At 70.8% G+C, this 57,349-nt stretch carries 46 protein-coding genes and 7 pseudogenes (1 of these 53 cut by a window edge); 32 read left to right on the top strand and 21 right to left on the bottom strand.

Annotated elements, in window-relative coordinates:
• A protein-coding gene (locus DCW30_RS07750; RefSeq protein WP_076682621.1) for a response regulator transcription factor crosses the window boundary here: on the top strand, positions 1-471 show its 3' portion. 441 nt of this gene lie to the left of the window's left edge; only the last 471 of its 912 coding nucleotides appear in the window; its start codon lies beyond the left edge, outside the window; the stop codon is at positions 469-471.
• A gap of 12 nt (positions 472-483) precedes the next feature.
• The gene (locus DCW30_RS07745) at positions 484-1,740 is read left to right on the top strand and encodes an ATP-grasp domain-containing protein (protein WP_076682618.1); all 1,257 of its coding nucleotides are present in this window, start codon (positions 484-486) and stop codon (positions 1,738-1,740) included.
• Between the two features lie 161 nt (positions 1,741-1,901).
• On the opposite strand, the gene DCW30_RS07740 is transcribed toward DCW30_RS07745, so the two are convergent.
• From DCW30_RS07740 to DCW30_RS07725, 4 genes are all read right to left on the bottom strand, one after another.
• Positions 1,902-4,979, bottom strand: a complete 3,078-nt coding sequence (locus tag DCW30_RS07740; RefSeq protein WP_076682616.1) for a non-ribosomal peptide synthetase — start codon at positions 4,977-4,979, stop codon at positions 1,902-1,904.
• A 75-nt stretch (positions 4,980-5,054) separates the two neighbouring features.
• Entirely contained in the window at positions 5,055-6,860 is a 1,806-nt protein-coding gene (locus DCW30_RS07735; RefSeq protein ID WP_076682614.1) for a non-ribosomal peptide synthetase, read from the bottom strand.
• Positions 6,857-7,081 carry an MbtH family protein gene (locus DCW30_RS07730; RefSeq protein WP_062772503.1) on the bottom strand — a complete coding sequence of 75 codons (225 nt, stop codon included), beginning with the start codon at positions 7,079-7,081 and terminating at the stop codon, positions 6,857-6,859. Before DCW30_RS07730 ends, DCW30_RS07735 begins: the two co-directional genes overlap by 4 nt.
• Complete coding sequence (locus DCW30_RS07725; protein ID WP_076682612.1) at positions 7,059-8,339, bottom strand: glutamate synthase-related protein; 1,281 nt, start codon at positions 8,337-8,339, stop codon at positions 7,059-7,061. The genes DCW30_RS07730 and DCW30_RS07725 overlap by 23 nt, the downstream gene beginning before the upstream one ends.
• 239 nt (positions 8,340-8,578) lie before the next feature.
• Here DCW30_RS07725 and DCW30_RS07720 point away from each other — a divergent pair, with 239 nt between their 5' ends.
• Positions 8,579-9,745, top strand: coding sequence for a LeuA family protein (locus DCW30_RS07720; RefSeq protein ID WP_076682610.1), 1,167 nt, complete (start codon positions 8,579-8,581; stop codon positions 9,743-9,745).
• A gap of 229 nt (positions 9,746-9,974) precedes the next feature.
• Here the strand turns inward: DCW30_RS07720 and DCW30_RS07715 are convergent, their stop codons facing one another.
• Positions 9,975-10,970, bottom strand: coding sequence for a TauD/TfdA family dioxygenase (locus DCW30_RS07715; RefSeq protein WP_076682608.1), 996 nt, complete (start codon positions 10,968-10,970; stop codon positions 9,975-9,977).
• 238 nt (positions 10,971-11,208) lie between these two features.
• Between DCW30_RS07715 and leuC the strand changes: the two genes are divergently transcribed.
• The 6 genes from leuC to DCW30_RS07685 all read left to right on the top strand — a co-directional run bounded on the left by leuC (position 11,209) and on the right by DCW30_RS07685 (position 21,504).
• Positions 11,209-12,606, top strand: a complete 1,398-nt coding sequence (leuC, locus tag DCW30_RS07710; RefSeq protein ID WP_237283303.1) for a 3-isopropylmalate dehydratase large subunit — start codon at positions 11,209-11,211, stop codon at positions 12,604-12,606.
• A 129-nt stretch (positions 12,607-12,735) separates the two neighbouring features.
• Positions 12,736-13,785, top strand: coding sequence for a 3-isopropylmalate dehydratase small subunit (gene leuD, locus DCW30_RS38090; RefSeq protein WP_076682606.1), 1,050 nt, complete (start codon positions 12,736-12,738; stop codon positions 13,783-13,785).
• An 88-nt stretch (positions 13,786-13,873) separates the two neighbouring features.
• Complete coding sequence (locus DCW30_RS07700; RefSeq protein ID WP_076682604.1) at positions 13,874-14,983, top strand: branched-chain amino acid aminotransferase; 1,110 nt, start codon at positions 13,874-13,876, stop codon at positions 14,981-14,983.
• The gene (locus tag DCW30_RS07695) at positions 14,980-16,248 is read left to right on the top strand and encodes a M20 family metallo-hydrolase (RefSeq protein ID WP_076682602.1); all 1,269 of its coding nucleotides are present in this window, start codon (positions 14,980-14,982) and stop codon (positions 16,246-16,248) included. The genes DCW30_RS07700 and DCW30_RS07695 overlap by 4 nt, the downstream gene beginning before the upstream one ends.
• The gene (locus tag DCW30_RS07690) at positions 16,245-20,270 is read left to right on the top strand and encodes a non-ribosomal peptide synthetase (RefSeq protein ID WP_076682600.1); all 4,026 of its coding nucleotides are present in this window, start codon (positions 16,245-16,247) and stop codon (positions 20,268-20,270) included. Before DCW30_RS07695 ends, DCW30_RS07690 begins: the two co-directional genes overlap by 4 nt.
• On the top strand, positions 20,254-21,504 hold the full coding sequence (locus DCW30_RS07685) for a class I SAM-dependent methyltransferase (protein ID WP_076682598.1): 1,251 nt from the start codon (positions 20,254-20,256) through the stop codon (positions 21,502-21,504). The genes DCW30_RS07690 and DCW30_RS07685 overlap by 17 nt, the downstream gene beginning before the upstream one ends.
• Before the next feature lie 79 nt (positions 21,505-21,583).
• Here DCW30_RS07685 and DCW30_RS07680 read toward each other — a convergent pair whose 3' ends face one another.
• Entirely contained in the window at positions 21,584-22,177 is a 594-nt protein-coding gene (locus DCW30_RS07680) for an LOG family protein (RefSeq protein ID WP_076682596.1), read from the bottom strand.
• 277 nt (positions 22,178-22,454) lie between these two features.
• On the opposite strand from DCW30_RS07680, the gene DCW30_RS07675 reads away from it, so the two are divergent.
• Together DCW30_RS07675 and DCW30_RS07670 are read left to right on the top strand one after the other, a co-directional pair.
• A complete protein-coding gene (locus DCW30_RS07675) occupies positions 22,455-23,063 on the top strand; it encodes a winged helix-turn-helix domain-containing protein (RefSeq protein ID WP_076682594.1) in 609 nt (202 codons plus the stop codon).
• 65 nt (positions 23,064-23,128) lie between these two features.
• On the top strand, positions 23,129-24,517 hold the full coding sequence (locus DCW30_RS07670) for an MFS transporter (protein WP_211828066.1): 1,389 nt from the start codon (positions 23,129-23,131) through the stop codon (positions 24,515-24,517).
• Between the two features lie 525 nt (positions 24,518-25,042).
• Here the strand turns inward: DCW30_RS07670 and DCW30_RS07665 are convergent.
• From DCW30_RS07665 to DCW30_RS37345, 3 genes and pseudogenes are all read right to left on the bottom strand, one after another.
• Positions 25,043-25,936, bottom strand: a complete 894-nt coding sequence (locus DCW30_RS07665; RefSeq protein ID WP_076688472.1) for an NmrA family NAD(P)-binding protein — start codon at positions 25,934-25,936, stop codon at positions 25,043-25,045.
• 83 nt (positions 25,937-26,019) lie between these two features.
• The gene (locus DCW30_RS07660) at positions 26,020-26,460 is read right to left on the bottom strand and encodes a MarR family winged helix-turn-helix transcriptional regulator (RefSeq protein ID WP_076688470.1); all 441 of its coding nucleotides are present in this window, start codon (positions 26,458-26,460) and stop codon (positions 26,020-26,022) included.
• A 72-nt stretch (positions 26,461-26,532) separates the two neighbouring features.
• Positions 26,533-26,691: pseudogene (locus DCW30_RS37345) on the bottom strand (IS5 family transposase); the annotation flags it as partial.
• 590 nt (positions 26,692-27,281) lie between these two features.
• On the opposite strand from DCW30_RS37345, the gene DCW30_RS07645 reads away from it, so the two are divergent.
• On the top strand, positions 27,282-28,997 hold the full coding sequence (locus DCW30_RS07645; RefSeq protein ID WP_076682590.1) for a SpoIIE family protein phosphatase: 1,716 nt from the start codon (positions 27,282-27,284) through the stop codon (positions 28,995-28,997).
• 6 nt (positions 28,998-29,003) lie between these two features.
• Here the strand turns inward: DCW30_RS07645 and DCW30_RS38085 are convergent, their stop codons facing one another.
• The gene (locus DCW30_RS38085) at positions 29,004-29,471 is read right to left on the bottom strand and encodes a Rossmann-fold NAD(P)-binding domain-containing protein (protein ID WP_123985569.1); all 468 of its coding nucleotides are present in this window, start codon (positions 29,469-29,471) and stop codon (positions 29,004-29,006) included.
• 365 nt (positions 29,472-29,836) lie between these two features.
• Here DCW30_RS38085 and DCW30_RS38205 point away from each other — a divergent pair.
• From DCW30_RS38205 to DCW30_RS07605, 6 genes and pseudogenes are all read left to right on the top strand, one after another.
• A pseudogene (locus DCW30_RS38205) lies at positions 29,837-30,394 on the top strand (transposase); the annotation flags it as partial.
• Positions 30,395-30,483: 89 nt separating this feature from the next.
• Entirely contained in the window at positions 30,484-31,560 is a 1,077-nt protein-coding gene (locus tag DCW30_RS07630) for a type III polyketide synthase (protein ID WP_076682588.1), read from the top strand.
• Positions 31,557-32,111 carry a cupin domain-containing protein gene (locus DCW30_RS07625; RefSeq protein ID WP_076682586.1) on the top strand — a complete coding sequence of 185 codons (555 nt, stop codon included), beginning with the start codon at positions 31,557-31,559 and terminating at the stop codon, positions 32,109-32,111. The genes DCW30_RS07630 and DCW30_RS07625 overlap by 4 nt, the downstream gene beginning before the upstream one ends.
• Before the next feature lie 26 nt (positions 32,112-32,137).
• Entirely contained in the window at positions 32,138-33,343 is a 1,206-nt protein-coding gene (locus DCW30_RS07620; protein WP_076682584.1) for a cytochrome P450, read from the top strand.
• A 429-nt stretch (positions 33,344-33,772) separates the two neighbouring features.
• Positions 33,773-34,642 (top strand): annotated as a pseudogene (locus tag DCW30_RS07610) (IS5 family transposase).
• A 108-nt stretch (positions 34,643-34,750) separates the two neighbouring features.
• Positions 34,751-35,647 carry an NAD(P)H-binding protein gene (locus tag DCW30_RS07605; RefSeq protein ID WP_237283517.1) on the top strand — a complete coding sequence of 299 codons (897 nt, stop codon included), beginning with the start codon at positions 34,751-34,753 and terminating at the stop codon, positions 35,645-35,647.
• A 338-nt stretch (positions 35,648-35,985) separates the two neighbouring features.
• Here DCW30_RS07605 and DCW30_RS37320 read toward each other — a convergent pair.
• Positions 35,986-36,340 (bottom strand): annotated as a pseudogene (locus DCW30_RS37320) (pyridoxamine 5'-phosphate oxidase family protein); the annotation flags it as partial.
• Between DCW30_RS37320 and DCW30_RS36615 the strand changes: the two are divergent.
• Positions 36,234-36,557 carry a Rossmann-fold NAD(P)-binding domain-containing protein gene (locus tag DCW30_RS36615; protein WP_162933515.1) on the top strand — a complete coding sequence of 108 codons (324 nt, stop codon included), beginning with the start codon at positions 36,234-36,236 and terminating at the stop codon, positions 36,555-36,557. The pseudogene DCW30_RS37320 and the gene DCW30_RS36615 sit on opposite strands and share 107 nt — an antisense overlap.
• Before the next feature lie 933 nt (positions 36,558-37,490).
• On the opposite strand, the gene DCW30_RS07590 is transcribed toward DCW30_RS36615, so the two are convergent.
• Both DCW30_RS07590 and DCW30_RS07585 read right to left on the bottom strand, forming a co-directional pair.
• Positions 37,491-37,703, bottom strand: coding sequence for a DUF6199 family natural product biosynthesis protein (locus DCW30_RS07590; RefSeq protein WP_076688466.1), 213 nt, complete (start codon positions 37,701-37,703; stop codon positions 37,491-37,493).
• A 530-nt stretch (positions 37,704-38,233) separates the two neighbouring features.
• Positions 38,234-38,824: a TetR/AcrR family transcriptional regulator gene (locus DCW30_RS07585; protein ID WP_205576572.1), complete on the bottom strand. Its 591-nt coding sequence runs from the start codon at positions 38,822-38,824 to the stop codon at positions 38,234-38,236.
• A 51-nt stretch (positions 38,825-38,875) separates the two neighbouring features.
• On the opposite strand from DCW30_RS07585, the gene DCW30_RS07580 reads away from it, so the two are divergent.
• Complete coding sequence (locus tag DCW30_RS07580) at positions 38,876-39,427, top strand: GNAT family N-acetyltransferase (protein WP_076682579.1); 552 nt, start codon at positions 38,876-38,878, stop codon at positions 39,425-39,427.
• A 551-nt stretch (positions 39,428-39,978) separates the two neighbouring features.
• Here DCW30_RS07580 and DCW30_RS07575 read toward each other — a convergent pair.
• Positions 39,979-40,758, bottom strand: a complete 780-nt coding sequence (locus DCW30_RS07575; RefSeq protein ID WP_076682577.1) for an NAD(P)H-dependent oxidoreductase — start codon at positions 40,756-40,758, stop codon at positions 39,979-39,981.
• A 138-nt stretch (positions 40,759-40,896) separates the two neighbouring features.
• Here DCW30_RS07575 and DCW30_RS07570 point away from each other — a divergent pair, with 138 nt between their 5' ends.
• From DCW30_RS07570 to DCW30_RS07560, 3 genes and pseudogenes are all read left to right on the top strand, one after another.
• Positions 40,897-41,745, top strand: a complete 849-nt coding sequence (locus DCW30_RS07570; protein ID WP_076682575.1) for a helix-turn-helix transcriptional regulator — start codon at positions 40,897-40,899, stop codon at positions 41,743-41,745.
• Between the two features lie 104 nt (positions 41,746-41,849).
• Positions 41,850-42,104, top strand: a pseudogene (locus tag DCW30_RS07565) (transposase); the annotation flags it as partial.
• A gap of 21 nt (positions 42,105-42,125) precedes the next feature.
• The gene (locus tag DCW30_RS07560; protein ID WP_076682571.1) at positions 42,126-42,365 is read left to right on the top strand and encodes a hypothetical protein; all 240 of its coding nucleotides are present in this window, start codon (positions 42,126-42,128) and stop codon (positions 42,363-42,365) included.
• 276 nt (positions 42,366-42,641) lie between these two features.
• Here the strand turns inward: DCW30_RS07560 and DCW30_RS07555 are convergent, their stop codons facing one another.
• Positions 42,642-44,207: a phosphatidylinositol-specific phospholipase C domain-containing protein gene (locus tag DCW30_RS07555; protein ID WP_079249865.1), complete on the bottom strand. Its 1,566-nt coding sequence runs from the start codon at positions 44,205-44,207 to the stop codon at positions 42,642-42,644.
• Between the two features lie 261 nt (positions 44,208-44,468).
• Between DCW30_RS07555 and DCW30_RS07550 the strand changes: the two genes are divergently transcribed.
• Positions 44,469-45,278, top strand: coding sequence for a MerR family transcriptional regulator (locus DCW30_RS07550; RefSeq protein WP_076682567.1), 810 nt, complete (start codon positions 44,469-44,471; stop codon positions 45,276-45,278).
• Complete coding sequence (locus DCW30_RS07545; protein ID WP_076682565.1) at positions 45,266-46,480, top strand: glycosyltransferase; 1,215 nt, start codon at positions 45,266-45,268, stop codon at positions 46,478-46,480. Before DCW30_RS07550 ends, DCW30_RS07545 begins: the two co-directional genes overlap by 13 nt.
• A 22-nt stretch (positions 46,481-46,502) precedes the next feature.
• On the opposite strand, the gene DCW30_RS07540 is transcribed toward DCW30_RS07545, so the two are convergent.
• Positions 46,503-47,333, bottom strand: coding sequence for an alpha/beta fold hydrolase (locus DCW30_RS07540; protein ID WP_076682563.1), 831 nt, complete (start codon positions 47,331-47,333; stop codon positions 46,503-46,505).
• A gap of 69 nt (positions 47,334-47,402) precedes the next feature.
• Between DCW30_RS07540 and DCW30_RS07535 the strand changes: the two genes are divergently transcribed.
• The 5 genes from DCW30_RS07535 (at position 47,403) to DCW30_RS36610 (ending at position 51,147) form a co-directional block, all read left to right on the top strand.
• Positions 47,403-47,858, top strand: coding sequence for a MarR family winged helix-turn-helix transcriptional regulator (locus DCW30_RS07535; RefSeq protein WP_076682561.1), 456 nt, complete (start codon positions 47,403-47,405; stop codon positions 47,856-47,858).
• A gap of 206 nt (positions 47,859-48,064) precedes the next feature.
• Entirely contained in the window at positions 48,065-48,490 is a 426-nt protein-coding gene (locus tag DCW30_RS07530; protein ID WP_076682559.1) for a hypothetical protein, read from the top strand.
• 520 nt (positions 48,491-49,010) lie between these two features.
• Positions 49,011-50,210 carry a hypothetical protein gene (locus DCW30_RS07525; RefSeq protein ID WP_076682557.1) on the top strand — a complete coding sequence of 400 codons (1,200 nt, stop codon included), beginning with the start codon at positions 49,011-49,013 and terminating at the stop codon, positions 50,208-50,210.
• 11 nt (positions 50,211-50,221) lie between these two features.
• The gene (locus tag DCW30_RS07520; RefSeq protein ID WP_076682555.1) at positions 50,222-50,809 is read left to right on the top strand and encodes a hemerythrin domain-containing protein; all 588 of its coding nucleotides are present in this window, start codon (positions 50,222-50,224) and stop codon (positions 50,807-50,809) included.
• Between the two features lie 86 nt (positions 50,810-50,895).
• Entirely contained in the window at positions 50,896-51,147 is a 252-nt protein-coding gene (locus DCW30_RS36610; RefSeq protein ID WP_076682553.1) for a hypothetical protein, read from the top strand.
• 197 nt (positions 51,148-51,344) lie between these two features.
• On the opposite strand, the pseudogene DCW30_RS38080 reads toward DCW30_RS36610, so the two are convergent.
• From DCW30_RS38080 to DCW30_RS07495, 4 genes and pseudogenes are all read right to left on the bottom strand, one after another.
• Positions 51,345-51,557, bottom strand: a pseudogene (locus tag DCW30_RS38080) (STAS domain-containing protein); the annotation flags it as partial.
• A gap of 438 nt (positions 51,558-51,995) precedes the next feature.
• Positions 51,996-52,370, bottom strand: a complete 375-nt coding sequence (locus DCW30_RS07510) for a WD40 repeat domain-containing protein (protein WP_076682549.1) — start codon at positions 52,368-52,370, stop codon at positions 51,996-51,998.
• A gap of 38 nt (positions 52,371-52,408) precedes the next feature.
• Positions 52,409-52,621 (bottom strand): annotated as a pseudogene (locus DCW30_RS38200) (hypothetical protein); the annotation flags it as partial.
• 363 nt (positions 52,622-52,984) lie between these two features.
• On the bottom strand, positions 52,985-54,379 hold the full coding sequence (locus DCW30_RS07495) for a M64 family metallopeptidase (protein WP_076682545.1): 1,395 nt from the start codon (positions 54,377-54,379) through the stop codon (positions 52,985-52,987).
• A gap of 584 nt (positions 54,380-54,963) precedes the next feature.
• On the opposite strand from DCW30_RS07495, the gene DCW30_RS07485 reads away from it, so the two are divergent.
• Together DCW30_RS07485 and DCW30_RS07480 are read left to right on the top strand one after the other, a co-directional pair.
• Positions 54,964-55,515 carry a SigE family RNA polymerase sigma factor gene (locus tag DCW30_RS07485; protein ID WP_062772379.1) on the top strand — a complete coding sequence of 184 codons (552 nt, stop codon included), beginning with the start codon at positions 54,964-54,966 and terminating at the stop codon, positions 55,513-55,515.
• Positions 55,512-56,864 (top strand): outer membrane protein assembly factor BamB family protein, encoded by a 1,353-nt coding sequence (locus DCW30_RS07480; RefSeq protein WP_076682543.1) that lies wholly within the window; start codon positions 55,512-55,514, stop codon positions 56,862-56,864. Before DCW30_RS07485 ends, DCW30_RS07480 begins: the two co-directional genes overlap by 4 nt.
• A 32-nt stretch (positions 56,865-56,896) precedes the next feature.
• Here the strand turns inward: DCW30_RS07480 and DCW30_RS07475 are convergent.
• Positions 56,897-57,349: class I SAM-dependent methyltransferase (locus tag DCW30_RS07475; protein ID WP_164992597.1), on the bottom strand; the 453-nt coding region annotated here is incomplete at its 5' end.

Raw genomic sequence — 57,349 nt, 5'->3', positions numbered from 1 at the left:
CAGGACGTCAACCGCCGCGGCGGCAGGACCCTCCTGGTGGGCGTCGACTGGTCCAAGCACCGGCTGGACGCCGCCCTGGCCTCGGGCACCTCGGGCTGCCTGAGCAAGGACTGGGCGCTGTCCCACCTGCCGCAAGCCGCTGCCGCCGCCGCGACCGGGCACATCGTGCTCTCGCCTGATCTCGTCGGACTCTGCGTGGCCATGCAGCCCGCGGACGCCGGCCGTGATCTCGCGGTCCGGCTGCGCTGCCTGACCCGACGGGAACGGGAGGTGCTGACCCTGCTCGCGGAGGGGATGTCGACCGGCGAGGTGTCCGACTGCCTCGTCGTCTCCCCGGCCACCATCAAGAGCCACGTCTCCCACGCCCTGACCAAGCTGTGCGTGCGCAACCGACTCGAAGCGGTCCTGCTCATGCAGGCGGCTCTGGGCTGCGGCGTCCAGCACGGCGAACTGTGCCCCGGAGAGATCTGAAAGGGACCGATCATGCCCGCATACCTCCTGGTGGGATACAGCGCGGACCTGCTGCGCGTCCTCGACGGCTTCCTGGCGCCGGACAGCGTCCTCGTCATGGACGAACCGGAAGTCCTCGCCGTGCGAGGCGCCCGTGACCGCACCGGCGAGATCGCCTGCTTCGCCGACGTCCTGCCCGCCCCGGTGCAGACCGACGCGGACCGGCTGCCCGCCCTCGTCGCCCCGCCGCCCGGTGTCAGTGCCGTGCTGCCGGGAAACGACTACGGCGTCGTGGCCGCAGCGGTGCTCGCCGACGCCTGGGGTCTGCCCGGCCCCGGCGCCGAGGCCGCCCGGACCTTTCGCGACAAGCGCCGTCAGCGACGGCTCGCCGACGAGGCGGGCATCCCCCAGCCCACCTGGAGAGAGGTGTCCGACGCGGCCGAAGCGGCGGAATTCGCCGCCGGGTGCCCCGACGGGTTCGTCCTCAAGCCTGCCACCCTCCAGTCCAGCGAAGGCGTCCTTGTCCTCGAACCCGGCGCGGACGTGGCGGCGGCCTGGCGGCACACCACCGCGCGCAACGTCATCGGGGGGACCATGCGCCTGGACGGGGCGCCCTCCCCGTGCCTGGCCGAACGACGGCTCCTGGGCGAGGAGTTCAGCGTCGAGCTGCTGCTGCGCGACGGCGCCGCGCTGTTCTGTAACGTGACCGCCAAGCGTCTGCTCGGTGGCGTCCACCCGGTGGAGATGGGACACGTCGTCCCGGCTCCGCCCGAGGGCGGCGTACGCGAATCGCTGAGCGCCAGCATGCTGGCCCTGGCCCGCGCGTCCGGATTCCGTACCGGCGTCATGCACGGCGAGTGGATCATCGAGGACGGGATGCCGCACCTGGTGGAGTGCGCCGCGAGGCTGCCCGGCGACCAGATCCACAGGCTCATCGAACTCGCCTACGACTGGGACCTGTTGCGCAACTGGTTCCGCATCGCGGCCGGGCAGGAGCCCGCTGCGGCACCACGGCGGCCACAAGGCGCAGCCATCCGCTTCTTGGGTGTCCGGCCCGGCCGCGTCACGTCCGTCAGCGGGATCGACGAGGCCCGGTCCACGGCGGGCGTGCGCGACGTCGCCGTCTCCGTCGCCGTGGGCTCGCACGTCGAACCGATCCGCAGTTCCTGGGAGCGCTCCGGCTTCGTGATCGCCACCGGGCCGGACGGCCGGGGCGCCGAACGCACGGCCCGTACGGCGTCCGAGCGCATCGTCATCGCGACCGAGCAGGACGCGCTGGCCGGCGCCTGACCCGGACCACCCACCCCGGACCCACCCCCACGCGCGCCCCGCCGGGACCCATCCGGCGGGGCGCGCGTGGGGGTGGGGGCGGGACGCACGGCGGGACCGCCGCGCGCCGACGCGCGGCGGTCCCGCAGTCCGCTCCAGGCCCGGGCGGCACCGTGCCCGTGTCAGCCCGGCGCCGCCGCCAGTTCGCCGGCCACGCCGGCCACGGACGGATGGCGCAGCAGCGTGCGCAGCCGCACCTCGTGGCCGAACTCCGCCTTGATCCGGCCCAGCAGGCGCAGGGCCAGGATCGAGTGACCGCCCAGACGGAAGAAGTCGTCGTCCGCACCGACCCGTTCGACGCCCAGCACCTCGGCGAACAGCACGCACAGCCGCGCCCGCACGGGATCGTCCGGAGCCGGCGAGGACGCGGCCGCCGAGCCGTACTCCGGAGGGGGCAGGGCCCGGCGGTCCAGCTTCCCGTTGGGCGTTGTGGGGAACCGCTCCAGCGTCACGTACGCCACCGGCCGCAGGTGCTCGGGCAGCGCGGCGGCCGCGTGCGCGCGCAGCTCCTCCGGCTCCGCAGGCGTACCGCCATGCGGCACCACGTAGGCGACGAGCCGCTGGTCACCCGGCCCCTCGGTGCGCACCAGCACCCGGGCGCCGGAGATCCCCGGGTGCCGGGCCAGCGCCGTCTCCACCTCCGAGGGCTCGATCCGGAAGCCGCGCAGCTTCACCTGGTCGTCGCGCCTGCCCAGGTACTCCACGGCCCCGTCGGCGCGCCACCGGGCCAGGTCCCCGGAGCGGTACATGCGCGAGCCGGGCGGCCCGTAGGGGTCGGCCACGAAGCGTTCGGCCGTCAGCCGGGCCTCGCCCAGGTAGCCGTGCGCCTCGCCCACGCCCCCGAGGTACACCTCGCCCACCATGCCGGGCGGCAGCACCCGCAGGTGGTCGTCGAGGACGTAGAAGTGCTTGTTGGCGACCGGTCCGCCGAGGGGGACCGAGCCGTCGAGGCAGTCCTCCAGGGTCACCCGCCGGTAGACGGTGACCATCATGCACTCCAGTGGCGAGTAGGCGTTGACCAGGGTCAGCCCGGGGCGGCGGCGCAGCAGGCGCTCCAGGTGCCCAGGGGAGGCGGCCTCGCCGCCGGTCAGGACGAGCCGGACCGTGTCGAACGCCGAAGGGTGGGCCTCCACCAGGTAGTTCAGGAGGCTGGAGGAGAAATGGGCCACGGTGACGCGGTGTTCGCCCATGAGCCGCACGGCCACTTCCGGCTCGGGCGCCCCGCCCGGCTGCAGGACACACGTGGCGCCCGCGAACAGCGCGGACAGCAACTCGAAGGCGAAGGCGTCCCAGGACATCGGCGAGCACTGGAGCACGACGTCCGACGGTGTCACCCGCGCGAACGCCTGCCCCAGGAGGCTGCCGACGAGCGCCCGATGCGGCGCCACCACGCCCTTGGGCCGCCCCTGCGACCCCGAGGTGAACAGCACGCAGGCGGGATCCTCGCCGTCGACCGGTGTCCCCGGATCGGTCCGGGGCGCCTCGTCGAGACGCGGATCGTCGATCCGTACGAGACGCGGGCCGTCCCGCTCCGCCACCTCGTCCGGCAGCGGGCGGTCGCTCACCACGGTCCGGCAGCCGGTCGCCCGTACGCACTCGGCGGCCCGCGCACCGGGGAAGTCCGGGTCCAGCAGCACATAGGCGGCACCCGACTTGAGGGCCGCGAGAAGGGCCGTCACCAGGTGTGGGCCGCGCTCCAGGCGCACCCCCACCCAGTCGCCGCGGCCGATCCCGAGGCCGATCAGGTGGTGGGCCAACCGGTTCGCGTGCTGGTCCAGTTCACCGTAGGAGACGCGCTCGCCCTCGAAGACAAGGGCGGTCGCGTCCGGTTCGCGGGCGGCCTGTTCGGCGAACACCGTGTGCACGCACGGATGCTGGGGGAGCGGGAGGCGTTCGCCCCTGCCCGCGTCCAGCATCCGCCCTGCCTCCCGCGCGTCACACGGCTCGATGTCACCGGGGTGCGCGCGGGGATCGTCCGCGATCACGCCGAGCACCTGTGTCAGCTGAGTGGCCAGGACGCGCGCGACAGCCGCGGGCACGCGGCTCGTGTCGTGGTGCACCCGCACCGAGAGGCGCTCCCCGGGCGTCACCACAACCGTCACCGGGTAGTGCGCCGTCTCCTCGCAGCCGATCTCGCCGACCCGCAGTCCGCCCAGGTCACGGCTCCACGGCGGTACGTCGGGCACCGCCTCCACGGTCACCGTCGTGTCGAGCAGCGGCCCGTCCACGCCTGCGGCCCTGGCCGCCTCGCCCAGGCCCACGTGGTCGTGCGCGGCCAGCGCCAGCCGTCGCGCCCGTACGTCGGCGAGCAGGTCGGCCAGGGTCGCCGAGGCGCCCGTCCGGACCCGCACGGGCACCGTGTTGACGAGCATGCCCACCATGTCCTCGACGCCGTTCAGTTCGGCCGGGCGGCCGCTGAGGACGGAGCCGAACGTGACGTCGTCCCGGTCGGTGTGGCGCGCCAGCACCAGCGCCCACGCGGCTTGGACGGCCGTCGTGAGGGTGGTGTTCAAGCTCCGCATCCTCCCGCCGAGCTCGGCGGTTCGCGCGGGTGAGAGCTCCCGCACGACCGTCGCCCGGCGCGCGGCCGCCGCACCTGACTCCGGCGCGAGCAGCGTCGGCGGCGCGTCCGCCAGTTCCTCCCGCCAGGCCCGCTCGGCGGCCGCCCGATCGCGCCCCGCGAGCCAGCCGAGGAAACCGCGGTACGGCGCCGGTGGCGCCAGGTCCTCGCCGGCGTACCCGGCGAGGACCTCGCGCAGCAGCACGGAGGCGCTCCACCCGTCCAGCACGCAGTGGTGCGCGGTGACCGCCAGGCGGTACCGGTCGACGCCGTCGCGCACCAGGTCGAAACGGATCAACGGGCCGCCCTCGACGCCGACGCCGCCGGTGCGCGCGGCGCGCAGCACGGCGTCACCGTCGTCCGGGCCGGCCACCGACCAGTGCGGCTCCACGTCACGGGGGACGACCTGTACGGGCTGTCCGTTGGCCCGGTGGTGGATGCGGGCCCGCAGATTGGGGTGGCGCACCAGCGTCCGCCGTACCGCGTCGCGCAGCCGTGCCTCGTCCAGTGGGCCCTCCAGCGGGACGGTGTACTGCGCGACGTAGAGCCCGCGCGCCCCGTCCTCCGCCAGGGAGTGGAACAGGATGCCCTCCTGAAGAGGGGTGAGGGGGAGTATTTCGTCGATGGCCGGTGCTGACATCTGTCCTCCGCTCAGGGACGGATAGAGGGCCCGGCCCGGGGCCGCCCGCGCGGGGGACCCCGGGCCGAGCGGTGGTCAGCCGCGCGAGAGCTGCGCGGCCAGGGAGGCGTACTCGCCGGGATCCAGGTCGGGCAGCAGCTCCGGCTCCGCGGCGGTGCCGCCCGCCGGTGCCGGGGTGCCCACCGAGGCGGCGACTTCGGCCAGCGTGGCCGATCCGACGACATCGGCCACGGTGAGCGCGAGGCCCCGCGCGCGGGCCCGGTTCACCAGCCGCATCGCCGCCATGCTGTCGCCGCCCAGGCCGATGAAGGAGTGCCCCGGCGTCGCGTCGCCCGCCGGGCGCCGCAGCACCTCGTCGGCCGCGCCGCACAGCCAGGCCGTCACCTCGTCGGCGGCTTCCGCGGTGGCGGTGGCCGGCGTGGCGGGCGCCGTGCCGGGGCGCGGCGGCTCCGGCAGCGCCGCCCGGTCGAGCTTGCCGTTGCCGGTCAGGGGGACCCGCGCCAGGACCGCCCAAGCCGTGGGCACCAGCGCGTCCGGGAGCGAGTCCCGCAGGTGCGTGCCCAGGGCACGCGGCTCGGGTACGGGCACGCCCGGCGCGGGTACGACGAAGCAGGCCAGCCACCGGTCGCCGTCCTGCGGCCCGGCGAGGACGACCGCCGCCTGGGTCACGGCCGGGTGGGTGCACAGCACCGCCTCGATCTCGCCGAGCTCGACGCGTCGGCCCCGGAACTTCACCTGCCCGTCCGTCCGGCCGATGAACTCCAGTGCTCCGTCGGCCCGCCGGCGCGCGAGATCGCCGGTGCGGTAGAGGCGTGAGCCGGGCGGACCCAGCGGATTGGCCACGAAGCGCTCCGCCGTCTGACCCGGACGCGCCAGATACCCCTCGGCGAGTTGCGCGCCCGAGAGGTACAGCTCGCCCGTCACTCCGACGGGCACCGGGTCGAGCCGCTCGTCGAGCACGTGCGCACCGGTGTCCGCGACCGGGAGACCGATCGGCACGCTGTCCGGGTCCGCCCCGGGGCGGCAGGGCCACGCCGTGGCCGCCACCGTCACCTCGGTCGGCCCGTACAGGTTGTGCAACTCGGCGCCGAGCAGGGCCAGGCAGCGGTCGCGCAGCGACACGGGCAGCGCCTCGCCGATGCAGATGATCCGCCGCAGCCCCCGGCAGTGGACCGCGACGTCCGCGTCCAGGAACAGGCGCAGCATCGAGGGGACGAACTGGGTCGTCGTCACGCCCCGGTGCGCGATGAGCGCGGCGAGGCCGTGCGGCTCGCGCTCCAGGCCCGGTGGCGCGACGACCAGGGCGGCGCCGCAGATCAGCGGCCAGAAGTACTCGTACGTGGACACGTCGAAGCCCACCGGTGTCTTCACCAGCACCCGGTCGTCGGCCGTCAGCGGAACGGCCGCCCGCATCCACCGCAGATGCCGGGCGATGGCCTCCTGGCGCACCACGACGCCCTTGGGGCGGCCGGTGGAACCGGAGGTGTAGATGAGGTAGGCGGGGTCATCGGGGTGCGCGCGCACCACCTCGGCCCCCGGGGCCGCCCCCGCGGGGAGGGCGGTCAGGACCCGGTCCGGCGCCGCCTCCTCCAGGATCAGCGCCGCACGCTGCGCGGGGGTGTCCTTCTCCAGCGGCAGATACGCCGCGCCGGCGGTCAGCACGCCGAGCAGGGCGACCACCAGGTCGGGGGAGCGGTCCAGGCGGACCGCCACCACACTGCCCGGGCCGATGCCGTCCTGGCGCAGGATCCCGGCCAGTTGACGGACCCGGCGCCACAGCTCCGCGTAGTCCAGGGTGACCTGGTCGGAGACGACGGCGATGGCGTGCGGGGTGCGCTCCGCCTGAGCGGCGACGAGCGCGGGGAGCGTGAGGGCGGTCACCGTCCCGGCCCCGATCCGGTGGGGGCCGGCTCGCCCGGCCGGGGCGCCACCACGGTGAAGTGGCGGTCCACGTACTCCAGGCAGGCAGCCCGGTCCCGGCGTGTGCACACCACCCGCCAGCCGTCCGGCACCCGGATGCCGTCGGGCCACAGCGAGTGCCGCCCCTGGTCGTTGACGAGCACCAGATAGGGGGCCGAGTCATCCTCGAACGGATTCGCCATGGGGCACCTCTTCCTTCCGCACGGTCGGCAGCGGGCCGACGTCGTCCCTGTTCACCGCGGTCGTGTCGTACTTGCCGAGGGCGCTGATCAGCATGCGCACCTCCAGGTCCAGGCAGGCCGCCAGCCTCAGCAGCCCCTCCTCGGGGTCCTCGTCGACGGCGACCAGCGCCGCCCGCCCCAGGCCCACCCCCCGCGCCCCGAGCGCCAGGCACTTCACCGCCCGGGTCCCTTCCCAGATCCGGCCCCCCGCGAGCAGGCACCCCGGGCCGGCGCCGGCGGCCAGCAGGCAGTCGAAGAGCGGCAGTCCCACGTGGTCGAGGAAACCGCCCGGCGCCCACCCCGTGCCCCCCTCGGCGCCGTCCACCGTGACGCTGTCCGCGCCGGCCGCCCAGGCCACCCGGGCGGCCGCGCCGACGTCCCGGCCCGGGTGGAGCTTCACCCATACCCGGGCCCGCGGGTAGTTGTTGCGCATGAGGTTGATCTGCTGGCGCAGGATCTCCTCCGTGTACGTACCGGGGCTGGAGGCCCGCAGCGTCCGGCCGTCGCCGGGGATCGGCAGCAGCGCGTACTGCTCAGCCACCGCCGCCGCGGCCTCGCCGTCCATCAGCGTCATCCCGCCCAGGCCCGGCTTCGCGCCCTGACCGGTCTTCAACTCGAAGGCCAGCCGGCCCGCTTCGAGGAACGGCTGGGCCGCCGGGTCGCTGTAGACCAGGTTCCACACCTCCGCGTCGGCGTCCTCAGTGCTCTGCTGCACCACGATCCCGCCGTGGCGGCCGTCGCCCTCCTGTCCGTACGCCTCGATCCGGGCCAGCAGCGCCCTGGCGGGCTGTGCCCCGAGGCGGCCGTAGCCGATGACCGGCACCACGTTCTCGCCGACGACCAGCGGGATGCCCAGCCGGGCCGCCTGCCGCCCGAGCGAGGTGCCCAGGTCGCCGCGGGCCGCGGCGGTCGACCCGAACGCCGAGACGTAGAAGGGGAGCCGGGACGGAAATCCGCCGATCACGGTCTCCAGGGACACGTCCGACGGCATCGGCTCGCGCCCGAGGTCGATCAGTTTCTCCAGACGCTGCTCCATGAACACCGGGGGGAGCAGCCGCAGCCGCTCCAGCGGATCGTCGTGCCCTGGCCCGGACCAGCCGCTGCCGTAGAGCGTCGCGCCATAGCCGTCAAGCGGCGGAAAAGCCGCCTCGACACCCGTGCGCGCGCGATGGCGCACGGCGGCCTCCGGAAATCCTGGCGCGCGCAGCATGCCGCTCATGCGGGCCTCCCGTAATGGAATGTGAGATCCCGTGGTAAAGGGTGGACACCAACGTAGCCCGCGGCGCGGACCCGCCCGGAACTTCCGGTCGGAAGTTTCCCCGAAACCGATTGGAACGGGACTCGGAGAGGAGGTCATCTCCGCCCACGGTGGAGAGAGTTGGGCCTGACAATGATTGACCGTCTCTCGATGCACGTGGCTCGATAAGGGTATCTGGAAGGCCGCGAAAGGGGCTACCGATGGAAAAACGTCGAGTTTCTATTTTCGACACCACTCTGCGGGACGGCGAACAGGCGCCGCGCAATTCCATGAAACCGCAGGAAAAACTGGAGCTCGCGCTGCGGATCGAGGCACTCGGGGTCGATGTCGTCGAGACCGGCTTCCCCGCCTCCTCACCCGCGGAGATGGAGGCCACCCGGCTGATCTCCCGCCACCTCACCCGCGCCCGGTTCACCACGTTCTGCCGTGCCGTGCGCTCCGACATCGACTGCGCGGTGGCCGCCGGCGGCACCCGCAACCACGAGGTGCAGATCCTCGCCACCTCCAGCGAGCTGCACCTCGACCGCAAGCGCCGCATCTCCCGCAAGGAGTCCATCGACGAGATCGTCGAGTGCGTCACCCACGCCCGCCGGATGGGCGTGCCCTACATCTCGCTCGCGCTGGAGGACGCCTCGCGCGGCTCGGACGAACTGCTGCGCGCCCAGACCGAGGCGGGCGTGGAGGCCGGGGTCACCTGCGTCGTGGCGGCCGACACGTCCGGCTGCATGACACCGGCCGAGTACGGCGAGCTCGTGGGCAAGATCCGCTCCTGGGCCCCGCCGTCCATCAGCGTGTTCACTCACTGCCACGAGGACTTCGGGCTCTCCACGGCCAACACCCTCGCGGGCCTCCAGGCCGGGGCCGACGGCGTGCAGACCACGGTCGGCGGCATCGGGGAGCGCGCGGGCAACGCCGCGCTGGAGGAACTCGTCGCGCTCCTGTCGTACAAGAGCGACTCGCTGGGCCTGTACACCGACATCGACACCGTGGCCATGTACGGCGTGTACGAGGCGCTGCGCGACATCATCGGGCTGGACCAGCCGCGCAACAAGGCGATCTTCGGGACGTACGCCTTCGGCAGTGCCGCCGGCATCCACCAGGCGGGGATACTGCGGGACCCCGCCACGTACGAGTTCGTGGAACCCGACCGCTTCGGCCGGGAGCGCTCCCTGCTCATCGCCCGCCACTCCGGCCGCTCGGTGCTGCGCCACCTGCTGGAGAACATGCGCGTGGACGTCGACGACGACCGGATGGAGGCGCTCTACCGCCGGCACATCACCGAACGCGTCGGCGGCGACTGCGAGGACATCTCGGTTCTGCGGCGCAGGCTCGCCGACGAACTGCTCACCGTCGGGGCGGCGCACTGAGACGCGACGCCGCGCACGAGGGCGGTGGGAGACGGACTGCACGGTCCGGCTCTCACCGCCCTCGTCGTGCTCGGAGCGTCCTTCGCGCGTCTCCGTGAGCTTGCGTTCGACCTGGTGTGTCCTCGTACGGGGGCTGGGTCTGGCTGCCGGGTTCGGTGCGGGCACGTGCGTGGGCGGCCCGTCGTCGGCGACGAGCCGCCCGGGTTCCGCGGCGGGGCGGGCCGGCGTGTCAGTCGTCTATGAGCCCCGGCACCCCGTCCTTCCAACGGCCGGTGAACGAGTCGGCCCTCGCCTGGTCGCGGAACGCGTACGTCTTCAGCAGCCAGCGTGTGGCGGCCCGGTCCGCGTTCAGGATCTCGATGCGGTCCCGGCTGTGCAGTCCGTCCTGGTTGGCGAAGAGCAACAGGTCCCCGTCGCGCAGGCGATGACGCTGCTTCTCGGCGACGACCAGGGCGTTCTTCAAGGCCAGCAGCGCGTCCTTGGCCTCGCCGGGGGCATCGGGCAGCACGGTCGTCGTCGTCTCCAGGTAGCGGATCGAGTGGTCGCCCTCCAGGATCGGGTGCGCGCCCGAAGACCGCTGAGTGCTGTTGGTGGCCCGGGAGAAGACGTCGAACGAGGTCGTGAAGTACGGCTGCCGCAGGATCTCCTGATCCTCGTCCGACAGACACCGCAGCAGGGCACGCCCGCTGACGAACGTCGTGTAGATGACCTCGTCCTGCGGGCAGCGCATGCCCAGCAGAGCGATGTGGTCGGCCCGCGCCCAGTGCGCGGTGCGGTCGTTGTGGAACGGCAGCTCGCTGTCGCTGAACCCGGTCTGCATGCCGCTGTACTTGTTGATCGCGATGACGTCGGTGAAGAAGTCCCCGTTGTTCCTGCTGCCGTACGCCATGAGCGGCGTCCGGGTGAGCCGGGCGATCAGGGCGAGGAACGCCTCGCCGACGAAGGTCGTCTTCTTGCGGTACTTGTCGGCTACCGGGTCATCGAGGTCGAGGTCGGGGATGTGCGGGTCGACGGGGCAGTCGCGCAGCACATGCGCCTCGCTGAGGCCGTTCAGCCGGTCCTGCCGGACGCGCTCGCAGACTTCCACGAGGAACCGCGGGGCGTGGACCTCCGCCACACCCGCGACGAATTCCCGGTGGTCCCGGTACGGATTCCCTGGCACGGCGCCGAGCACGGCGGTCAGTTCGTCGCGCTGGTGCGGGGTGAGTACGTGAATCGGTTCCATTCCGCCATGCTGCGCCCGCGATCCGGGCGACGCATCGGTCGGGCGGCCGAGCGAACTCCACCCTCGGGCGAGCGAGTTCATCACGGCTGTCGATTCCCGGCTCCCGGCCCCGGTGTTTCGATGGGTCGGCACGCCGGACGACCGGCGGGGGACCACGAGGGCCCCGGACGAGACGATCACCAGGAATGCGGAGGTGCCTGCCGTGTCACCCCAGGCAACGGCCCCAGACGTGTCATCCGTGACGACGGCCGCGGACGTGTCCCCCCGGACACTCGCGGCGAAGGTGTGGCGCGAGCACGTCGTGCGCCGGACCAAGGCCGGCAACGACCTGCTCTACATCGACCTCCACCTGCTGCACGAGGTGAACACACCCCAGGCCTTCACCGGGTTGCGCGACGCCGGCCGCACCGTACGCCGTCCGGACCTCACCCTGGGCACAGAGGACCACAGCACCCCCACGCGCTCCGTCGACCACGTCGACCCGGATGCGGCACGGCGGCTCCAGCGGCGGACCATGGCCCGCAACTGCGCGGAGTTCCGTATCCCCATGCACCGGCTCGGCAGTGCCTCGCAGGGCATCGTGCACGTCATCGGACCCGAACTCGGCCTGGTGCGGCCAGGGATGACGGTCGTCTGCTGCGACTCGCACACCACGACCCTGGGGGCGTTCGGGGCGCTGGCTCTCGGTATCGGCACCAGCCAGGTCGAGCACGTCCTGGCCACCCAGACTCTCGCCCTGGCCCGCCCGAAGGACATGGCCGTCACGGTGACCGGCACCCTGCCCGCGGGCAGCACGGCCAAGGACTTGGCCCTCGCGGTGATCCACCGGGTCGGCTCGGCCGGCGCGCAGGGCCACGCGGTGGAGTTCCGCGGCGAGGCCGTGCGGGCGCTGTCCATGGAAGGGCGGATGACGCTGTGCAACATGGCCGTCGAGATGGGCGCGCGGGCCGGGATCGTGGCACCTGACGAGATCACCCGGGACTACCTGCTCCGGGCCGCCCCCCGCGACGCCGGGCGCTTCGACGGCCTCGCGCCGGTCGGGGACGACGACGCGGTCTTCGACCGTGAGGTCACCCTGGACGGCGCTGTTGTACTGCCCCGCGTCTCGTGGGGCACCAACCCGGCACAGAGCGTGCCGTTGGACGGCAGGGTGCCCGACCCGGGCGAACTGGACGACGCGGCCGACGCGTCCGCCGCCCGCCGTGCCCTGGACTACATGGCCCTGGCCCCCGGCACCGCCGTACGCGACATCGCCGTCGACACCGTCTTCATCGGCTCCTGCACCAACAGCCGGATCGAGGACCTGCGGGCCGCCGCCGCCGTGCTGCGGGGACGCCGGGTCAGGGTGGACACCATGGTGGTGCCCGGTTCGGCCCTGGTGCGCGCCGAGGCGGTCGCGGAGGGCCTGGACGAGATCTTCGCCCGGGCCGGGGCCGACTTCCGGGCCGCGCCGGGCTGTTCCATGTGCGTCGGCCTGGGCGAGGACAGGCTCGCCCCCGGGATCCGCTGCGCCTCCACCACCAACCGCAACTTCGAGGGCCGCCAGGGCACGGGATCGCGCACCCACCTCGTCTCGCCCGCGGTCGCCGCGGCCACCGCCGTGCGCGGCCGGATCGCGAGCCCCGACGACCTGTGACGGACGAGCGGCGCCTGCCTGGAGCGTGACCTCACGGTGGCGCCGGCTGGCACACCGCTCCGGTCGCCGCACGCGCCACCACGCCTACGACCCACCCGAGGACCCCACCGACGAGGAGAGGAGACGGCGATGACGCCGACGACTTCGGCCCCGCCCCCGGCCATCGCTCCCACGGCCTTCCCGCCCGCCGGCGTACACGTGGGGACCGCGGTCCCGCTGCGCGTACGCGACGTGGACACTGACCAGATCATCCCGGCACGCTTCTGCACCAACACCGAGCGGACCGGCTTCGCCGACGGCCTGTTCGCCGACCGGCGGGCCGACGACTCCGGCTTCGTCCTCGACGACCCCCGCCACCACGGCGCCAGCGTGCTCGTCGCAGCCGAGAACTTCGGCACCGGCTCCTCGCGCGAGGCCGCCGTCTGGGCGCTGGCCGAACACGGCATCCGCGTGGTCCTCTCACCCAGGTTCGGGGACATCTTCCGCGCCAACGCCTGGTTCAACGGGCTGTACGCCGTCACCGTGCCGCAGAGCTTCGTCGACGCCGTCTGGCGGGCTATCGACGCCGACCCGGCCACCGAGGTCCGCGTGGACCTGGCGGACCTCACCGTCACCGTCGCGGGAATCGTCCAGCCCTTCGCGCTCGACGCCGACACCCAGATCCGGCTGCTGCGCGGCCAGGACGCCATCGGCGCCACGCTCCACCACGAGGACGACGTGCGCGCCTACGAGACCAACCGGGCCCCCACCCCGACGACCATGACCCGCTTCCCGGCGGCCGCTCCGCGCCGCGCGCGGCGGGCCCGGCCCGCCCAAGAGGCGCCCATGTCACCCGAGGACCGCGTCCACGCCCTGTACCGCCGCATCGACGAGGGCGACTTCGCCGGCTTCGCGGCCCTCTTCCACGAGGACGCCGTCTACCACCGGCCCGGCAGCCCCGCGCTGGTCGGCCGCGACGCCATCGAGGCGTACTACCGCGACGAGCGAACCGTCGCCGACGGCACGCACACGCTCTCCCGGGTCCTCCTGTGCGACGGCGCCCTCGCGGTCGACGGTGCCTTCAGCGGCCACCTCACCAACGGCCGGGAGCAGGCCCACCGGTTCGCCGAGATCTTCGAGTTCGGTCCGGACGGGCTGTTCACGCGCCGCGACTCCTTCCTGTTCGTCCTCAACTTCTGAGCACCTACCGCTGTCGACGCGCCCGCACCCCGCGTCGCGCCCGCCCATCAGGACCTCTGCCAGCAACCGAGCACGTGAGGACCACCAGATGACCGTCAGCAGTGCCGCACCCGCACCCACTCACGCCGCCGGCGCGACCTCGCCGGGCGAGTCCGGCATCGGGAAGGCGGAGATAGGCGACTTCACCCCGCACATGGTGACGCTGCGGTGGACCGAGGACGACGGCTGGACCGTGCCCCGGCTCGGCCCGCACGAGAACCTGTCCATCTCCCCGGCGACCGCCGCGCTCAACTACGGCCAGTCCATCATCGAAGGGCTCAAGGCGCACCGCCAGCCCGACGGCTCGTTCGCCCTCTTCCGGCCCCGCGACCACGCCCGTCGCTTCCGGAGTTCGGCCCGCCGCCTGGCCATGCCCGAGTTGCCCGACGACCTCTTCGTCGATGCCATGGACCGCCTCGTCGAGGCGAACACCGACGTCGTCCCGGACCGCCCCGGGCACAGCCTGTACCTGCGGCCGTACATGTTCGCCTCCGAGGCCAACGTGGTGCCGCGTCCGGCCCGCGAGTACACCGTCGTCGTCATCTCCTTCCTGATCGGCAGCTACTTCGGGGACAGCTCCGACGGCGTCTCCGCGTGGGTCTGCCGCGACTACGCCCGTGCCTTCCCCGGAGGGACGGGAAGCGCCAAGACACCCGGCAACTACGCGCCCACCATGCCCGCCCAGCTCGCCGCCGGCCGGGCCGGCTGCCAGCAGGTGGTGTGGCTGGACGCGGTGGAGCGCCGCTGGGTGGAGGAGATGGGCAGCGCCAACCTGTTCTTCGTCCGCGGCAGCGGCGACGACGTCACCGTCGTCACCCCGCCGCTGAACGGCAACTTCCTGCCCGGCATCACCCGCGACTCGGTCATCGCCGTCGCCACCGAACTCGGCTACCGCGTCCGTGAGGAGCCCGTGGCCCTCGACGAATGGCGCGAGGCGTGCGTGTCGGGACTGATCACCGAGACGTTCGGGTGCGGCACGGCCGCCGTGGTCACGGCCGTCGGACGCGTCCGCGACGGCGAGCGCGAGTGGACCGTCGGAGACGGCGCCACGGGACCCGTCACCAGCGCCGTCAAGGAACGGCTGCTCGCCCACCACCGAGGGCTGATCCCCGACGTCCACGGCTGGCGGCACTCCACGACGACGGGGGCACGGCGATGACCACGACCACCACCTCGCTCAGTCCGGCGCGCGTCGACGCGGCCCGGCTGCTGGACACCCTGGAGCGGCTGCGCGCCATCGGGGCGACCGGCGACGGCGGCGTGACGCGCCGCGCCTTCACCCACGAGGACGTCAAGGGACAGGAGTTCGTGGCCGGGCTGATGCGCGAGGCCGGACTCACGGTCCACGTGGACGCCGCGGCCAACCTCGTCGGCACGTGTCCGGGCCGCGACCCGGACGCCCCGACGCTGGTGCTCGGCTCCCACCTCGACACCGTCCCCGGCGGCGGCGCCTATGACGGGGCGTACGGCGTCCTCGCGGCCGTCGAGGCCGCCCGCACACTGCACGAACGCGGCACCCCGCTCGACCGGCCGCTGACGGTGATGGCGTTCAGCAACGAGGAGGGCACCACCGGCACCCCGGCCATGTTCGGATCCCGCGCCGTCGCCGGCTGCCTCACCCCCGGCGAACTGGAACTGCCCGTCGCCGGGGAGGACCGCTCCCTCGCCCAGGTCCTGGACGCCGCCGGAGGTGACAGCCTGCGCGTCGACAACGTCCGCCGGAGCGCCGGCTCCGTCGCCGCCTACCTCGAACTGCACATAGAGCAGGGGCCGGTGCTCATCGGCTCCGGCGCCGAGATCGGCATCGTCGAGGGCATCTCCGGGCGCCTCAGCGCCGAGGTCACCGTCCGGGGCCAGGCCAATCACGCGGGCACCACCCCCATGGCCGACCGCCACGACGCGCTGCTCGCCGCGGCCCGGATCACGGTCGGCGTCCCCGGACTCACCGGCGCCGACGGCGTGGTCAGGGTCGCCACCGTCGGCGACTGCCGGGTCTCGCCCGGCGCGTGGAATGTCGTCCCGGGTGGGGCCACGCTCGTCGTCGACCTGCGCGACATGTCCGAGGACAACCTGGAGGCCGGCCTCGACCGGCTGCGGGTACTGGGCGAAGAGGCCGCCCGGTCCACCGGCACCCGCGTCGATGTCGCCGAGGTGCAACGGGTGAGCCCCACCCCCTGCGACGCGGACCGGCGGGACACCGTGCGCCGCGCCACCGACGCCCTCGGCCTGTCCAGCGTCACCCTGCCCAGCGGGGCCGGACACGACGCCCAGTGGATGGCCCGCATCGCCCCCACCGGCATGATCTTCGTGCCCAGCGAGGAGGGCGCGAGCCACGTCCCCTACGAACGCACCGCGCCCGCCGACCTCGTCCGGGGCGCCGACGTCCTGCTCGGCTGCGCCCTCCTGGAGGGAACGACGTCATGACCACCGCGACCCGGCAGCCCGCCCACCCCATCCAGCGGGGCATGTGGCTCGCCTCCCAACTCGACCCGATAAGCTCTGAGTTCACCGTCTCCACCGCCGTGCGCCTGACCGGGCCCCTGGACCGGAGCGCACTGCGCGCCGCACTCGGCGACGTGCTCGCCGGACAACCCCTGCTGCGTTCCCGCTTCGCGCGCTACGGCCACAACGGCCTGTCCCTGGTGGCCGATCCGGACCTCGCCGCCCCGCTGGCGGAGACCGACCTCGGCACCCTGTCCGCGACCGCCGCCGAGGACACCGCGCGGGAGCGCGTCGCCGCCGCCGCACGCGTCCCCTTCGACCTGGAGAACGGCCCCCTGCTGCGCGGCATGCTGGTACGCCTCGGCCCCGAGGACCACGTCGTCGCACTCCACTTGCACCACGCCGTCTGCGACGGCGACTCCGTGCAGATCCTGTACGACGCCTGGAGCCGCGCCTATGCGAACCGCACCGGTGCCGGCCCGTCCCCGGGGACGCAGCCGGCCCCGCGGCCGTTTCCGCACGACGACACCCCCGAGTACTTCCGCCACGCCACGGTCTCCGAGAAGGAACACGCCGAAGGACTCGCCTACTGGAGCCGTCGCCTCGACGGCGCGCAACCCCTGGCGCTGCCCCTGACCGGTACCCCCGGTCGCACGGACCGCGACGGGGCCGGGCACCGCTTCGCGCTGTCCGCGCCCCTGGTCCGGCGGGTCGACGCATACGCCCGCGAGGCGCACACCACGCGCTATGCCGTCCTGCTCACCGCGTACGCCGCCCTGCTCGCGCGGCTGTGCCGCACGGAGGAGGTGACCATCGGAACGACCGCGTCCACCCGGCTGACCGAGGAAGCGCGCCCGGCCGTCGGCCCCCTGTTCAACACCCTCGCCCTGCGCAGCGGCGTCCGAGCGGACCTCACTTTCCGGGACGCCACGGACACGGTGACCGACACCGTGCTCGACGCCTTCGAGCACGTACGGGTGCCGTTCGAGGACGTCCTGGACATCGTGCGCACCGCCGCCTCCTCGGGGCTGCGCAACCCGTTGTTCAACGTGTTCTTCGAACTCGACCACGACACGGCGCCCGCACTGCGCCTGCCCGGCTGCGCGGCGACCGCGTTCCCCTTCCCCGACCACGCGCCCAAGACCGACCTGATGCTCGTGCTGAGGCCCGACGCCGAGGGCCTGACCGGCGAGTTCACCTACCGCACCGCCGTCTGCGACGCAACCGGCGTGCGCGCGCTGGCCGAAGGCTTCACCGCGCTGCTCGACCGCGCCCTGGCGGCGCCCGAGACCCCCCTCACCGACCTGCCCGTCATGCCGGAGCACCGCCGAGCCGAGGTGCTGGAGCGGTTCGCCGAAGGAGGCAGCGCGCCGTTCGAGGACCGGTGCGTGCACCGGCTCTTCGAAGAACAGGTCCGCCGCACCCCCGAGGCCGTGGCCGTACGCGAACTGGGCGGCGCGACACGAACGTTGACCTACGGCGAGCTGAACGGGCGGGCCAACCGGCTGGCCCGCTACCTGGTGGATCACGGTGTGGCCGCGCACGACCGCGTCGCGCTGCTCCTGCGCCGCTCGCCGGACCTCGTCGTCGCCTGCCTCGCCGTGTGGAAGGCCGGCGCCGCGTACGTGCCGCTCGACCCAACCTTCCCCGACCCCCGGCTGGCCTTCGTCGTCGAGGACACCGACGCGCGCCTGGTCGTCACCGAATCGTCTCTGGCCGGACGGGCCGCGTCCCTCGGCGGCGACGTGGTCGCGCTCGACGAGGCGTGGCCCGCCATCGCCGTCCACGCCGAGAGTGACCTGCCAGGGGGGCCGGACGCGGGCGCGCTCGCGTACGTCATCCACACCTCCGGCTCGACCGGCAGGCCCAAGGGCGTGCTCGTGGAGCACCGCGGGCTCGCCAACTTCCTCGCCTGGTGCGTGAGCCGGTATGCGGCCGAAGGTGACGGCGGTGCCCCGCTCTTCTCCTCCATGGCCTTCGACATGGTGGTGCCCGACCTGTACACCCCCCTCCTCACCGGCCAGTCCGTGGCCCTGGCCCCGGACGGTCTTCCGCCGGACCGCCTCGGCGAGGTCCTCGCGGGTGGGGCCCCCTACAGTTTCATCAAGCTGACCCCGGGCCATCTGAAACTGCTCACCGCCCAGCTCACCCCCGCGCAGGCCCGCGGCCTGGCCCGGCTGCTCGTCGTCGGCGCCGACGCGTTCCCGCCCGCGGCCCTCGCCGCCTGGCGCGCGCTCGCCCCCGACGTACCGCTGCTCAACGAGTACGGACCGACCGAGGCGACCGTGGCCAACAGCGCGTACGAGATACCGCCCCCCGCCGCCCCGGGAGCGCGCGAGGCCGACGCACCGGCCACCCTGCCCATCGGACGGCCCATCCCCAACACGACGCTCTACGTCCTGGATGGCGACGGAGCGCCCGTGCCACCCGGTGTCGTCGGCGAGATCCACATCGGCGGGGCCTGCGTCGCCCGCGGTTACGCGAACCGGCCCGCTGCCACGGCCGAGCGGTTCCTCGACGACCCGTACGGCCCGCCCGGCGCACGGCTCTACCGCACCGGTGACCTCGGCCGCTGGCTGCCCGACGGGCAGGCGGAGTTCCTCGGCAGGTCCGACCACCAGGTCAAGATCAGTGGTTACCGGGTCGAGCCGGGCGAGGTCGAGGCCGCCCTCGTCGCGGCCCCCGGCGTCTGCCAGGCCCTCGTGGTCACCGCCGACACGCCCGCCGGCGCCCCCGCCCTGGTCGCGCACGTCGTGCCGGACCCGGGCAGTGCCTTCGACGCCGCCGCCCTGCGCGCCGAGCTCGTCCGCACCCTGCCCGCGCATCTCGTGCCCGCCCGGGTCCTGGAGCTCGCAACGATTCCGCTCAACGCCAACGGCAAGGTCGACCGGGCAGCTCTGCCCGAGCCCGAGTGGGGCGGCGGGGCCACCGGCGGACCCCGGGGCCCGCGCACGCCCGCTGAGGAAGCCGTCACCCGGGCATGGGCGGAGGTGCTGGGCCTCGCCCCCGACGCCTTCGGCCCGGACGACAACTTCTTCGGCCTCGGCGGAAACTCCCTGCTCGTCCTGACCGTGGTCGCCCGCCTGCGCGGCCTGCTCGGCGCCCAGTTCACCTTCGCCCGCTTCCTGCAGGACCCGACGGTCGCCGGGATCGCCGCCGCGCTCGGCGAGACGGCGCAGCCGCCCGGCGGCGGCCGCAGCATGGCGCCGCTCGCCCTCGACGGCGACGGCGTGCCCACGGTGTTCGTCCACCCCCTGGGCGGCACGGTCTTCTGCTACCGCCACATCGTCGAGATCCTGCGCGGCGAGGGCCCGCTGTACGGGCTCACACTCGGGGCATTGCGCGGCGAGGAACCCGACGGCGACGACCGTCTGGAGGACACCGCCGCCCGCTACGCCGCGGAGATCCTCGACACCGTGTCCGGTCCGGTCAACGTGGTCGGCTGGTCGGCGGGCGGCGTCACCGCGTTCGAGACCGCCCGGCAGCTCCGCGCGCTCGGTGGGGACGTCGCCCACCTGGTGCTGCTCGACCCTTCCACCCCGCACGAGAACACCCGCTGGCGCGGCTATGTGCGCCAACTGCGCCGTATCCGGACCAAGCTTGGCCTGGCCGACGACGAGGAGCGGGAGGCAGAGTTCCAGGCGGTGCTGCGCGGCGACCTGTTCCAGGCCATGGGCATCGATCCCGCCACCTGCCGCGACTACTCCCTCTTCCCCCAGGACGTGCTGCTCATCTGGCAGCGCCAGCTCGAAACGCTCGGCGGTTACGAAGTCGGCTTCTACGACGGCCCGATGACGGTCCTGACCTCCCAGGAGAAGGACGGCGACGACCAGATCCTCCTCGTGGCGCAGTGGCAGGAGCACGCCGGGGGACCGGTCAAGCACATCCAGGTGGGCGGCGACCACCTGCAAATGATGCAACTGCCCGCCGCGGCCTCCTCGGCGGCGGCGCTGGCGGAACTGATCACCCGAGGAGGAAGGTCACGCGATGACCACGCACACTGACAGGGCCGCCGACACGGACGCCGAACAGATCATCGGTGAGTTCTACTCCGAGTTCCCCTACCCCTGGCACGCCACCCGTCTCACCGCTCCCGACGACCCGTCCCACCACCCAGCTCTCCTCGCACAGGAGCTGGGCGACTTCACCCACCGGCGCCTCCCGCCTGACGCCCGCGTGTGGGTGCCCGGCTGCGGCGTCAACCAGGCGCTGATCGTCGCCCTGCGCTTCCCCGCCGCCCAGGTCGTCGGCAGCGACGTCTCCACGGACTCCCTGGACCTGTGCCGCACCGCACGCGACCAGATCGGCGCGACCAACCTGACCCTGCGCGAGGAGGGTATAAGCGACGCCCCGTACCGGCAGGAGTTCGACTACGTCGTGTGCACCGGGGTGATCCACCACCACCCCGACCCCGGGATGCTCCTCGCCCGCCTCGCCGCCGCCCTGAAACCGACCGGCGTCCTGGAACTCATGGTCTACAACGCCTACCACCGGCGCGAGATCACCGCGTTCCAGGAGGCGATGCGGCTGCTCGGACGCGAACAGGACCTCTGGTTCGCCCGCCGCGTCGCCGGCTCCCTCACCCGCGACAGCGAACTCACCCGCCAGCTGCGCGCCGACCTCGGGGAGCCGGAGGAGCAGTTCGCGGACAGCTGGCTCAACCCCTGCGAGCGCAACTTCACCGTCCGCACTCTGCACGAGACGGCAGGCACGGCCGGGCTCGCCCTGGAGGCGCCCTGCGCCAGCCCGCTCGCCACCGGCCTCGACCTCTACGACTGGCGGGTGCCCTGCGACGACGCACAACTGAGGGGCCGGGCAGCCAGGTTGACCGAGGTGGAGCGCTGGCAGGTCACCCAGGCGCTGAGCGTCGACCGAAGTCCGCTGCTGTGGTTCTACCTGCGCCGCACGGACAACCCGTGGCCCGCCCTGCGCGAGTCGGACCGCGACGAGGCGTTCCTGGACACCGCGTTCGTCCCCGTGACGACGAGCGAGCGGGTGTGGGTGATGGGACGTGCGGGCGGCTACCGGCCGCTGGACGTCCCCCAGCCACTGGTCGCCGGCCCCGCGCCGGTCGTGCCGTGGCTGCCGGACGTGGCGGACGGCGAACGCACGGTCCGTGAGCTGCTCACCGACCGCGGCGGAGTGCCGAACCGCGACGAACTGCGCGACCTGCGAATCCGGCTCACCACCCCGTCGTTCCCGCACCTGCGGGCCGTGTCGGCCCCGTCGGCAGCGTAGGCGGCCGCGGACGGGAAGTAAGGGGGGTGGGCCCCACACCGACCGGTGTGGGGCCCACCCCCCTTACCCTTCCTCCCGCTCAGGCGGGGGCCATCTGGGTCACGGGCGCCGGGCGGGGGAGCCCCAGCAGGTCGAGTGCCGCATCCGGAGCGTCGGCCACCTTGACGATGGAACGCTCCCGGGGCGTGAAGAAACCTTCCTCGCACATACGGTCCAGCATCGATATCAGCGGCTGGAAGAATTCCTGGACATTGACGAGGACGACCGGCTTTCGGTGATATCCCAACTGGTTCCAGGTGGCCACCTCCATCAGTTCGTCGAGCGTGCCGAATCCACCCGGGAGCACCAGGAACGCGTCCGACAGCCGGTACATCAGCGCCTTGCGCTCGTGCATGCTGGGCACCACGAAAATCTCGCCGCACGCCTCGACCGCCCGCTCGCGCTCGTGCAGCGCGTGCGGGATCACCCCGGTCACCTTGGCTCCGGACCGGTGCGCGGCCTGGGAGACGGCGCCCATGACGCCGGCGCCGCCCGCACCGTAGACCAGATCGGCGCCACGGAGCCCGAGCCCCTCGCCGAGCGCGGCCGCCATCTCCACGTAGTGCGGCGTACGGCCGCAGCGCGAACCGCAGAGCACGCCGATGCGCCGCGAGCTCGATGTGGGAAAAGCCATGTCGAATTCCCTTCCTGGGACGGTGGTCGGGTTCTCTTCGGCAGGCTAGAGGAATTCCTCGGGAATCTCGCCGCGCACCGGCGTATTTCCACCCGAGGGGGAGGACTCCACGCTGTCCGGTCATTTCCACAAAGTGAAATATATATTTCAAGTCAGGCGAAGGCTTTCGCCTCTCAGCGCGAGCGGGTAGGCGTAAATCCCCCCAAATTGCGCCAATGTGATCGCCTTTCCGGGGCGGAGCCTTGCGCCCGACGGCGTGCCGACGCAGGATTGAAAGATGTCTTTCAAGTCCCGAGCGAACCCCGTTGCCCGCCCCGGACGGGTCCCGATCACTGATGTGCGCGTCCTGGGAGCCTTCGCGCACCCTCTGCGCCTCCGCCTGCTGCACCACCTCATGCGCAAGGGGCCGGACACCGCGAGCCGCTGCGCGGAGGCGGTCGACGACTCGGCCTCCAACTGCAGCTATCACCTCCGCCTGCTCCACCGGTACGGACTGGTGGAGCGCGTCGAGGCGGAGGACGGCTCCGACGCCCGTGACCGGCCGTGGCGCGCGGTCTCCACCGGTTTCGACTTCCTGCCGGACGGTCAGGGCCCCGAGTCGCTCGCCGCCCACTCGGCGGTCGTCGGGGCCGAGCTGGGCGAGCTCACCCGTCTCGTGCGGCACTTCCTCGCCAACTTCGGTTCACTGGAGGAGCCGTGGCAGCGGGCGGCGGTGTTCGACTCCTACGCACTCGCCCTCACGCCGGACGAGCTCCTCCACCTGACCTCGGTGATCGACCTGCTGGTACGCCCGTACATCATCGCCGACCGCCGTGACGTGCCGCCCGACGCGGCCGAGATCAGCTTCAGCGTCCAGGCGTTCCGCCGGCCCAGGGAGCAGAGTTGACCCCCGTACTCCGCCGGAACAAGTCCGCCGGGTCCGCGGCTTCTGCCGGGTCCGTCCGGAACTCCGTGAACTCCCCGATACGCAACCCGCGCTTCCGCGCCTTATGGGTGGCCGGGCTGCTCGACGACACGATCGACTGGATGCTGGTCACCGCCATCCCGATCTTCGTCTACCGCATGACCGAATCGGCGATGACGACGTCCCTCGCCTTCCTGATCGAACTCGCCCCGGGCGTCCTCGTGGGCTCCCTTGCCGGGATCGCCGCGGACCGGTACGACCGCAAGAAGCTGCTGCTCGTCGGCACGCTGCTGCACGCGGCCCTGGCGGCCCTGCTCCTTCCGGTCACCTCCGGCGACCAGCTGTGGCTCGTCTACGCGGTGATCGCGGGGCGCGCGGTGTGCGCGCAGTTCGTCCTGACGTCGAAGAACGCGCTGCTGCCCGACCTCGTGGAGCCCGGGCAGAGGGCGGCGGCCAGCAACCTGGTCGTCCTGAACTCCAACCTCGGCCGCCTGGGCGGCAGTCTGCTCGGCGGCGTCGTGGTCGCCGGGGGACTGCGCCCGGTGGCGGCGGGCTCGGTCATCGGCCTGCTCCTGACCGCCGGGGTGGTCAGCCGGATCCGTCGGCCCGAACGCGCGCAGGTCGGGCCCGGGTCGGAGGCGGCCGCGACAGGGAGCGCGCCGGGGGGACCGGTGGCCACGTCGGTGTCCGCGGGCTCGGCGGCCGGCGAGAGGGCCCAGCGCGCCGAGGCGACCGACCCTGCGGCTGCCGCGGGCCCCGGCCGCATGTACCGGCACTGGCGCGAAGGCGTCGCGGTGATCACCGGCGACCGCCGCCTACGCGTCTCCTTCCTCGCGGCCATCCTCTGCGCCATAGGCCAGGGCCTGTTCGTCGTGCTGTTCGTCGTCTTCGTCGCCACCACCCTGCACGGCACCGACGCCGAGATCGGCCTGCTGCGCAGCGTCCAGGGCATCGGCGGCATCGCGGGCGGCCTGGCGCTGGGCTTCCTGGGCACCCGCGTGCACCCGAGGCCGCTGATCACCTGGGGAGCGCTGTCCTTCTCGGGACTGGCGCTGCTGATCTGGAACGCGCCGATGGTCACGACCGCCTTCGGCGTGTACGTCGCCCTGTTCGCCATGGTGGGCCTGCCCGGTGGCGTCTACTACGCCGGGGTGCTCGGGATGGTCCAGCAGCGGGTCCCCGCCGACCACCTGGGCCGGGCACTCGGCTCCTTCTACACCGTGTCCAACGGCGCGCAGGCCATCGGCATGGCCCTTGCGGGCCTGCTCGCCGAACGCTTGGGCCCGGTACCGCTGCTGAACGCGCAGGCCGTGCTCTACCTGGCCGCCGGCCTGATGGCCCTGCTCGTACTGGGCGCCCGCAACACCCCGGAGACCCCGGCGAACGCCACGCCCCCCGCCCCCGCGCAGACACCGCTGCCCGACCCGCATGGATAGCACCGCAGCCCGTAGCGGCACCTGCTGCCGTCCAGCGAGGTGATGCTGACGGCTTATGCATGAGGCGTCGTCTTGGTCGGTTGCGACGCTCCTTTGACGCTGCATCCCAACGGGAGCTTCTCGTCGTGCTCTGGGGGGACGGACACGGACCGCCTCATCGGCGGCTCGCGTCAGCAGCTGGGGAATGACCTGAGCTTCCGCCTGATGCACAACGGCGTCCAGCGCCGGTGCGGATGGTCGGCATGGCCAAGCTTCCACAGGCCATCCGCTACACGGGTCCGGACGCCGGCGCGGCGGCCTCGTGGGCGTAGTAGGCGAGGTCTTTCGGTTGGCACCCGGGACGTCCTGAACGTGAATCTTCACCTCGCCGTCGACCGGTGGCCTCTCGGCAACGATTGTGCCGGTGTCGGCCTCGAGCACGCCTCGTGAGCTTCGTGACTACTGCAACCGTTGGCGGATGCGTTGCCGTGCCCAGAGCGCCGAGAGCGAGGGCGCGATCGCGGGGCGTTCATCGCGGCCGGAGGCTCAGGAACCAGCCACGTCTGCGGGTGCGGTCCAGCCGGTGGCTCGGAGCCACTCGACCAGGTTCAAGGTGGCCGGCTCGATCGAGCGCACCACCGCGAGGTCCGAGGAGTTTTTCTGCGCTTTCGCGAACTGGCGGAACATCGCCCTGTCGAGGTCGTTGGGAAGCACGCTCAACGGGAGGGTCTCGTACCGTGCCGGGAGCCCGGCGCGCGCGCCGAACGCCGCGGCGATCTGGGGGCCCGTCAGCTCGTCGCCGACGAGCTCGACGACTCCGCCGGGCGCCTCCGCGATGTCGAGCAGGAGCGCGGCGGCGACCCGGCCGATGTCCCTGACCGAGATCATCTTCAGGGCGACGTCCTCCGGCAGCGGCAGCCTCAGCACGATCTCCCCATGCTCAAGGCTCGGTGCCATCACGGTCACGAAGTTCTCCATGAAGGCGGTCGCGCGAACCATCGTGGCCCTCATCAGGCCGGACTTCCGCAGGTGCTCCTCGATCCAGTGCTTCGAGTCGTGGTGCGGCACACCCGACTCCCGGTCCGCTCCGAAGACCGAGTTGAACACGACGTGCGGGACACCCGTCTCGGCCGCCGCGTCAACGAGCGCGGTACCGACCCGGATCTCCGCCTCGACCTCTTCGAGGCTGTTCGCCTCCGGGGTCATGAAGTAGAACGCCTCGACCGTCGCCAGTGCGGTGGCCAGCGACGCCGGGTCGTCGGCCCGGATGGCCGCCAGCTCGACGCCGCGGGCGGCCAGCGCCTGAGCCCGGTCAGACTGCAGGCTGCGGACCAGAGCCCGCACCGGCGCCTTGTGGTCCAGCAGCGCGTCGACCACCGCCCCGCCCTGTTGCCCGGTCGCGCCGAAGACTGCGATCGTGCCGGTCCTCTGTGTGCTCACCACTGCCACCCTTCACTAGTTCATGCCGTGAACGAAACTAGTTCACGGCATGAACTACGGCAAGAGGTGGGTGTAGCGGGACCTCACGGTGTGATGGGTTGGGTCGAGGTGGGCGATGAGAGATCCGAGGTGTCCACGATGGCGGTGGCCACGCGCTCGAAATCGCGCTGGTCGTCGGCGTCGAGGTTCCTCGCGATCTCGGGCAGGCGCTTGGTGATCTCGGCGTAAACGGCCTCGGCGAGCACCTTCCCCGTGGGCGTCGCGCTGAGCATGACGATCCGCCGGTCCTGCGCCAAGCTTGCCCGGCCGACCAAATCGCGCCGCGCGGTGCGATCGACCAGCTGGCTCAATGCGTTCTTGGTCATACCCAACGACGCGGCGAGGTCAGCCATCTGCCGCGGCTCGTTCCTGACTGCGCAGAGCAGCGTGGCCTGCGAGGGGGTCAGGTCGAACTCGGCGCACACCTGCGCGTACTTGCGTTGAATCACGACCGAGAGCCAGAAGAGCTTGTCGCCATAGTCCACGCAGGCCTCCCCTGTCCGATAATGAACGATCAGCCTACTCGTCGCGGGCAGGCGGACCATGCGATCCACCTACAGGATCACATTCATGATCTCGCGCAGGTCATGCCCGGGCGGGCGTCTGAAGTCCAGGGCCCGGACGCGTCGTTCGAAGGGCCAGGTGGACAGCACCGGCTCGATCAACTCCCGGCGGGCATTCGATAGATCACTTGGATACGCACGCCGTTCCGCCATGTCCTGCCAACCGGCGGAGGCAGGGCTCGGCCTGCGGTCGCCCCGTCGCCTTCGACATGGAACGCTACCGGCAGTAGCGCGACACCGTGGAACGCTGCTTCCAGAAGCTCAAGAACTGGCGCGAAATCGCCATCCGCTACGACACGTCCCCTCAGAGCTACGCGGCAGGGCTGCCGCCCGGCAGTTCACCTCTCTGGGGCTGAGGAGGACGTGGCGGGCGAGTGCGACGCGCTGTAAGGCGCGGAGAGGTCTGACCCACACCATGCGCGATGAGGAGACCGGCGCCCTGCGACAGGCCGGGACAAGAACGCCCGGGTCGCTGAGTACGGACCCGGTGGACTACGTGCCGTGCGAGGCGCGCACGGGTGCCCGGGCCGCACCGCACGCTTCCCGGACTGCTCGATTTCGCGCCGCGGCCGGCGGGAGGTCTTCGGCGCAGGTGCCAACAGCCTGAACAATGCGCTCTTACTGCGACGGGATGCGTGGGATGTGGAGGAAACATGAGCGGCGCCGCGAGGGTGTGAAGGCAGGACGCAGCGGCATGATGAGGGAGGATTGACGAGAGTGCGTGCAATCTGAGGAGGCGGCAGGTGCCGGAGAAGGGGCACAGCAAGGGCCCTGCGCGGGCTGGGGAGGCATCGACCGGTTCTTCAGCGGGCGCTCTGGAGTCCATCCAGAGCGGCGCCTACGTGGTGGACAAAGCGGGCCGGATGCTCGCGGTCAACGCCGCTGCGCTTCGGCTGCTGGGCAGGAGCGCGGGAGACATGGTCGGGCAGGACGCGCACGAACTGCTGCACCGTGGGGCGCACGGCCAGCCGCTGGCCGCGGCGCAGTGCGGGATGCGCCAGGCGTTCCACGGCGGCCGGACGGCCCAGGGCGACCAGGAATTCTTCGCCCGCGGCGACGGCTCCGTACTCTCCGTATCGTGGTTGCTCACGCCGTACGAGCTCGGTGGCCAGGAGACCGGCACGCTCGTGATTTTCCATTCTCCTGATCCCCCGCAGTCGGCAGGACATACTGCCGGCCGCCCTGCTGTTCCGCTCACTGAGGTGGAGCGGCTGGCCCTGCTGGCCGAGACCACCACACGGCTGACCTCCACCCTGGACGCCGATGAGGCAGTACGGCGGCTTACAGGCCTGGTCCTGCCGAGGCTGGCGGACTGGGTGGTCATCGACCTGATCGTGGAGCGGGACGAAGTGTGGCGCAAGGCTGTGGTGCGAGCCGACGGGAGCGCGCTGCAGCACCGCACGGACCTTGAAGGACCGATGCCGCCGGTCCCGGAGGAGTCGCCCATGCCCTTGTCACGGGCATTGCGCGGGGTCGCATCCACTCTGGCAGGCCCTGAGACCTACCGGGGCGCACCCGACTCAGGAATCGCAGTGGAGCAGCGCAGACTGTTCGAGGCCACCGGCATCCACTCCGCGGCCATCGTGCCGCTGCGCGGCGCGCGTGACGTCCTGGGCGCTCTGACGCTGGGCCGGTCCACGACACCGGGCAACTACACGGACCCCGACATCCCGCTGTTCGAGGACATCGGCCGCCGCGCCGCGCTGGCGCTGGACAACGCCCGACTCTTCCAGCGCCAGCGCGCGGTGGCGGAGACCATGCAGAAGTATCTGCTGCCGCAGATGCCCCAGGTGCAGGGACTGGAGATGGCCGTCCGCTATCTGCCCGCACCCGACGCCTCGCAGGTCGGCGGGGACTGGTACGACGCATTCACGCTGCCGGACGGCGCGATCGCCCTGGCCATTGGGGACGTCGTCGGCCACGACCTGGAGGCGGCTGCGGGCATGGCCCAGATGCGGAACATCCTGCGCGCCTACGCCTGGTCCCAGCAGCATCCCGCCAGCCGGGTCGTGACACACCTGGACGAGGCGATCCAGCCCCTCACCGACGTCACCATGGCCACGCTGGTCTTCGCCCGTCTGGCCCAGAGCGCCGACAACGCATGGCAACTCACCTGGACGAACGCCGGCCACCCCCCGCCACTGCTGGTCACCCGAGAGGGCCTGGCGAACTACCTCACCGACGGGCACGGACTCCTGCTGGGCACCGGCCTGCGGCAGCACACAACGCGCGCCGACGCCACCGCACAGCACCCACCGGGTTCCACCCTGATCTTGTACACCGACGGTCTCATCGAGACCCCGGGCTCCTCCCTCGACGACGGCATGGAACGTCTCCGGCAGCACGCCGCGGCGCTCGCGCACCGCCCGCTCACGTCGTTCACTGACGAACTGCTGCGGCGCGCCCATCCAACAGGTCACGACGACGTCGCTCTCCTCGCTGTACGCACGCCCCGCTGAGTTGCCTCAGCTTGCGCCGGGGTCGTCAGCCGACGAGCGTGCCCGATCCAGTGGCCGGTGAGCTCGAACTCGGCTCGCATCGGCGCCGGGTGCTGGCCGATCACCTGCTGTGGCTGCTGGACATCCGGCGATCCGTTCGCACGCCGCAACGGTAATCGGCGGGGGGGGGGAGGTCGGACAGGCGAAAAGCAGGACGAGGTCGAAGCGGTCGGCCAGAGTGTGCCAGACGGCGGGGTCGGTCGCGTCGCCGTGTATGAAGCGGAAGCCGTCGCGCCGACGCAGTTCGGCAACGTTGGCGCGGCTGCCGGTGACGAAATCGTCCAGGCACACGACCTCGCAGCCGTCGTCGAGCGACCGATCGCAGAGTGATGACGCGCTGCTGTGCTCGGACGTCGCCACGGGAGCGGACGTGCTGCTCATTCCGCTTCCGGACGACGAGCCGTCCTTGTCCGACGACGCGAACCGGGAAGCCATGGACGGTACGGACAGCAGCGGGAAATGGAGGATACGGCGAACACAGCGGACACCGACATCCCGGTCGGCGGCATCGGCGCCCTGCCGCGCCAGACGTACTAGGGACGTCGGGACGTACGAGTCGGCCGGATCTCGCAAACGGACATCGGCAAAGGAGGCCCCGGAAGGGCAACGCCCCCGGCCTCCGGCGGACGACGACACCTGTGTCGATCCAAGCGGCCCGGTGTCCCCGCCCGGCGCCGAACGCGAGCGTGCCCAGGCCGAGGCGAGGGCGACAGGGAGGCGCCTCCAAGCATGTCCGTGGCCTACGGCCACGCCAAACTACGGGACGCTGACCAACAGATAAGAGGGTCGTTTTCCTCCTGATGCCGGTGCTGTCCGTCTGGCGTTTCGAGCACCGCGGCCGGGCCCTGGACTTCGGACGCCCGCCTCGGAATGACCTGCGCCAGATCATGAAGGTGATCCTGTACATGGGCCGCACTGGCTGCCAGTGGGCCTATCTCCCGCACGGTGTCCCGCCCTGGCAGTCGGTCTTCGGCTACTTCGCCATGTGGCAGAAGGACCGCATCTTCGCCCAGCTCAACGGTCTGCTGCGGGAGTTGTTACGCCAGCAGGAAGGGCGAGACAGGCGCTCGTCGGTCTGCGTAATCGACGCTCACCGTTGTGAAGACGTCCACCTCGGTGCCAGCCCGGAGCCAGGGCATCGACGCGGGCAAGGAGATGGTGGGCCGCAAGCGCAGCATCATTGCCGACACCCTCGTCCTGCTGCTGGCGGTGATGGTCACCGCGGCCACGGCGTCCAGGACTCCGCCGCTTGCCGCACTTTCCTCTAGCAAGCGGCCGACACCCACCCCGGCCTGCGCGAGGTCCGGGTCGACGGCGGCCACCGCGAACACCTCGTCGAGCATGCCGCGACCCTCGGCAACGAAGGGTGACCTTGGGGGAAGGCGTTCGTTAAGGATGCGTCTGGATCAACGAAGGCACTCTCGTGCCGGTGGAGTGAGGGGGTCGCATGGCGACCTTGTGTCGGCCAGCCGTCTCGGTTCCGGAACACGTCATCACCATGGAGGACACGCTTGAGCTGGCGCGCTCGCGGCATGCGGACCACCCCCAGCTGCCCCTGGCGTTGCGTCTGATCGAGAACACCGGGGTCCGGACCCGGCATCTGGTGCAGCCGATCGCGGAGACACTCGCGCACCCGGGCTTCGAGGAGCGCAACCGGTTGTACGCGGCCGAGGCGAAGGCCCGTGTGCCGCTGGTCGTGCGGCGTGCGCTGGAGGACGGCGAGCTGCGGGCCGAGGACATTGACATGATCATCTATGTGTCCTGCACCGGGTTCATGATGCCGTCGCTGACCGCATGGCTGATCAACACGATAGGTTTCCGGTCCACCACGCGGCAGCTGCCGATCGCGCAGTTGGGCTGCGCGGCGGGCGGAGCGGCGATCAACCGGGCGCACGACTTCTGCACGGCCCATCCGGGGGCGAACGCGCTGATCGTGGCCTGTGAGTTCTGTTCGCTGTGCTACCAGCCCACCGACCTCGGTATCGGATCGCTGCTGTCCAACGGCCTGTTCGGCGACGGGGTGGCCGCCGCCGTCATGCGTGGGACGGGCGGCCACGGCGTCCAGCTGGGGCGCAACGGTTCGTATCTCATCCCGGACACGGAGGACTGGATCGCGTACGACGTACGGGCGACCGGCTTCCACTTCCTGTTGGACAAGCGCGTGCCGGGCACCATGGAGCCGTTGGCTCCCGCGCTGCGCGACCTCGCCGGCGACCACGGCTGGGACGCCTCGGACCTCGACTTCTACATCGTGCATGCCGGCGGGCCACGGATCCTCGACGATCTGAGCACCTTCCTGAACGTGAAGCCGGTGGCGTTCCGCCACAGCCGGGCCACGCTCACCGAGTACGGGAACATCGCGAGCGCCGTCGTTCTGGACGCGCTGCGCCGGCTGTTCGACGAAGGGGGCGCCCCGGACCAGGCGCGTGGCCTGCTGGCGGGCTTCGGCCCCGGCATCACCGCCGAAATGGCACTGGGCCGGTGGAGCCGCACGTCGCGCGCCGCACAGCAGGAGGCCCGATGAGCGCCCACCCTCTGATCACGACGGCCCCGGACAGCGGCCTGGTCATGCCGCCCGGTGAAGGCCGGACGCTGCGTGCGGCCGCCCAGCACGTGACGTTCAAGGTGACCGGCGGGCGATCGCGCTTCTCCTCGAGCTTCGAGGTGCTCGTACCACCCGGTTTCGACGTCGGAGCCCACGTCCATGCCCGCAGCGAGGAGCTGTTCTACGTCCTTGAGGGTGAACTGGACGTTCTCGCCTTCGAGCCGCGTGTGCGCACCGCGGACGGCTGGCGGGGGTGGCAGTCGCCGAACGGCGAGCGCGTCGTCCGTGCCACACCCGGCACAGTCATCCTGGTCCCGCCCGGCTGCCCGCACGCCTTCGCCAACCCCACCGGTGCCCCGGCGCGGATGTTCTTCCAGTCGTCCCCGCCTCCGAACCACGAACGCTACTTCGAGGAACTCCTGGAGATCCTCTCCGCCGACGGGCCCGTGGACCGTGAGGCCATCGCCTCGCTGCGCCGCCGCTACGACATCGAGCAGCTCACCCCGCTGCGCCACGACCCGCCGACGTGAAGCCGGCAATGACGAGGAGTTCAGCAATGCAGGACGGGCACGCCCCGTTGTACGAGGTGTCGGACTTGACGGCCCTCGACTTCGACCCCTTTCTGCGCCGAGCGCTGCGGACCGCCCCCCTCATCCGGGTCCGGCTGCCCCATGGGGCCCCCGGCGAGTGCTGGCTGGCGACACGGCACGACGCCGTCCGGTTCGTCACCTCTGATTCCAGGTTCAGCCGTGACATCGTCGGCCGGCCACTGCCCACCATGAACAGATACCTCATCCCGCTGGACCGTGCGGTCAGCTTCGTCGACCCGCCCGACCACACCCGCGTACGTTCCGTGGTCGCCTCGGCGTTCAACCGCTCCGGCATGACGGTCATGCGTCCCCGCGCCCAGGCGGTGCTCGACCGGCTCATCGACTCCATGGTCGCGGCCGGGCCGCCCACCGACTTCATCGAGCACGTGACCTCTCCCTTCCCCATGCATGTCATCGGAGAGGTGCTGGGCGTGCCGGAAACCGACCGGCCGCGCCTGCGCACGTGGGCGAGTGTTGTCCTGTCCCGGGCGAGGGACGAAGCGGAGGTCGAGCGCGCCCGGCTCGCCATGGAAGAAGCCCGTGCGTACTTCCTCGAAGTGTCCCGCGAGCGCAGGAGCCGGCCGCAGGACGACCTCATCAGCGAACTGGGGGCCGCTGTCGAGAGGGGCAGGATCGAGGAAGAGGAACTCCTCGCCCTGGTCGCCCTGATGGCTCTCAATGGATGGCATGCGGTACGCAACCACACCTCCAACATGGTCTACCTTCTGCTCACCGACGAGAAGCTGAGGAGCCGGTTGCACTCCGACCCGGAGGCCGTACCGGCGGCCGTGGAAGAACTGTTGCGTTGGATCCCCCACAAGCACGGCGTGGGCCAGGCCCGCATCGCCACCGAGGACGTGGAGGTGGGGGGCGTGCTCGTCCGCCGCGGCGAGGCCGTCTACGTCTCCTACGTGGCGGCGAACTGGGACGAGCAGTGCTACCCCGAACCCCACCGGTTCGACATCGACCGCAAGGGCCCACCTCACCTGGCCTTCGGCTACGGCCCCCACCACTGCGTGGCACCACTGCTGGCCCGCATGGAAGCCGAACTGCTGCTGACCACGCTGCTCACACGCCTCCCTGACCTGAGACTTGCCGTCGAGCCCGCGGACGTGCCCTGGCAGAAGGACGTACTCATCCGAGGACCGGTGACACTGCCGGTCACCTGGTAGCCGCCCGGACAGTGGAGGGCACATCGGTCGGGCCGTCTGACGTACCGTCCCCCCCCGGGTGCTGTCAGCAGGCGCCTGGGCCCACCCCGTCGATCCGTCCGCCGAAGTAGCCGCGGTAGCGGGAGCGCCAGTCGCCGTCGAAGACGTTCCGCTTCTCCACCGGGCCCCGGTTGATGAAGCAGGCGCGGGTAGAGGCGCAGACGGAGCCGTCGGGTCAGGCGGGCTGGGCTGCTTGGGCCGTGGCCGTCTGGGCGGGAAGCGGTACGGCAGTTAGGGCGAGAACGGCGGCCAGCGTCCACGAACGAATCTGCTTCATTGGCTCTCCAGAGAGGGAGTCGGGGTGTCCGGCAGTTTCGCCGATGTGTAGGGAAGAAGTGGCATGAGGCCGTGTGGCGAAAGTGGATCTTGAGTGATGAATGATCATGGTTCATGGCACGGGGAGATCTCACGGACGAACAGTGGGCGGTGCTGGAACCGCTGTTGCCGAAGGGGACGAAGGCGGGACGGCCGCCGGTCTGGTCGCGGCGGCAGCTGATCAACGGCATACGGTTTCGGGTGCGGACCGGTGTTCCGTGGCGGGACGTGCCTGTCGAGTACGGGCCGTGGGGCCGGATCTACGATCTGTTCCGCCGATGGCAGCGGGACGGCACCTGGCACCGGATCCTCAGCCACCTCCTGTGCCTGGCCGGTGCGGAAGGTGCGATCGTGTGGGACCTGAGCGTTGACTCCACGGTGTGCCGCGCCCATCAGCATGCGGCCGGGGCCCGGAAGCAGGGTGAACTGCAGAAAGAGCCGCCGGGCGGTGTGTTCGCTGAACTCAGTGATCATGGGCTGGGACGTTCGCGCGGTGGGTTCACCACCAAACTGCATCTGGCCGTCGAGCAGCGCCAAAAGCCCATGTCGCTCATGGTGACCGCTGGGCAGCGCGGGGACTCGCCGCAGTTCGAGCCTGTGCTGGAGAGGTCCGCGTGCCCCGGATCGGGCCGGGCCGGGCGCGCATCCGTCGTGATCGCGTGTGCGCTGACAAGGCGTACGCCGCCCGCAGGAATCGCGCCTATCTGCGCCGCCGGGGGATCCGTTGCGCCGTCCTCGACAAGGCCGACCAGGTGCGCAACCACCAGAAGCTCCCGCGGCGGCCGGCCGCTGCGTTTCGACCCGTTCGACTACCGGAGGCGCCATGCGGTCGAGTGCGGGATCAACCGCCTCACGAGGCATCGTGCCGTCGCCACGCGATACGACAAGCTCGCGGTCCGCTACGAGGTGACCGTGCTCATCGCAGCCATCAACGAGTGGCTGTGACGCTCGGCCGTCACACGGGGGATCCACGTTCCACCACCGCGGGCAGATGGCTGGCTGGAACAGCACCTGACGGCCACTCCGGCCGCTGCTTGACCTGAACCTTGGTTGATGTACGAGAGTCGTGTCATCGAACGGCAAGACGAGGAGATTCCGATGACACAGCCCAGGATCCTGGTGACCGGCGCGACTGGAAAGGTCGGCGGCGCGGTGGTGACCCAACTGCACGCGGCGGGCGTGCCCGTGCGGGCGCTGGTGCGAGGGGAGGCGGACTTCCCGGAGGGTGTGCAGGCGGTGCGCGGCGATCTCGGTGATCCCGCGTCGCTGGGCACGGCCCTGGAGGGCGTCGATTCGGTCTTCCTGGTGTGGCCGTTCCTGAGCGCTGAGGGCGCGTCGGACGTGATCGACGCGATCGGGAAGCACGCTCGACGGGTGGTGTACCTGTCATCCGCCGGGGTCGGGAGCGAGCAGGAGAAGCCCGGCGAGGCGATCACCATGTTCCACACGGAGCTGGAGCGGCTGATCGAGGCATCGGGCCTGGAGTGGACGGCGCTGCGGCCCACCGGGTTCGCGAGCAACACGCTGGGCTGGGCGGAGGAGGTCCGCACCACCGGTGCGGTACGGGCGCCGCTGGCAAGGCTGGCCCGCCCGCTGATCCACGAGGCGGACATGGCTGCGGTCGCCGTTCAGGCGCTGACGACCGACGCCCTGCTCGGCGCCCGCCCCCTGATCACCGGCCCCGAACTGATCACCCAGGAACGGCAGGTGGCCCTGATCAGCGAGGCGATCGGGCGACCGGTGCGGTTCGAGGAGGTGGCGCTGGGCGAGGCCATCGAGCAGATGAAGGCCGCAGGCTACCCGGCAGAGCTGGTGGAGGCCGTGTTGCCGGCCCAGGCGGAGATGCTCGACAATCCGGAGCCGGTCAACGATGAAGTGGAGCGCATCACGGGCACCCCGGCCCGATCCTTCCAGGAGTGGGCGGTGGACCACGCGGCGGACTTCCACTGAGAAGGACGTCAATACACGTTGACATAGGCGACCGAAGCACCGGATCTCGACTCCGTCGCCCACACGCTTGACGCCGAGGTCGGGCCCCTGCTCAGGGAAGCCCCGAGAGGTCGAACCGCACAGGTCGGGGGCCCATCTCGTGGCTAAGGTGTGCCGTCACTCGGAAGGATCCGCATCCATCCCGGAAAGCCATCTCTGCATGAGTTCTTGAGCACTTCCGATACAAGCCCTCATAGGATCACTGAATCCGCTGGCTCTGCTGAGTCCGCTGACCCCGCTGGCAAGCCGGGGCCCGGCACGTGCAGGAGAAGACCAGTCGCACCGCCGCCTTCTCGACCCTGGTGGACCTGCTCCGGGCGCGCCGAGACGCAGGCGCGGCCATTGACGCGCAGCGTGGTCGGGCGGCCCGGAATGAGGAAGAGCAGTCCGACACGCCCGGTTCTGCGGCACGTTGTGCATGGTGTCGAGCCGCTTGTTGCCGGTGGCGTCGGGAATGACCAAGGTCCGCTCGTCGAGCACCGAGACGAACCCGGCCGGGCCGCCACGCGGCGTCACGTCCGCCCGGCCTTCGAGGTCCGCACTGCCGATGAACACCAGCGACGAACAGCCGACCAGCGCCCGTGCCATGACCGTCGACCTATGGTGCGAGCTGCTGACCGGACCGCCGAGCACGCCGAACCGGTGGCCGCGCAGATCCGGGCGGCGGGCGGCGAAACACTCGCTGTGGGCTTCGAGGTTCACCGGCCGGGTGGCGGTCGGCGAGACCGTCGGCCGGTTCGCCGAAGAACTGGGCGGCCCATACGTCGCGAACGCGGGCGTCGTCCGTGACATTCTCGCCCATAAGATCGCCGACGATGGCTGGGGCACGGTCGTGGGCACCTGTCTCAAAGGTGCCCTCCTCGTCTTGTAGGCCGCCCCCCAGCGGCACGTGGCAGAGGCGGGCTGGGGCCGCATCGTCAACCTCAGCCGGGAGCAGGATGCAGGGTACGCTCCTGTCCTCATCGGCTCCGACCGCGAAGCCGTCACGCAACAGGCACTCGGAGAGGATCACGGCAACCCTGGGCCAACTCGGTACGTGCCGGCGCACGGAGTTGTCGTATTCCGGTCCGGTTGGGGCCGGGTTCGAGGAGCGCTGCTCGCTGCGACGCCGGGGCCGGGCAAGGTGCATCGGCAGCTTGTTCGCCCCGCCGCATGTGGTTGTGAACCCGGTCCTCCCTCAGTTCTGACCCGGAGCCCGTTCTACTCTGTCGATCCGACAGCCGTCGCAGGAGGGGCAGCGTGGCTTTTGACAGCAATCGGCGTGGACCGACCCAGGTGCTGGTGACTGAGGCGAGTAAGGGCTTTGAGCGACCGGACTGCAGCGACCCGTCGCGCGTGCCCGTTCAGTTTGAGACGGACGCGATGGGAGTGGGTCTGCCGGGCGGTGCTGGGGACGACAGGAGCGCTGAGCAGTACGGTCCGATCGGGATAGGTGCGGCGGCTGGAGTGGATCCGTGGCGGTGAGGGGTGGCCGCACAGTGTGGCGGTGGGCCGCGGTGGTATGGCTGGTTGTCATCGCCGTTGCGGGCGGGCTGACGTGGTGGTGGCAAGGCTCGACGGAGCCGCAGCGACACGGCTGGGAGGATTCTGCTCCGACTCCGTCGGTGGGGGAGCAGGGGCGGAAAAAAGAGTGCGCGGACGACGTGTCCGGCGAGGATGGCCAGGCGGACTGTCTTTCGGTTGCCCGATAACCGGACCGCTTTTCTCTGCGCTGGTCCTCCACTCACCCTATTTCGCCGACTTGCACGCAGGGAATGCACTCGGGGTGCGGACCCGCCAACCCAACACAGGGGTGGGGCGTGGGCTAGAGCTGTTGGATCAGCATCCATAGGGCGAGTCCCAGGAAGATCACTCCGACCGCCCGGTTCATTGCGTAGCCCTTGCCCGTGGGCTCGGTCGCCTCGGGGTTCTTCACCCAGCCTCTCTGGAGGCGAGCGTTGGCCTTCCAGAGCAGTTGAGGCCGTACGACTTGCACCACCCCCGCGACCAGGAGAAGGCACAGGATCAGGACGGACAACGGGCTGCCGCCATCACGGTCCGTGGCAGCCTGCACTACAGCATCGTGACCAGTCACGTAGGCCGGTTGCCCTGGCTCCGGGCCGAGTAACGGACATCTCCAGGCCGATGCCCGCTAGGTGACTTCCGCCGCCGCGCTCCCACGGCCGACCGAGGGCTCTCGCGCACGAGCCCGCCCGGACGAGGTTTCCCGCCTCCGCTCTCGCGCCCAACAGCAGCCTCATGTCGCACCCCCGCCCCTGTGTCCGATACAGTAGATCTTGAGCTGGTCGCCACAACACGTGGCAGCCGGTGATGCGTTGGTGGTCCAAGGAAAGACGCCCCGCTTCCTGCGGGGAAATGCAGGTGCAAGGCCTGCCCGGCGCTCCAGCAGAGGCCCGTACGCGCACAGCGTGTACGGGCCTCCTCACGTTTATGGTCACCCGCGGTGCGCTCGAGGCATGATGATTCGTCGCCGCCCCTGCCCACCGTGCCCCCCAAGCCGAACTGCCCGTGTCGATGGTTCCGTTCGTCACGTCAGCGACCATCCACTCAGTGCGCGGCGGTCAGGGCGGCCAGGTAATCGTCGAGGAGCTCGACTTGCCGCGGGGGTGGGAACGCCGGCGGGTCGAGCAGTGCCTGGACCACCAGGCCGAGGATGAAGGCCTGGGCCCCGGCCGCGATCTGGGCGGGGTTGCCGGGGGGCAGTTCGCCGAGTTCCTGGGCTGCGGCCACCCGCTCCGTCAGCCGGTCCCGGCTTTTCGCGTACTTGCGGGCGTAGTCGGCGCTCAGGGCGGGGTCGGAGAGTGCGGTGTCCCAGGAGGAGACCCAGATGCGGTTGCTGTCAGTGGCCTCGGGGGTCAGCGGCAGGATGTCCAGCAACGCGTCCTTGAGGGCGGCCAGGCCTTCGCCCGTGGGGCGGCGGGGGCGGGAGACGGTGCGCTGTTCGAGCAGGTCGAGGGCGTACTCCACCAGAGCCTGCTTGGTGGGGAAGTAGTGCGTGAGCAGGCCGGTGGTCGCGCCGAGTTCGGCGGCGACGGAGCGCAGGGTAAGGCCGGCGAAGCCGCGGGTGGCCATGACCTGCCAGACCGCTGCGGAGACGTCGCGTCGACGAGCCTCGTGATCTCCCTTGGTGCGTGGCATGCCGCCACGGTACATTGCCACAACGCTTGTTATGTAAATGGGGAGGGTCGCATGTTCTCGCTGTCGCTGCGCGACGGTGCTCACCTGGTTGGGCTTGAGGTTTGGCACGCCGAGGAGTTTGCTGACCATCTGGGCCGGGCCCGCGAGCACATCCACCCCTGGGTCGGGCCCGGGTTCGTCACCGTCGACGTGGACGGAGCGCGGGCCACGCTGAAGCGGTACGCCAATCGGCAGGCGGGCGACGGTGCCCGCTTGTATGGCATCTGGCGGGAGGGGCTGCTGGTCGGCGGTGCGATGTTCACGGCCTTCGATGCCGCTGCCGGCTCGTGTGAGATCGGCTGCTGGCTGGAGCCGTCCGCCGAGGGCCACGGTCTGGTCACGCAAGCGTGCGGCGCGTTGCTGGACTGGGCGTTCACGTCCCGAGGGCTGCATCGGGCCGAATGGCACTGCCGGGCCGACAACGTCCGCAGCTCAGCGGTGGCCAAGCGGCTGGGCATGACGCTGGAGGGAGTGCGCCGCGAGGCCTGGCCATACCAGGGCGTGCGCTATGACAAGCAGCTCTGGGCGGTCCTTGCTCCCGAATGGCGAGCCCTGGACCGGTGACCGGTGACGGTCGCGTCCGGCGGGCACTCCGTCGGTTCAACAACCCTGCGACTCGGAGGTGACGGTGCGCGAGAGAGTACGGCAAGTGCGTGCCGCCTGCGGGACATCGCCGCCGACGTGGTCGAGCTCGCGGCTCCGGCACTAACTGCCCCACAGCCGCCCGGCTCGGCTGTGGGGTAGGGATGATCGCCGACAGCCCGATGTTCTCCGTCGACGATGAGGCCCTGCTCGCCCCGGTCGGCGGAGCCCACCGAGCGCCCACCCGCCTGATGGCCCGTCTCCAGCGGGCGGGTGGCTTGGTCCACGAGAATGGGCAGCAGACATACACCGCTTCCGGAGGCACATCCATCGGCGGCCGTTCGATGTTCGCGAGCATGAGCAGCACGATGTCTGCACCCGACGGGCCCGCCTGTAAGCGGGCTCGTGTCCAGGGACGGAGTCCGTCACGCCGGTCACCGAACTGCAGGCGCAGGGGCGCACTGCCCCGAAGAAGAACGGCGGCAGCTCCGGAATGCCTCGGGCCCGCGCCTCAGCTTGTCCATCGCTGGTGGTCAGCCGCGCACGTGCAGCCCGAAACCCGTGCGCCCCGCGGGTTCCCGTCCTTCCTTCAGGTGCAGTGAGGGGATCTCGTAGTCGCCGAAGTTCTGCCGCCGGAACGCGATCGGCTCGGTCGACTCCAGGGTGAGCAGGCGCTGCTCCCAGGCCTTGGCGACGTCCGCATAGTCCTCGCCGGTCATCCGGTCGGCGCCGTAGAGCACGAACGGCGGCAGCACCTCAATGCCCGGGTAGTAGAGGATGCCGTGCTGTATCGGGAACAGCAGATCGTCGATGGGGCCGTTGATCCCGCGTGCGCCGTAGTGCGACTCCGGGCCGCCGACTGTCACGGACAGCAGAGCCCTTCTGCCCGCGAGGGTGCCCTCGCCGAAGCGTTCGCCGTACTTGGTGTCGCTGTGCTCGCCGACGCCGTAAGCGAAGCGGTAGGTGAACACCCGGTCCACCCAGCCCTTGAGGATCGCGGGCATCGTGTACCACCACAGCGGGAACTGGAAGATGATCGTGTCGGCCCACAGCAGCTTGGCCTGCTCGTCGAGGACGTCAGCGGTAAGCATCCCGGAGTCGAAGGCCCGGCCCGAGTCCAGGGCGACCTTCAGCGGACGTGAGGCCTCGGGGCCGTAGTCCGCGGCGTCGACGACCGCCTTCCAGTTCATCGCGTACAGATCGCTCACCTGTACCTCGTGCCCGGCGTTCAACAGCGTGGACACCGCGAGGTCCTTCAACGAGCCGTTGAGCGACTTCGGCTCCGGGTGGGCGTAGACGATCAGCGTCTTCAAGGGAACTCCTTCGGATCGGATGCCTCCGATCCTGGGCGTCGCGCCGCCCGGCGTTCAGGGGCTCCTCATCCATCGGACCGGACTTCCTGGTAACGGCAGGACCACCCTCACGGGCACAGCCGAGGCCATACTGAGCACATGGACGATCTTGCGGGCTTCCTGCGGACCCGGCGTTCCCGGGTCGACCCGGCGGCCTCCGGCATCCCCACCGACAGCCGCCGCCGGGTCGAAGGGCTGCGCCGCGAAGAGGTCGCGCACCTGTCCGGCGTCAGCGTCGACTACTACGTACGCCTGGAGCAGGGGCGCGCGACCCAGCCGTCCGAGCAGGTCCTCGACGCCCTCGCCCGCGTCCTCGGCCTCGACGAGACCGAACGCGGGCACCTCCACCGGCTCGCCCGGCAGCGCCGCCACCGCGCGAAGGCGCCGAGCGGGAGGGTCCGGCCGGAGCTGCTGCGGGTCCTCGGTCTGGTCGCCGACGCACCCGCGCTGATCACGAACCACCAGCTGGACGTGCTCGCCGGAAACCGTCTCGCCGGGCTCCTTTACGGCCGGCCGATGCCGGGCCTGAACACCGCCCGGCACATCTTCCTCGAGGAAGCCGAGCGGGGCCTCTACATGGACTGGGAGAAGTGCACTCTCGACGTGGTCGGGCACCTGCGCCTGGCCGCCGGCAAATATCCCGAGGATCCCCGCCTGGCCTCACTCATCGGCGAGCTGGCGATGGGCAGTGAACGCTTCCGCCGCCTCTGGGCCCGCGCGGACGTGCGCGCCCGCACACATGGACGCAAGGCCTACCAGCACCCCCTGGTCGGACTGCTGGAACTGCACCAGGAGAACTTCGCGCTGCCGGATGCATCAGGCCTTGAGCTACTGGTGCTGTCCGCGCTCCCCGGCAGCCCCGCCGAGGACAAACTGCGCCTGCTCGCCGGTCTGGGCGCTGACAACGGCAATGCGCATCCTTCAGTGAACGCCCAGATCCGCGAGTAACGCCCCCACCGACTCGCCCCCACCACACAAGAAGCCGGGAAGGCGCCGGCCGCTGTCGTGTCCGCTGGACAGTTCGATTTCTATGTGCGGCGGGGTGCCTCACACACGGCGACAAGGGCTACGACTGCTCCCACCTGCGGCGTCGGCTCTCCTTGCGCCGGATCGCCCACCGCATCCGCCCGCACGGGCACCGAGCCCACTCAGCGGCTGGGCCGACACGGTGGGTCGTCGAAGGCACGGTGCCCCGGCTCTCAGGATGCCGACGTCTCCACCGCCGCTACGAACGCAAGCCCGAACACACCCTCGCCTCCACCGCCATAGCGACAACCCTCCTATGCCACCGCCGGATCACCAGATGAAACGACGTCCAAGCTGCGGGCATGGGGCGGGGCAAGACGGGAGATCCCAGCGGGCGTCGGAGGCTCACCCATCCGGAGGACCAGGCGCTCGGCGAGGTGGTCACCGTGGCTGTGATCGGCGTGATCGGTGGCTGCATCGTCATCGCCGTCCTGAGCACCCTGTGCCTCATCGGCATCGGATGGCGCCCGAAGTGTCCCTGCTGCGCTCTGCCGGGGCCGGGTGGCGGCAGCTGCGGCGCATACTCCGGCTGGAAGCGGTGACCACGGCCTTGACCGGCCTGGTGGTCGGGGTGGTGGTGGCCCTGATCCTGATCCTCGCCTTCAGCCTGGCACTGGCACACACCCTGCCGTACCTCGCGGCTGCGCAGGCGGCGTTGATCATCCTGGCGGTGGCCGGACCACGGCCGCGGGGACGCTGCCGTTGGCCCGGCGGGCGCTGGGGGAGGGGCGCGGCATCCGGCGCGGTTCAGGTAGACGCGAACAGGCCGCCCCTCCGGGAAGGAGGGGCGGCCTGGAAGCGGGAAGCGTGCTGCGGGGTTACTTGCTCGGGCAGGTCTCCTGGGTCACCTTGCCGCCCGACTTCTCGGCGGTGGCCGGGTCCACCGACAGGCACAGGCCCGTCCAGTTGTTGACGAACTTGTAGGCCTGCTCTTCACCGTTCGAGGTGGTGACCTTGACCGGGACGATGTTCCACATCTGGCTGCCGGAGAACCAGCGGGTCTCGCAGTCCCACCAGAACATCTGGGTGCCGGAGCCGGGCGGGGTGCCGTTGTTGTACGGCACGGTCAGGCACTTGCCGTTGCTCGCCTTGATCCAGAAGTGGTTCTTGTTGTCGAACGAGGAGGGCTTCTCGGCTCCCCACTGGTGGCTGCTGGGCGGGCTCGACTGGCACTCGCGCTGGGTGACCAGACCGCCGGACTTGGAGTCGTCGAACTCGGGGCCGCGCACCATGCAACGGCCGTACAGCGTGTTCACGTAGGTCTTGTCGCCCTTGACCTGCCAGAGCATCCGGTTGCCGCTGCTGCGGGCATCGTCCTTGTTGTGGTCGATGATCGCGTTCACCAGGCCCCAGCCGGGAAAGTCCATCATGACGATGCCGACGCGGCCCTGTGTCTTGTTGAGGTACTTCATCAGGTGGTAGTTCACACCCGGGACCTCGGTGCTGACGCCGCTCTGGACCTTCGTGTAACCGCCGGCGTAGTAACGCGGCGACCCCCCGCCGGGGACCTTGTTCGCGGACGTGTATGTCACGTACATGTTGGAGGCGGCGGACATGGCCTCATCGACGTTCTTCTTGACGTAGTTCCACTTCTCCGTGATGTCCGAAGCGTTGTAGTGGTCCTCGTTGCGGTCGTTGAAGCCCGCGAGCCCGTAGTTCGAGTCCTCGACGCTGTCGAAGCTGCCCAGGACCAGCTTTCCGCGGACCTCCCCGAGCTTGGGGATCGTCGCCGGGCGGCTGCCCGTGATGGAGGGCGTCCAGAACAGGTTGGCGTATTTCTTCTTGTTCGCGTAGGCGGCGAAGATGTCCTTGACGTTCTGCGCGTTCATCGTGTCCGGGTCGTGCCTGCACTCGTGCAGCCCGGCACCCGAATAGGGGCACTCGGACTTCAGTCGCATCACGACCGTCTCGGTCGGATGCGCCTTGAGGAAGGACTGCGTCTTTTCCAGGACGTCGTCGAAGTTGGCGTTCTGGTAGAACGCGGCGTGGTGAATCGCGAAGTCCTGGCCGTCGTTGACGACGCGGACCCGGATGTCGAGGGCACGGATCCCGCGTTCGTACTGCGCCGCCAGCGTCTTCGCGCTGTCGCCGTAGTCCTCCTGCGTCTGCACGGCCGACCCGCCGTGGAGGGACAGCGTGTCGTGGGTGCCGGGGATGGACATCGCCGACAGCCGGGTCTCACTGGCGACGCCCGACATCCACTCGGCCCGGTCCGGCTGCCCGAGGTTGTCGAAGGCGTCCTTGTTGGTCGACCCGGCCGCCCCCGCGGCCGTGGGCGTCAGAAGTGCCGCGCCCAGCGCGACACTGACCGTCATCAGACCTGCCAGCGTGCGGGACCGTCTGCGCGATCTCGCGCCGGAGGCGCGGGGGGTGGGGCTGGGCATGGGACTCCTGTCCAGAGCGGGGCAGTACGCGCCCCAGCTTCAGCCCTGCCGCTCACGTTTCTCGCACGTTTCGCTCATGCCCGCCTTGGAGTGCCGCGCTCGGGGCGCCGCTTCGGTGCGTACGGCTCGCCGACGACGCGAGCCACACCCGAAGAACGCGGGCGTCGGCGCCGACTTGGCCCGCGCCATGCCACTCCGAGCGCGAGTTGACCCTCCCCCTACGTCAGGCTTGAGGCTGTACTCCGACGAAAGGGCAGGTGGATGAGCTACTCCGTGGGTCAGGTCTCGGCTTTCGCCGGGGTGACAGTGCGGACACTGCATCACTACGACAAGGCGGGACTTCTCTCACCCAGTGACCGCAGCCCTGCCGGATACCGGCTCTACAGTGAGGCCGACCTGGTCCGTCTCCAGCAGATCCTCTTCTACCGCGAGCTCGGCTTCCCCCTCGACGAGATCACCGCGATCTTCAAGGACCCGCAGGTGAACCCGCTGGAGCGGCTCCGGGCCCGACAGCGGCAGCTGCATGAGGAGATCGCCAGGCTGCGGCGGCTGGCCGAGGTGGCGGAACGGGCCATAGAAGTCCAGATGACCGGGGTGACCCTGACGCCTCAAGAACGCTTCGAGGTCTTCGGCGAGGTCACCTTCGACCTGAGTTACGCCACCGAGGCAGAGATGAAATGGGCGCGGTCCGAGGGACAGCGCGCGGCGATGGCCCGCGCGGATGCCCACACCAAGGAGGACTGGCGCCAGCTCATGAGCGAAGCAACCGCCTGGCGTGCGGAGCTGCTCGCGGTTTACGACGAGGGGGAGCCGAGCGACGGTGAACGGGCCATGGACCTGGCCGAGGAACACCGCCTGCACATCGCACGCTGGTTCACCTCCTGCCCGCCCGACATGCACCGGCGCATCGCGGACGACTTCGTCACCGACCCGCGTGCATTCGCTCTGGTCGTACCACCCTCGCAGCAACGCCCGGGGCTGGCCGCCTACGCGTGCAGGGCGGTCCACGCCAACGCGGCCCGCCACGCGGACGGCGGCACCGATTTCGAGGAGGACAGATGCGGATCCTGATAGCTGCGGCCGGATCGCGCGGCGACGTCGCGCCGTACTCGGGCCTGGGCGCCGAGCTACGCCGAGCCGGGTACGACGTCACCCTCGCCGCCACCGACACCTTCGCACCCCTCGCACGCGACGCAGGGCTGGAGTTCCGCAGTCTGCCCGCCGACACCCGTGGGCGTGGCGGCGGCACAGGCAAACATGAACTGATGCGCACGGCTGCCGCGTTCATCACCGAACTCGGTCAGGGCTTCGCCGACGCGGTGGACAAAGGCACGGACCTGCTCCTGCTGTCGACCACTACCGCCCCGCTCGGCTGGCACCTCACCGAGGCCACGGGCACACCGAGCATCGGGGTCTATCTCCAGCCCACCGCACCGACCGGCGACTTCCCGCCCGTCGTGACAGGCTCCCGCTCCCTGGGCCGTCTCGCCAACCGGGCCACCGGACGCTTCGCGCTGCGGATGGCCGACCGCGTCTATACACAGGCGGTCACACAGCTGCGCCAGCGCCTTGCACTCCCCACGGCCTCCCCTGCGGAGATACGTCGACGACAGGAACAAGCGAACTGGCCGATCCTGCACGGCTTCAGCACAGCCCTGGTACCCCGCCCCTCCGACTGGCGCTCCGGCCTGCAAGTCGTAGGCAACTGGTGGCCCCATCACGATGCGACCCAGCGGCTTCCTGCTGAGCTCGAGGACTTCCTGGGCGCCGGGCCTCCGCCCGTCTTCATCGGCTTCGGGAGCATGGCGTCCGGCGACGGGGAACGGCTGAGCGAGATCGCTGTGCGAGCATTGCGCCGCGCCGGGCTGCGCGGCGTCCTCCAGGCCGGCAGCGCCGGACTCGCCGCCGACAGGGACGACGTGCTCACCATAGGGGACGTACCGCACGCACTGCTTTTCCCGCGCCTGGCTGCGGTGGTCCACCATGCCGGGGCCGGCACCTCCGCCGCCGCGCTGCGTGCCGGAGTGCCCGCGGTCACCGTCCCCGTGATGGCGGACCAGCCGTTTTGGGCAGCGCGGCTTGCCGCCCTCGGCGCCGCCACCGACCCGATCCCCTTCCGGTCCCTCACCGCCGAACTCCTCGCCGGCTCACTGGACCGAGTAGTGACGCAGCAGGCACACCGCCGGGCCGCCGCAAGAGCGGCGCAACATCTGGCGGCCGAGGACGGAGCAGGTCAGACACTCAAGACCATTCTGCAGACGACTGGTGGATGACACCAGTGCGAGTGGATCCGCATCAGCCCAGGAACGCCGACAGGTGTTCGTTCAGTTGCTGCGGCGCGGTGAGGGGCAGCGAGTGGTGGGTGTCTCCGGGCAGTACGACCACCCTGGCCTGCGGCAGCTTCCGGCGGGCTCGGTCGGCGACCTTTGCGGCGTGGTGGGCGCGACTGTGCTCCGCGAGCACGACCAGGACAGGCATACGAAGGCCGGCCACCTGGGGGCGGGGACCTGTGACCAGCTTGCGGCCGGGAACGGCGGCGGCCAGGGCGTACAGGCGCTGCCAGGACTTGTCCGGCTGGGTCCCCGCCGTCTCCCACGCCAGGAAAGCGGCAGCGCGGGCCTGACTGGGGCGGAGGAGAAGGGGCAGTGCGCGCAGCAGGTAGCCGGGCCGGAAGCCGGCGAAGACCTGGGTGGGGTCGAGGAGGGCGAGGCGGATGACCCGCTGGGGTGCGTGGAGGGCGTACCTGACGGCCAGCCAGGCGCCGTATGAGTGGCCGCACACGTGCGTTCGGGTGAGGCCCAGCCCGTCCAGCAGGGAGTCCAGCCACGCGGTCAGGTCGTCGGCGGTCTTCAGGGGTGTGCCGCCGCTCCGGTCGGTGCGGCCGGCGTCGCCCAGGAGATCCACGGCATGGACGCGGTGACGCCGACCCAGAGCCGGTGCGTTGGCGAACCAGACCAGCCCGGTGGCGGAGCCGCCGTGCAGCAGCGCCAGCGGGACGCCGTCGGCCGGACCGTACACATGGACCCGGGTCCGACCGTAGGGGGTGACGACGTCGCGCTCCTCGGTGGAGTGCGGCCAGCGGCGGCGGAGTTCGTCGTAGGCGAGGTCGAAAGCGGTCCGGGACACTGGGCTTTCCTCTCGTCGAGCGATAATCTCGGTGAGCGAGATATTACGCATGGGTCCCAGGGAGTGTGAATGAACGACCGGAGTCCGGTGATGGAGCTGGTCCACGTGCTGCGTGCGGTGACCGTGGAGTTCGACCTGCTCGGCGCCGAGTTCGCCGCACGTCACGGTCTGCACCCCACCGACGTACGCGCGTTGATCCACCTGCTGGACGCGGCGCGGAAGGACATCCCTGCCACGCCGGGATGGCTCGGTCGTCAGATGCGCCTCAACTCGGCCGGCACCACCGCCCTGGTCGACCGGCTGGAGCGGCTTGAGCTGGTCCGGCGCACCAAGGACACCGCCGATCGGCGACGCGTGCTGCTGGAGGTGGAGGAGAAGGCGACGGAGCTCGGCTGGTCCTTCTTCGGGCCGGTGATCGCCGAGGTGGTGGCGGTCGCGGAAGGCTTCGACACGGGCGAACTGGAGACGGTGCGTGGCTTCCTGACCGCGGTACTGCACTCCACCCAGCAGGCACGAGCGACCTGACCGGTGCCGCCGCGCGTCCACGACAGGCCGGGTGAGGCGACGCGAGGGGCGAGCCCTCCTACGTCGCTGCCGCTGACCGACGACGCGCCGGCCGTCCTCTCACCGACCACCTTTCGTCTGCCTCGCACAGGGCGATCCGTCATGCGGGGCGAGGACCGGGATCAGCACACGTCTACTGCCCCAGGGGCAGAAATGGAGCCCGTGAGATGGCCACTCAGGTGTCACCGACGGTGAACGGACCTCGTCACTCCCTCTTCCTCAAGACCGCGGTCGCTCTGCAGACACTGACCATATTCCTGCAAGCCGTGTCCGCCGGCCTACTGCTGACCTCCGCCTACGGAGAGGCACTGCACAGTGCGGGAGCCCGTGTGATGTACGGCGCGGCCATGCTGTACGTGCTCGCGGCGGTGCTGGCGTGGAAGCCGGGCGGCGGCTCGCTGCGGTCCGTCTGGCACGCTTCGGGCTTCCTCGCCCTCGCCTCGGCTCAGGTCCTGCTCGGCATCGCCCACGTTCCGTCTCTGCACGTGCCCCTGGGTGTGCTGATGTTCGGACTGAGCGCACTGGCGCTCGTGCACCGCCGAAGCCCGGCCATGTGCAGGACCACCGCGGGCGATGATGAAGCCCTGACGTGACCCTCACCGCCGACACTTCGGCGGCCGGCCTCGACCTCTTCGCCAATTGAAACCACCGCGCCGAACAAAGCACGCAGGGCCATCAGGTCACGAAAGGAATGCCATAGCGGAGAGCGCGTTGATCTTGAGGAAGTGCGCCGGGGGCCCGGTCGCTCTGCAGCCGTTGGGCGGGGCCTTCGCCCCTCGCCTTTTCCGGGCCGAGAGCGGCCGTGAGGCGGTCGGGGTGCATGGAGAGCGCATGGGGGCGCTGATGTGCCTCCCAGGGCGGGGCGGGGCGGTCGTCGCCTGTCGCCGGCCTCTGTGCCGGGTCTGGTGAGGTGAGGGCATGCTCGCCGACGAGGACGGATTCTGCCCGCTCTGTTGACCCACCAGGGGGACCCGTGCGGTCTGCGGGTGTGTGCGGTGGCTGGAAAGCGCCCGTCGTGAACAGACTGAGGACCACGTCTGTGCTCGTCGCCTGAAACGGGGTACCCCGGCGGCGCACGAGTCGCGCTCGTCCTGCCCCCAGGAGGCAACGCCCATGACGTTCAATCCGCTGGAGCAGCGGGGTATCCCGCTGGACCGCCAGTTGCGCAACTGGCGCGAGCTGAACGTGGACCCGATCGACCCCGACCACTGCGATCCGTACACCCGCTGCCGGATCATCACGATGAACGGGATCGAGGTGGAGGCGATCCTCTTCAGCCACCAGCTCGCCCGCCACACCGTGGACCCGGAGATCAAGCGGCAGCTGGCCCGGGTGCGCTACATCGAGGCACAGCAGCAGAAGGTGGTGAACTGGCTGCTGCCCGGCGTCTCCTCGGTGCTGGAGACGACCATCGCGTACGAGCAGGTGGCGGTGGACCTGACGGCGTGGGTGGCGCGGATGGAGCCGGACCCGTACCTGAAGCAGGCGTACCAGTTCGGTGTGCTGGAGGACTTCGACCATCTGTACCGGTACGCGAACCTGTACGAGATGATCGAGCACCGCAAGGCGGAGTCCATCGTCGACAACCTGACCGAGGTCATGCCCGGCCGGCCCACCCGGTTCCACCACCGCGACCCGGTCGACAACGTCCGCGATCCGTATGCCAAGGACGAGACGAACCCGCTGTCCAAGCTGCACGCGCTGACGATCATGTCGGCCGAGCAGCAGACCATGAACTTCTACATGAACACCGGCCCCACCTACATGGAGCCGATCGCCCGCCAGCTCTACCAGGAGATCGGGCTGATCGAGGAGGAGCACGTCACCCACTACGAGTCCCTCGTGGACCCGGGGGAGACGTGGTGGGAGCAGCTCGTCAACCACGAGTACAACGAGTGCTACCTCTACCACTCCTTCATGGAGCAGGAGAGCGACCCCAAGGTCAAGGCGATCTGGGAGCTGCACCTGAACATGGAGCTGGAGCACCTGCACGCCGCCTGCGACCTGATGCGCCGCCACGACGGCCGCGACCCCGCCTCGGTCCTGGCCCCCGAACTGCCCAACGTGCTCACCTTCGAGCCCAACAAGGGATATCTGCGTGAACTGCTCGACACGCAGATGGACCTGACCACGCTCGGCGCCGGGTATGTGCGCGAGGCTCATGAGCGGTTCGAGCGGATGCAGGAGCAGATCCACGGCGGCGAGGCACCCCCGAGCGACCGGGTGATGATCCAGCACGAGGAGATGTTCGGCCGCGAGTACCGCCTCCAGACCGAGGGGGAGCACCCCGACCCGACGCAGCGCGAAAAGTAGGGGAGGCCGACATGTCCGAACTGCACACCCCGCATGCCGGGGACGACATGGCCAAGGACGACGACGTCGTCGCCCTGCTGATGCGCCAGCACGGCGACATCCGCAACCTCTTCGACGAGGTCGAGGCCGCCAAGGGCGAGGAACGCCGGGATGCCTTCCGCCGCCTGGTGCGCCTGCTGGCCGTCCACGAGACCGCCGAGGAGGAAGTCGTCCACCCCTTCGCCCGCAAGGGATTCCCCGGCGGCGAGCAGGTCGTGAAGGAACGCCTCGCCGAGGAGAAGGCGGCCAAGGAGACCTTGTCCGCGCTCGACGAGACGGACACCGACGACCCCAAGTTCATGCCCCAGCTGCTCAAGCTGCGCAAGGACGTCCAGGCGCACGCCCGCGCCGAGGAACGCTACGAGTTCACCCACATCCGGCGTAGTACCGACGCCGCCAACCTGGCCGCGATGGCGAAAGCGATCAAGGCTGCCGAGGCCATGGCGCCCACTCGGCCTCACCCGGGCGTCGAGTCCGGGGCGAAGAACATGGCCCTGGGACCGGTCGCCGCCCTCATGGACCGCACCAAGGACGCCGTACGCAAGGCCATGGGCAAGTAGGTCCGCAACGGCCGCGCCCGGGGGTGGGCTCATGGCCCGGCCCCCGGGCGCGCGGTTCGCGGACGGCACCGTCAGAAGGACAGCGCATGAAGATCGACGCGTCACTGGTGAGGGAGCTCTTGGAGGCTCCGTCGGACGACACCGTCCTGGCGCTTCTGGAGGGCCGTGCTCAGGTCATCGAGCAGGCTGCCCTCAGCAGTGAGCAGTGCCGTGGGGCAGCCGTGCTGCTGTCCCGCGCAGAGCTGGTGGAGCGGCTTGGCACCCCTTCGCCCGCCGAGGAGGACGTCACACGCCTGTCGGCGTCTCTCCAGGACGCCGTCGACAAACTCGGCGCCTGACTCCACCTGCCCCTGCCCCACCGGTATACGTACACCACCCCTGAGCTGAGCGTGGGACCCCCGCACAGCCCGACGACGCTGGTCGCTGAGCCGTCTGGCGGAGCGTTTCGCGGCAGTCGATGACGGTGCCGCCCCCCGCCAACGAGGCTCAGAGTGCGCATCACCGCCTTGCCGGGGGCGGCCAGACGCGGTCGGCCGTCGGTCTCACTGACCGCACGATGAACGCCGATGAAGATGTTGATCCCACTCGAACCCATGAGGATGACCTGGCGCCGGTCGACCACGATCCGGGGGCGGGGGTATCGCAGGCGTCCAGGGCCCGGCGCAGTGTGGTCTTCGGAGCCGTGATCGATCTCCCCCACCAGTGACACCACGCGGATGCCGTCGGCGGCCGTGGCCACGACCGACATTCGTCCAGACTTCTCGGCGTGAGACCGCGAACTGGTGCTTGCCCGTGCCCCGCGGAAACGCCGCCTGCGCCTTGCCCGGGCCCTTTGTCGCACGCGCGACGGTCGGGGCGGGAGACGGGGCCTGATCGGGCTGCGCACCTGGCCGCGCTGAACGACTCACCGGTCGGCCAACTTCGCGATCGCTGTAGGAGTGCTGATCATCTCAAGCGCAGTCCTCGTCCTACTCCTCCTCCTACTCCTGCGGCGTTTCTGACCGCACACCCGTGTCCAGCACGTCCGCTCCGGGACCGCCCGCATGGGGCCACGGGCACCGCGGACCCTTCCGAATGAGGAGGACTCTCGGTGGCCCTCGCGTCCGCCGCACCGCCCGGCAGGTGCCCCGCCCCGCCCAGGGGAGACAGGCCATGGCAGTACCACCGGCGCGGGCGCCGGCTGTCGTCACTCGATCAGCTGCAGCAGGTGGAGACCCCAGGAGCCTGCGACAGCGAGAGCTTCGCCATCGCGGGACCAGGCGCAGGACGTGGCGTATCCGTCTACTGTGAATGCGGTGAGCACACGGCGCTCTGTCACGTCCCATACGCGCACCACCCCGGCTTCGCCGGTGGCGAGGTGTCCGGCGGCCGACCACGCCATCGACCGCAGCCGACTGGTGTGGCTGGGCAGTTCGGTGGTGGCGCCGTTGGTCGGGTCCCAGACGCGTACTGCTCCGTCGGCGCCGGCGGCGGCGAGGCGTCCGTAAGCCGACCACGCCATCGATGCCACCCGGTCTGTGTGGTTGAGCAGTTCGATGGTGGTGCCGGTGTTCGGTCCCACAGGCGCACCCGCCCGTCGGAGTCGGCGGTGGTCAGGCGTGCGTCGGCAGTCCACGCCACTGACTCGGCGCGGCCGGTGTGGCCGGGCATCCCGATGGAGGCGCTGTTGTCGGGATCCCAGACGCACACGTTCCCCTCGGAGCCGGCAGTGGCCAGGTGTCCGTCGGCCGACCACGCCGTCGACGTAAGGGCCCCGGCGCGGCTGCTGGACCTGGCCGCACACGAGAGCCCCGCCCGGGACGCGTGTCGCACAGCCACCGCTGTCGCACCCGGCGACCGGTGCCATCCGCTCAACAAGCGAAGAAGTCACGCCTTCAAACCGCCGCAAGATCGCACCGAACGAGTGGCGTCTCAGTACCGACGGCCTCGACGCCGCCATCTGCGAGCGTGTCCACGGCGTCCGCCCCACCCTGCGCCTGTCGGTCACCGGACTCGGTTCGGTCTACCTGGGTGGTCCCACTCTCGCCGCGGCCGGCCGCGGCGAGGAGCTGAGCCCCGGCGCGGTGGCCGCGGCCTCGGTCGCGTTCCGCGGCGAGCGGAAGGCGTTGCATGTCCCGGGCGCCGCGTTCCCGGCGTGCTGACGTACGGCGGGAGCGCGGACGGTGGTCCCGCCGGTCAGCTCGCGACGCGCCAGGTGAGCTTCTTGGTCAGAAGCTTGCGCAGCGCCGGGTCGCGGACCGCCTTGGTGGGGTCAGTGCCCCGCACCGAGACCGTGTGCGCGCGGCCGTCGGCCGGTACACCCAGGGCGCGCGGCGTCATGCTCGCGTCGTCCCGGCCCTTGTCGGTCACGCGGCCGTCGACGTACCAGCGCAGTTGGACGCCCTTGCCCGCCTCGACGGTGACGACCTTCGTGCGGCGCACCTTCGTGCTGGTGGGGGTGGTGGCGCTGATCACCGACGAGTGCCGGTGGAAGCCCGCGATCATCGCTTCGCGTCCGGGCAGGTTGAACTCGTTGCCCAGGGTGCGCATGATCGAGTTCTGCGTGGGCCGGTAGATGCCGCGAGGGTAGTAGCCACCGCCCCGGTACGCGCCGACCTTGCCGCCGTCGGGGGACGTCTGGCCGATCCAGCGGTACCACTTCTTCTTCTGCGCGGTCAGCTGGGCCGACTTCAGCTTGCTGATGTTCGACTCCCACGGCTCGGCGCCGTCATAGGTGCCGTACTCGTCGTACCAGTACTCGTCGGCCAGCTTGCCCAGTGAGTGGCCGGTCTCGTGGACGACTATCTGGGAGGAGTCGGGGTTGTCCGACGAGGCGGTGGCTATGCCGTCGTAGCCCGAGGGCGACACGATGTCGTTGTAGCCCGCGCCGCCGTACTTGGTGGAGTTCGCGAGGACGATCACCAGGTCGGCGTCGGCGGCCTTGCTGGCGTACGCCTCCACCTTCTCGTGGTTGACGCACAGCAGGCGCTCGACGTTGTCGCACCAGAACGACGAGCCGAGGGCGGTCCTCTTGCTCGTGCCGTAGTCCGGGTCGCCGCCGACACCGGACTGCGGGGAGACGGCCTCTATGGCCCAGACGTTGAACTGCTTCTTGTACGTGCGGTACGGCTCGACCGCGGAGACCTCCTTCCACTTCCGGCGCACGTCCGTCAGGAAGTCGTCCTGCTGGGACTTGGTGTAGCCGTCGCCGATGAACACCACGTCGGCCTTGGCGCCGACCGGCCCGTTCTTCACCAGCGAGACGACCTTCCCGTCCCCGGCGATGGCCGAGCGCTGCCTGGCGTTCAGCCGGGCGGGGGCGGGGACCTCGGTGTGCCGCGGGTGACTGTCGGGAGAGGTGAAGTACTCGACGTGCTGCTGGGGTCCCGCGGAGCGCGACGGTGTGGCGGACTGCGTGGTGCCGGGGCCGGTGCCGGGGGTGGTGTCCGCGGCCAGGGCGCCGCCGACCCCGGCGAGGCTTGCCGCGACGGCCACGCCGGCGGCGACGGCGACCTGCACGCGGGTACGTCTCGCCCCGGCGCCTGCGGGCTGCCGTGTCCGCACGGGTATGCCGGGCTTGCTGCTCCTCATACTGATCCTCTCCATGGCCGCCGGTTCACGGCGGGCTCGCTTACTCGTGCAGGGGGAATGAAAGGTGGGACCGGCCGGGCTACCGGCGAGAGTCCACACGGGCATGACAAAAGGGGTGCCGTCGCTGACAGATCATCCGAACGCACGACCAGCGGGACGGCTCACCGCTGTCGAGGCACGACCCCCGCCACGACGTTCTGCCTCCACCTTGAGGTGGAGCGCTTACGTTTCGCTGCCGTTCGGCTTGTGCGCCGGACGACGCCCTCTGGTCAACCGGACACGGAGAGGGCCTGCGGGTCGACCTCGCGGTGGTCCAGCAGGGTCCGCAGGTCCTCGCCGCTGGACTCCACCCGCACGGCCTTCCGGCTCTTGCCCCGTACCGTCACGTTCTCGCTCGTGACCTCGGGTGCCGCACCCCTGATCCCCCATGGCGGGCATCCTACGTGCGCCCCACGCGGGTGCCGACAGGCGGGGCGTGACGCGGCGAAGACGTCGGCTTCGTGTGAACGCACAATGTTCGCCCGCCGGTGGATAGCCGCGGGTGACTCGTCGCGTCGTGAGGGGCGGCAAGAAGGGGAGGGTCGATGGAGGCCTCGAGTCATGATGACTTCCGGGAGTTCGTGGCGATGCGGTCCACCGCGCTGCTGCGGCTTGCGGTGTTGCTCACCGGCGGGGACCGGCACGCCGCGGAGGATCTGCTGCAGATCGCGCTGATGAAGGCGTACGGACGCTGGGCGCAGATCGAGCAACCGGAAGCGTACGTCCGCCAGATCCTGTACCGCCAGCAGGTCAACCGGTGGCGGTTGCGCAGGCACCGCGCGGAGACGACGGTCCCGGTGCTGCCCGAGCCCGGCGGCGACGTCGGCGGCGAGTCGGACTCCGAACTGCGGATCGCGCTGTGGGCTGCGCTCGGCCGTCTGACGAAGCGGCAGCGGGCCGTGGTGGTCCTGCGCTACTTCGAGGACCTTCCCGAGGGTGAGGTGGCGGCTCTGCTGCGGTGCCCTGTCGGCACGGTCCGCAGCACGGCGCACCGGTCGCTGGAGAAACTGCGCGGGCTCGTACCGGAGCTCGGTCCCGAACGGCCCGCGGAGCAGGCGCGGCCGCTCAGCTATACGGCGAAGGAGATGCGCGGATGACCGCGGAGCGTGTGGAAGAGAAGGTCCGGGAGACGCTGCGCTCGGTCGCCCTTGACGGGGTGCGGGCGCCCGAGGACCTGGTCGAGCAGGTGGTGCGGCGGCGTGGGAGGCGCCGGTTCTCGCAGGCCGCGGGGGCGGCGGTCGCCGTTGCCGCGATCACCGCGGGGGCGGTGTTCGGCTTCGGCGGCACGGGGGACAGTCCTGAGCGTTCGGCGCGGCCGGCCGCCTCGCCGGAGGGCTGGCGGCCCTGGCAGGCCGACGTGCCGGAGGCCGGTGGACGGGGTTGTCTGGTGGACGGCTCGGCGCTGTACTGCAGCGGGTCGAAGTACGACGCCGCCAAGTTCGACGCCGGCACCGGCAAGCGGTTGTGGACCGTCAAGGTCAACCGGGAGGGCGACGGGATCGACCGGCCGTTCGCCGTGCGGGACGGCGTGGTCTACGCGTACCGGAACCACACCGCGAAGAACCAGCCCGACGGCGACTACATGGGTGGCACCGACCTGATGGCGGTGGACGCCGACAACGGCGATGTGCTGTGGTGGGTCAAGATGCCGCAGGACGACCGCACCGGCCAGGCCGCCATGCTCATCAACGGCGCCGTCCTCGCCAACACCCCCTCGCTGCGCACGCTGTCGGCCCTCGACCCGCGGACCGGCAAGGAGAAGTGGCGGCACACCTGGGACAGGGGCACGGCATGTCAACGGGCGGTGCTGGGCGGCGTGCCCCACCTGCTCTGCACACGGGACACCGACGAGCCGCACGACACGGACGTCATCCGTCTCGATCCCGTCACCGGGGACGCCACGAAGGTCACGACCGTCCCCGGCAGGCAGCAGTTGCTCGGCGCTTCGGAGGATCAGCTGTTCCTCGCACGAGACAGGGCCGTCACCGACAAGAACATGCTGCTCACCACCGTCAGCAGCTCCGGCGAACAGACCTCGCGCACCCGCAGGGCCGACACCGGTCTCGCCACATCCGAGGTGGTCGGCGACCGGCTGATCACCGTGAACCGGCAGGGCCGGGCCTCGGTCTACTCGCTGACCACGGGAGAGACCCTGTGGTCCCGTCCGGTGGGGATCGAACTGCCCGGCAAGGGGAGGGCGCGGGGCATCGCGGCTCCCGTGGTGTCGACGGGGCAAGGGGTCGTGTACTTCTTCGGTCCCACCGGGGATCTGTCGGGCCTCGATCTGCGCACGGGCGAGCAGGTCTGGCGCGGGCACGTCGACACCGGCGAGCCGGGGCCGGGACCGAGGCCGGGAGAGACGTCCCAGGTCCTCCTCTACGGAGATGTGCTGATCACCCAGAAGGACGGCAGGCTCGTCTCGCTGCTGCCGCGGATCGACGACTGACCCGAGGAGAGCGGGCCGGGGGCGGGTGAGTCTCAGCTGGCCCGGTGGACGCTGACGGCGTAGCCGCCGCCGTGGTAGGGGTCGGCGTCCCACGTCGCGAAGCGGTCGGCCAGGGTCAGGCCGGCCGCGGCGCAGTGGGCGTCGTACTCGGGCAGGGTGATGGTGGGCGGCACCGGCAGGTGGGCCGCGTCCAGGCCGAAGCCCGCGACCAGGAGGCCGCCCGGACGCAGGGTCGCCGCCAAGCGCCTGACAACCTCCGCCTCGGTGCCGGGCGCGAGGAGCGGGAAGATGTTGCCGGCGGCGACCACGAGGTCGAAGTCCGCCGCGATCCGCAGCTCGGCCGGGTCGAGCGTGGCCAGATCGGCCTGGGCCCAGAGCAGTTCCGGCGCCTGTCTGCGCGCCACGGCCAGCATGGACGCGTCGCGGTCGACCCCGACGCAGTCGTACCCGAGCTCCGCCAACCGGATCATGACCCGGCCGGTGCC

This window comes from Streptomyces alfalfae (assembly GCF_004127445.1).
Classification (GTDB): Bacteria; Actinomycetota; Actinomycetes; order Streptomycetales; family Streptomycetaceae; genus Streptomyces; species Streptomyces alfalfae.
This window is presented reverse-complemented; position numbering and strand designations above follow the sequence as displayed.

Excerpts from the sequence above, each read along its gene's own strand:
- DCW30_RS07560 (WP_076682571.1), top strand. The coding sequence starts at position 42,126 with ATGGGGCGGGGCAAGACGGGAGATCCCAGCGGGCGTCGGAGGCTCACC.
- DCW30_RS07700 (WP_076682604.1), top strand. The coding sequence starts at position 13,874 with ATGACCGTCAGCAGTGCCGCACCCGCACCCACTCACGCCGCCGGCGCG.
- DCW30_RS07555 (WP_079249865.1), bottom strand. The coding sequence starts at position 44,207 with ATGCCCAGCCCCACCCCCCGCGCCTCCGGCGCGAGATCGCGCAGACGG.
- DCW30_RS07480 (WP_076682543.1), top strand. The coding sequence starts at position 55,512 with ATGACCGCGGAGCGTGTGGAAGAGAAGGTCCGGGAGACGCTGCGCTCG.
- DCW30_RS07685 (WP_076682598.1), top strand. The coding sequence starts at position 20,254 with ATGACCACGCACACTGACAGGGCCGCCGACACGGACGCCGAACAGATC.
- DCW30_RS07605 (WP_237283517.1), top strand. The coding sequence starts at position 34,751 with ATGTACGAGAGTCGTGTCATCGAACGGCAAGACGAGGAGATTCCGATG.
- DCW30_RS07630 (WP_076682588.1), top strand. The coding sequence starts at position 30,484 with ATGGCGACCTTGTGTCGGCCAGCCGTCTCGGTTCCGGAACACGTCATC.
- DCW30_RS07720 (WP_076682610.1), top strand. The coding sequence starts at position 8,579 with ATGGAAAAACGTCGAGTTTCTATTTTCGACACCACTCTGCGGGACGGC.
- DCW30_RS07530 (WP_076682559.1), top strand. The coding sequence starts at position 48,065 with ATGGCCACTCAGGTGTCACCGACGGTGAACGGACCTCGTCACTCCCTC.
- DCW30_RS36615 (WP_162933515.1), top strand. The coding sequence starts at position 36,234 with ATGAACACCAGCGACGAACAGCCGACCAGCGCCCGTGCCATGACCGTC.
- DCW30_RS07585 (WP_205576572.1), bottom strand. The coding sequence starts at position 38,824 with ATGCCACGCACCAAGGGAGATCACGAGGCTCGTCGACGCGACGTCTCC.
- DCW30_RS07570 (WP_076682575.1), top strand. The coding sequence starts at position 40,897 with ATGGACGATCTTGCGGGCTTCCTGCGGACCCGGCGTTCCCGGGTCGAC.
- DCW30_RS38085 (WP_123985569.1), bottom strand. The coding sequence starts at position 29,471 with ATGGCTTCCCGGTTCGCGTCGTCGGACAAGGACGGCTCGTCGTCCGGA.
- DCW30_RS07695 (WP_076682602.1), top strand. The coding sequence starts at position 14,980 with ATGACCACGACCACCACCTCGCTCAGTCCGGCGCGCGTCGACGCGGCC.
- DCW30_RS07745 (WP_076682618.1), top strand. The coding sequence starts at position 484 with ATGCCCGCATACCTCCTGGTGGGATACAGCGCGGACCTGCTGCGCGTC.
- DCW30_RS07545 (WP_076682565.1), top strand. The coding sequence starts at position 45,266 with ATGCGGATCCTGATAGCTGCGGCCGGATCGCGCGGCGACGTCGCGCCG.
- DCW30_RS07535 (WP_076682561.1), top strand. The coding sequence starts at position 47,403 with ATGAACGACCGGAGTCCGGTGATGGAGCTGGTCCACGTGCTGCGTGCG.
- DCW30_RS07485 (WP_062772379.1), top strand. The coding sequence starts at position 54,964 with ATGGAGGCCTCGAGTCATGATGACTTCCGGGAGTTCGTGGCGATGCGG.
- DCW30_RS36610 (WP_076682553.1), top strand. The coding sequence starts at position 50,896 with ATGAAGATCGACGCGTCACTGGTGAGGGAGCTCTTGGAGGCTCCGTCG.
- DCW30_RS07625 (WP_076682586.1), top strand. The coding sequence starts at position 31,557 with ATGAGCGCCCACCCTCTGATCACGACGGCCCCGGACAGCGGCCTGGTC.
- DCW30_RS07520 (WP_076682555.1), top strand. The coding sequence starts at position 50,222 with ATGTCCGAACTGCACACCCCGCATGCCGGGGACGACATGGCCAAGGAC.
- DCW30_RS07550 (WP_076682567.1), top strand. The coding sequence starts at position 44,469 with ATGAGCTACTCCGTGGGTCAGGTCTCGGCTTTCGCCGGGGTGACAGTG.
- DCW30_RS07730 (WP_062772503.1), bottom strand. The coding sequence starts at position 7,081 with ATGGCGAATCCGTTCGAGGATGACTCGGCCCCCTATCTGGTGCTCGTC.
- DCW30_RS07620 (WP_076682584.1), top strand. The coding sequence starts at position 32,138 with ATGCAGGACGGGCACGCCCCGTTGTACGAGGTGTCGGACTTGACGGCC.
- leuD (WP_076682606.1), top strand. The coding sequence starts at position 12,736 with ATGACGCCGACGACTTCGGCCCCGCCCCCGGCCATCGCTCCCACGGCC.
- DCW30_RS07715 (WP_076682608.1), bottom strand. The coding sequence starts at position 10,970 with ATGGAACCGATTCACGTACTCACCCCGCACCAGCGCGACGAACTGACC.
- DCW30_RS07580 (WP_076682579.1), top strand. The coding sequence starts at position 38,876 with ATGTTCTCGCTGTCGCTGCGCGACGGTGCTCACCTGGTTGGGCTTGAG.
- DCW30_RS07675 (WP_076682594.1), top strand. The coding sequence starts at position 22,455 with ATGTCTTTCAAGTCCCGAGCGAACCCCGTTGCCCGCCCCGGACGGGTC.
- DCW30_RS07725 (WP_076682612.1), bottom strand. The coding sequence starts at position 8,339 with ATGAGCGGCATGCTGCGCGCGCCAGGATTTCCGGAGGCCGCCGTGCGC.
- DCW30_RS07740 (WP_076682616.1), bottom strand. The coding sequence starts at position 4,979 with ATGTCAGCACCGGCCATCGACGAAATACTCCCCCTCACCCCTCTTCAG.
- DCW30_RS07495 (WP_076682545.1), bottom strand. The coding sequence starts at position 54,379 with ATGAGGAGCAGCAAGCCCGGCATACCCGTGCGGACACGGCAGCCCGCA.
- DCW30_RS07525 (WP_076682557.1), top strand. The coding sequence starts at position 49,011 with ATGACGTTCAATCCGCTGGAGCAGCGGGGTATCCCGCTGGACCGCCAG.
- DCW30_RS07680 (WP_076682596.1), bottom strand. The coding sequence starts at position 22,177 with ATGGCTTTTCCCACATCGAGCTCGCGGCGCATCGGCGTGCTCTGCGGT.
- DCW30_RS07690 (WP_076682600.1), top strand. The coding sequence starts at position 16,245 with ATGACCACCGCGACCCGGCAGCCCGCCCACCCCATCCAGCGGGGCATG.